Annotated in this window: 56 protein-coding genes and 2 tRNA genes (2 of these 58 running past the window's edge); 33 read left to right on the top strand and 25 right to left on the bottom strand. The window is 36.1% G+C overall.

All coding sequences use genetic code 11. The features are described 5' to 3' along the window. Positions 1–1,095, bottom strand: partial view of a UDP-N-acetylglucosamine 1-carboxyvinyltransferase gene (gene murA / locus AC6EI2_RS05330; RefSeq protein WP_498463354.1) — the 5' portion only. 282 nt of this gene lie to the left of the window's left edge; 1,095 of the gene's 1,377 nt are visible here — the first part of the coding sequence; it begins with the start codon at positions 1,093–1,095; its stop codon lies beyond the left edge, outside the window. Positions 1,096–1,336: 241 nt separating this feature from the next. Here murA and AC6EI2_RS05325 point away from each other — a divergent pair, with 241 nt between their 5' ends. Genes AC6EI2_RS05325 through trpC form a run of 3 tightly spaced genes read left to right on the top strand, consistent with a single transcriptional unit; the run spans position 1,337 to position 4,544 of the window. Further along, a complete protein-coding gene (locus AC6EI2_RS05325) occupies positions 1,337–2,164 on the top strand; it encodes a TrmH family RNA methyltransferase (RefSeq protein WP_498463353.1) in 828 nt (275 codons plus the stop codon). A 5-nt stretch (positions 2,165–2,169) separates the two neighbouring features. Next, positions 2,170–3,612, top strand: a complete 1,443-nt coding sequence (lpdA, locus tag AC6EI2_RS05320; RefSeq protein WP_498463352.1) for a dihydrolipoyl dehydrogenase — start codon at positions 2,170–2,172, stop codon at positions 3,610–3,612. A 44-nt stretch (positions 3,613–3,656) separates the two neighbouring features. Further along, the gene (trpC, locus tag AC6EI2_RS05315; RefSeq protein WP_498463351.1) at positions 3,657–4,544 is read left to right on the top strand and encodes an indole-3-glycerol phosphate synthase TrpC; all 888 of its coding nucleotides are present in this window, start codon (positions 3,657–3,659) and stop codon (positions 4,542–4,544) included. 27 nt (positions 4,545–4,571) lie between these two features. Here the strand turns inward: trpC and sodX are convergent, their stop codons facing one another. From sodX to AC6EI2_RS05300, 3 genes are all read right to left on the bottom strand, one after another. Next, positions 4,572–4,955: a nickel-type superoxide dismutase maturation protease gene (sodX, locus tag AC6EI2_RS05310; RefSeq protein ID WP_498463350.1), complete on the bottom strand. Its 384-nt coding sequence runs from the start codon at positions 4,953–4,955 to the stop codon at positions 4,572–4,574. Continuing rightward, a complete protein-coding gene (gene sodN, locus AC6EI2_RS05305; protein ID WP_498463349.1) occupies positions 4,930–5,400 on the bottom strand; it encodes a superoxide dismutase, Ni in 471 nt (156 codons plus the stop codon). The genes sodX and sodN overlap by 26 nt, the downstream gene beginning before the upstream one ends. 94 nt (positions 5,401–5,494) lie before the next feature. Then, entirely contained in the window at positions 5,495–6,049 is a 555-nt protein-coding gene (locus tag AC6EI2_RS05300; protein ID WP_498463348.1) for an FKBP-type peptidyl-prolyl cis-trans isomerase, read from the bottom strand. A 163-nt stretch (positions 6,050–6,212) separates the two neighbouring features. On the opposite strand from AC6EI2_RS05300, the gene AC6EI2_RS05295 reads away from it, so the two are divergent. Then, positions 6,213–7,685, top strand: coding sequence for an apolipoprotein N-acyltransferase (locus AC6EI2_RS05295; RefSeq protein WP_498463347.1), 1,473 nt, complete (start codon positions 6,213–6,215; stop codon positions 7,683–7,685). Between the two features lie 2 nt (positions 7,686–7,687). Here the strand turns inward: AC6EI2_RS05295 and mnmA are convergent, their stop codons facing one another. Continuing rightward, positions 7,688–8,902 (bottom strand): tRNA 2-thiouridine(34) synthase MnmA, encoded by a 1,215-nt coding sequence (mnmA, locus tag AC6EI2_RS05290; RefSeq protein ID WP_498463346.1) that lies wholly within the window; start codon positions 8,900–8,902, stop codon positions 7,688–7,690. Between the two features lie 45 nt (positions 8,903–8,947). On the opposite strand from mnmA, the gene AC6EI2_RS05285 reads away from it, so the two are divergent. Beyond that, positions 8,948–10,495 carry an NAD(P)H-hydrate dehydratase gene (locus tag AC6EI2_RS05285; RefSeq protein ID WP_498463345.1) on the top strand — a complete coding sequence of 516 codons (1,548 nt, stop codon included), beginning with the start codon at positions 8,948–8,950 and terminating at the stop codon, positions 10,493–10,495. Between the two features lie 157 nt (positions 10,496–10,652). Next, positions 10,653–11,594, top strand: coding sequence for an RpoD/SigA family RNA polymerase sigma factor (locus tag AC6EI2_RS05280; protein WP_498463344.1), 942 nt, complete (start codon positions 10,653–10,655; stop codon positions 11,592–11,594). 18 nt (positions 11,595–11,612) lie between these two features. Here AC6EI2_RS05280 and pdhA read toward each other — a convergent pair whose 3' ends face one another. Then, positions 11,613–12,689 carry a pyruvate dehydrogenase (acetyl-transferring) E1 component subunit alpha gene (gene pdhA / locus AC6EI2_RS05275; protein WP_498463343.1) on the bottom strand — a complete coding sequence of 359 codons (1,077 nt, stop codon included), beginning with the start codon at positions 12,687–12,689 and terminating at the stop codon, positions 11,613–11,615. A 113-nt stretch (positions 12,690–12,802) separates the two neighbouring features. Between pdhA and AC6EI2_RS05270 the strand changes: the two genes are divergently transcribed. From AC6EI2_RS05270 to AC6EI2_RS05250, 5 genes are all read left to right on the top strand, one after another. After that, complete coding sequence (locus tag AC6EI2_RS05270) at positions 12,803–14,860, top strand: IMS domain-containing protein (protein ID WP_498463342.1); 2,058 nt, start codon at positions 12,803–12,805, stop codon at positions 14,858–14,860. A gap of 39 nt (positions 14,861–14,899) precedes the next feature. Next, entirely contained in the window at positions 14,900–16,363 is a 1,464-nt protein-coding gene (gene ffh / locus AC6EI2_RS05265) for a signal recognition particle protein (RefSeq protein ID WP_498463341.1), read from the top strand. Between the two features lie 87 nt (positions 16,364–16,450). Beyond that, the gene (rpsP, locus tag AC6EI2_RS05260) at positions 16,451–16,783 is read left to right on the top strand and encodes a 30S ribosomal protein S16 (RefSeq protein ID WP_498463340.1); all 333 of its coding nucleotides are present in this window, start codon (positions 16,451–16,453) and stop codon (positions 16,781–16,783) included. 37 nt (positions 16,784–16,820) lie between these two features. Continuing rightward, positions 16,821–17,804: a PhoH family protein gene (locus AC6EI2_RS05255; RefSeq protein WP_498463339.1), complete on the top strand. Its 984-nt coding sequence runs from the start codon at positions 16,821–16,823 to the stop codon at positions 17,802–17,804. Between the two features lie 70 nt (positions 17,805–17,874). Further along, on the top strand, positions 17,875–18,612 hold the full coding sequence (locus AC6EI2_RS05250) for a Bax inhibitor-1/YccA family protein (RefSeq protein WP_498463338.1): 738 nt from the start codon (positions 17,875–17,877) through the stop codon (positions 18,610–18,612). Between the two features lie 47 nt (positions 18,613–18,659). Here the strand turns inward: AC6EI2_RS05250 and AC6EI2_RS05245 are convergent, their stop codons facing one another. Further along, the gene (locus tag AC6EI2_RS05245; RefSeq protein ID WP_498463337.1) at positions 18,660–19,172 is read right to left on the bottom strand and encodes a sll1618 family protein; all 513 of its coding nucleotides are present in this window, start codon (positions 19,170–19,172) and stop codon (positions 18,660–18,662) included. Positions 19,173–19,223: 51 nt separating this feature from the next. On the opposite strand from AC6EI2_RS05245, the gene era reads away from it, so the two are divergent. The 4 genes from era to larB are packed head-to-tail and all read left to right on the top strand — an operon-like array spanning position 19,224 to position 22,489. Beyond that, a complete protein-coding gene (gene era / locus AC6EI2_RS05240) occupies positions 19,224–20,165 on the top strand; it encodes a GTPase Era (RefSeq protein ID WP_498463336.1) in 942 nt (313 codons plus the stop codon). A 5-nt stretch (positions 20,166–20,170) separates the two neighbouring features. Then, positions 20,171–21,397 carry a tRNA (guanosine(37)-N1)-methyltransferase TrmD gene (gene trmD / locus AC6EI2_RS05235; RefSeq protein ID WP_498463335.1) on the top strand — a complete coding sequence of 409 codons (1,227 nt, stop codon included), beginning with the start codon at positions 20,171–20,173 and terminating at the stop codon, positions 21,395–21,397. 49 nt (positions 21,398–21,446) lie between these two features. After that, a complete protein-coding gene (locus tag AC6EI2_RS05230) occupies positions 21,447–21,839 on the top strand; it encodes a TIGR03792 family protein (RefSeq protein WP_498463334.1) in 393 nt (130 codons plus the stop codon). 2 nt (positions 21,840–21,841) lie between these two features. Next, a complete protein-coding gene (gene larB, locus AC6EI2_RS05225; RefSeq protein WP_498463333.1) occupies positions 21,842–22,489 on the top strand; it encodes a nickel pincer cofactor biosynthesis protein LarB in 648 nt (215 codons plus the stop codon). A gap of 200 nt (positions 22,490–22,689) precedes the next feature. On the opposite strand, the gene AC6EI2_RS05220 is transcribed toward larB, so the two are convergent. The 5 genes from AC6EI2_RS05220 to AC6EI2_RS05200 form a co-directional block, all read right to left on the bottom strand. Beyond that, positions 22,690–22,857, bottom strand: coding sequence for a DUF8633 family putative protein (locus AC6EI2_RS05220; RefSeq protein ID WP_269606593.1), 168 nt, complete (start codon positions 22,855–22,857; stop codon positions 22,690–22,692). 127 nt (positions 22,858–22,984) lie between these two features. After that, positions 22,985–23,950, bottom strand: coding sequence for a DUF1517 domain-containing protein (locus tag AC6EI2_RS05215; protein ID WP_498463332.1), 966 nt, complete (start codon positions 23,948–23,950; stop codon positions 22,985–22,987). Between the two features lie 19 nt (positions 23,951–23,969). Continuing rightward, positions 23,970–24,188: a sulfur carrier protein ThiS gene (gene thiS, locus AC6EI2_RS05210; protein ID WP_498463331.1), complete on the bottom strand. Its 219-nt coding sequence runs from the start codon at positions 24,186–24,188 to the stop codon at positions 23,970–23,972. Next, positions 24,185–25,231 (bottom strand): thiamine phosphate synthase, encoded by a 1,047-nt coding sequence (locus AC6EI2_RS05205; RefSeq protein ID WP_498463330.1) that lies wholly within the window; start codon positions 25,229–25,231, stop codon positions 24,185–24,187. The genes thiS and AC6EI2_RS05205 overlap by 4 nt, the downstream gene beginning before the upstream one ends. Before the next feature lie 151 nt (positions 25,232–25,382). Beyond that, on the bottom strand, positions 25,383–26,342 hold the full coding sequence (locus AC6EI2_RS05200; RefSeq protein ID WP_498463329.1) for a bifunctional riboflavin kinase/FAD synthetase: 960 nt from the start codon (positions 26,340–26,342) through the stop codon (positions 25,383–25,385). A 27-nt stretch (positions 26,343–26,369) separates the two neighbouring features. Here AC6EI2_RS05200 and AC6EI2_RS05195 point away from each other — a divergent pair, with 27 nt between their 5' ends. Continuing rightward, complete coding sequence (locus AC6EI2_RS05195; RefSeq protein ID WP_498463328.1) at positions 26,370–26,933, top strand: DUF3611 family protein; 564 nt, start codon at positions 26,370–26,372, stop codon at positions 26,931–26,933. A 3-nt stretch (positions 26,934–26,936) separates the two neighbouring features. On the opposite strand, the gene surE is transcribed toward AC6EI2_RS05195, so the two are convergent. Next, positions 26,937–27,725 (bottom strand): 5'/3'-nucleotidase SurE, encoded by a 789-nt coding sequence (surE, locus tag AC6EI2_RS05190; RefSeq protein ID WP_498463327.1) that lies wholly within the window; start codon positions 27,723–27,725, stop codon positions 26,937–26,939. 68 nt (positions 27,726–27,793) lie between these two features. On the opposite strand from surE, the gene pheS reads away from it, so the two are divergent. Both pheS and AC6EI2_RS05180 read left to right on the top strand, forming a co-directional pair. Beyond that, a complete protein-coding gene (gene pheS / locus AC6EI2_RS05185) occupies positions 27,794–28,801 on the top strand; it encodes a phenylalanine--tRNA ligase subunit alpha (protein ID WP_498463326.1) in 1,008 nt (335 codons plus the stop codon). A gap of 97 nt (positions 28,802–28,898) precedes the next feature. Next, positions 28,899–29,807: an NAD(+) kinase gene (locus AC6EI2_RS05180; protein ID WP_498463325.1), complete on the top strand. Its 909-nt coding sequence runs from the start codon at positions 28,899–28,901 to the stop codon at positions 29,805–29,807. A gap of 3 nt (positions 29,808–29,810) precedes the next feature. Here AC6EI2_RS05180 and cbiE read toward each other — a convergent pair whose 3' ends face one another. Beyond that, a complete protein-coding gene (cbiE, locus tag AC6EI2_RS05175) occupies positions 29,811–31,097 on the bottom strand; it encodes a precorrin-6y C5,15-methyltransferase (decarboxylating) subunit CbiE (protein ID WP_498463324.1) in 1,287 nt (428 codons plus the stop codon). A gap of 99 nt (positions 31,098–31,196) precedes the next feature. On the opposite strand from cbiE, the gene AC6EI2_RS05170 reads away from it, so the two are divergent. The 6 genes from AC6EI2_RS05170 (at position 31,197) to lexA (ending at position 36,720) form a co-directional block, all read left to right on the top strand. After that, on the top strand, positions 31,197–31,484 hold the full coding sequence (locus tag AC6EI2_RS05170; RefSeq protein WP_498463323.1) for a DUF8678 family protein: 288 nt from the start codon (positions 31,197–31,199) through the stop codon (positions 31,482–31,484). Continuing rightward, complete coding sequence (locus tag AC6EI2_RS05165; RefSeq protein WP_498463322.1) at positions 31,468–31,959, top strand: DUF3122 domain-containing protein; 492 nt, start codon at positions 31,468–31,470, stop codon at positions 31,957–31,959. The genes AC6EI2_RS05170 and AC6EI2_RS05165 overlap by 17 nt, the downstream gene beginning before the upstream one ends. 2 nt (positions 31,960–31,961) lie before the next feature. Continuing rightward, positions 31,962–33,056, top strand: a complete 1,095-nt coding sequence (ribD, locus tag AC6EI2_RS05160) for a bifunctional diaminohydroxyphosphoribosylaminopyrimidine deaminase/5-amino-6-(5-phosphoribosylamino)uracil reductase RibD (protein WP_498463321.1) — start codon at positions 31,962–31,964, stop codon at positions 33,054–33,056. 105 nt (positions 33,057–33,161) lie between these two features. Beyond that, complete coding sequence (gene ftsH / locus AC6EI2_RS05155; RefSeq protein ID WP_498463320.1) at positions 33,162–35,036, top strand: ATP-dependent zinc metalloprotease FtsH; 1,875 nt, start codon at positions 33,162–33,164, stop codon at positions 35,034–35,036. Positions 35,037–35,089: 53 nt separating this feature from the next. Continuing rightward, positions 35,090–36,046, top strand: a complete 957-nt coding sequence (gene argF, locus AC6EI2_RS05150) for an ornithine carbamoyltransferase (protein WP_498463319.1) — start codon at positions 35,090–35,092, stop codon at positions 36,044–36,046. Positions 36,047–36,111: 65 nt separating this feature from the next. Beyond that, positions 36,112–36,720 (top strand): transcriptional repressor LexA, encoded by a 609-nt coding sequence (gene lexA, locus AC6EI2_RS05145; RefSeq protein WP_498463318.1) that lies wholly within the window; start codon positions 36,112–36,114, stop codon positions 36,718–36,720. A gap of 1,145 nt (positions 36,721–37,865) precedes the next feature. Here the strand turns inward: lexA and AC6EI2_RS05140 are convergent. After that, entirely contained in the window at positions 37,866–38,327 is a 462-nt protein-coding gene (locus AC6EI2_RS05140; RefSeq protein WP_498463317.1) for a DUF2214 family protein, read from the bottom strand. Positions 38,328–38,567: 240 nt separating this feature from the next. On the opposite strand from AC6EI2_RS05140, the gene AC6EI2_RS05135 reads away from it, so the two are divergent. The 3 genes from AC6EI2_RS05135 (at position 38,568) to galE (ending at position 41,366) form a co-directional block, all read left to right on the top strand. After that, a complete protein-coding gene (locus AC6EI2_RS05135; RefSeq protein WP_498463316.1) occupies positions 38,568–38,945 on the top strand; it encodes a hypothetical protein in 378 nt (125 codons plus the stop codon). Between the two features lie 225 nt (positions 38,946–39,170). Continuing rightward, entirely contained in the window at positions 39,171–40,199 is a 1,029-nt protein-coding gene (locus AC6EI2_RS05130) for an NAD-dependent epimerase/dehydratase family protein (protein ID WP_498463315.1), read from the top strand. Positions 40,200–40,313: 114 nt separating this feature from the next. Next, positions 40,314–41,366 carry a UDP-glucose 4-epimerase GalE gene (gene galE / locus AC6EI2_RS05125; RefSeq protein ID WP_498463314.1) on the top strand — a complete coding sequence of 351 codons (1,053 nt, stop codon included), beginning with the start codon at positions 40,314–40,316 and terminating at the stop codon, positions 41,364–41,366. Positions 41,367–41,433: 67 nt separating this feature from the next. Here the strand turns inward: galE and AC6EI2_RS05120 are convergent, their stop codons facing one another. Next, positions 41,434–42,552 (bottom strand): polysaccharide biosynthesis/export family protein, encoded by a 1,119-nt coding sequence (locus AC6EI2_RS05120; protein WP_498463313.1) that lies wholly within the window; start codon positions 42,550–42,552, stop codon positions 41,434–41,436. Between the two features lie 343 nt (positions 42,553–42,895). On the opposite strand from AC6EI2_RS05120, the gene AC6EI2_RS05115 reads away from it, so the two are divergent. Then, a complete protein-coding gene (locus AC6EI2_RS05115) occupies positions 42,896–43,093 on the top strand; it encodes a hypothetical protein (RefSeq protein WP_498463312.1) in 198 nt (65 codons plus the stop codon). 278 nt (positions 43,094–43,371) lie between these two features. Here AC6EI2_RS05115 and AC6EI2_RS05110 read toward each other — a convergent pair whose 3' ends face one another. After that, a complete protein-coding gene (locus AC6EI2_RS05110; RefSeq protein ID WP_498463311.1) occupies positions 43,372–45,129 on the bottom strand; it encodes an FAD-binding protein in 1,758 nt (585 codons plus the stop codon). Positions 45,130–45,273: 144 nt separating this feature from the next. Here AC6EI2_RS05110 and AC6EI2_RS05105 point away from each other — a divergent pair. From AC6EI2_RS05105 to AC6EI2_RS05095, 3 genes are all read left to right on the top strand, one after another. Further along, positions 45,274–45,346, top strand: a tRNA-Ala gene (locus AC6EI2_RS05105). Between the two features lie 217 nt (positions 45,347–45,563). Further along, positions 45,564–46,199, top strand: a complete 636-nt coding sequence (locus tag AC6EI2_RS05100; RefSeq protein ID WP_498463310.1) for a hypothetical protein — start codon at positions 45,564–45,566, stop codon at positions 46,197–46,199. Between the two features lie 393 nt (positions 46,200–46,592). After that, positions 46,593–47,198, top strand: a complete 606-nt coding sequence (locus AC6EI2_RS05095; protein ID WP_498463309.1) for a YdcF family protein — start codon at positions 46,593–46,595, stop codon at positions 47,196–47,198. A 512-nt stretch (positions 47,199–47,710) separates the two neighbouring features. Here the strand turns inward: AC6EI2_RS05095 and AC6EI2_RS05090 are convergent. Then, positions 47,711–47,784: transfer RNA gene (locus AC6EI2_RS05090), tRNA-Arg, on the bottom strand. Between the two features lie 253 nt (positions 47,785–48,037). Here AC6EI2_RS05090 and AC6EI2_RS05085 point away from each other — a divergent pair. Next, the gene (locus tag AC6EI2_RS05085) at positions 48,038–48,838 is read left to right on the top strand and encodes a hypothetical protein (protein ID WP_498463308.1); all 801 of its coding nucleotides are present in this window, start codon (positions 48,038–48,040) and stop codon (positions 48,836–48,838) included. A 12-nt stretch (positions 48,839–48,850) separates the two neighbouring features. Here AC6EI2_RS05085 and AC6EI2_RS05080 read toward each other — a convergent pair whose 3' ends face one another. Further along, entirely contained in the window at positions 48,851–49,087 is a 237-nt protein-coding gene (locus AC6EI2_RS05080; protein ID WP_498463307.1) for a hypothetical protein, read from the bottom strand. Between the two features lie 53 nt (positions 49,088–49,140). After that, the gene (rsmI, locus tag AC6EI2_RS05075; RefSeq protein WP_498463306.1) at positions 49,141–50,028 is read right to left on the bottom strand and encodes a 16S rRNA (cytidine(1402)-2'-O)-methyltransferase; all 888 of its coding nucleotides are present in this window, start codon (positions 50,026–50,028) and stop codon (positions 49,141–49,143) included. A 1-nt stretch (position 50,029) separates the two neighbouring features. Between rsmI and AC6EI2_RS05070 the strand changes: the two genes are divergently transcribed. Then, positions 50,030–50,920 carry a 3'(2'),5'-bisphosphate nucleotidase CysQ family protein gene (locus tag AC6EI2_RS05070; protein ID WP_498463305.1) on the top strand — a complete coding sequence of 297 codons (891 nt, stop codon included), beginning with the start codon at positions 50,030–50,032 and terminating at the stop codon, positions 50,918–50,920. A 29-nt stretch (positions 50,921–50,949) separates the two neighbouring features. Here AC6EI2_RS05070 and AC6EI2_RS05065 read toward each other — a convergent pair whose 3' ends face one another. The 5 genes from AC6EI2_RS05065 to AC6EI2_RS05045 all read right to left on the bottom strand — a co-directional run. Continuing rightward, positions 50,950–53,118: a polyribonucleotide nucleotidyltransferase gene (locus tag AC6EI2_RS05065; RefSeq protein WP_498463304.1), complete on the bottom strand. Its 2,169-nt coding sequence runs from the start codon at positions 53,116–53,118 to the stop codon at positions 50,950–50,952. Between the two features lie 183 nt (positions 53,119–53,301). Then, entirely contained in the window at positions 53,302–53,604 is a 303-nt protein-coding gene (gene rpsN, locus AC6EI2_RS05060; protein WP_269606477.1) for a 30S ribosomal protein S14, read from the bottom strand. Positions 53,605–53,728: 124 nt separating this feature from the next. Continuing rightward, positions 53,729–54,811: an RIP metalloprotease RseP gene (rseP, locus tag AC6EI2_RS05055; protein WP_498463303.1), complete on the bottom strand. Its 1,083-nt coding sequence runs from the start codon at positions 54,809–54,811 to the stop codon at positions 53,729–53,731. A 19-nt stretch (positions 54,812–54,830) separates the two neighbouring features. Continuing rightward, the gene (gene serS, locus AC6EI2_RS05050) at positions 54,831–56,111 is read right to left on the bottom strand and encodes a serine--tRNA ligase (RefSeq protein ID WP_498463302.1); all 1,281 of its coding nucleotides are present in this window, start codon (positions 56,109–56,111) and stop codon (positions 54,831–54,833) included. A gap of 121 nt (positions 56,112–56,232) precedes the next feature. After that, positions 56,233–57,671, bottom strand: the 3' portion of a protein-coding gene (locus tag AC6EI2_RS05045) for a Ycf46 family AAA ATPase (protein WP_498463301.1). It continues 40 nt past the right edge of the window; the window shows 1,439 of its 1,479 coding nt (coding positions 41–1,479); its start codon lies off the right edge, out of view; its stop codon occupies positions 56,233–56,235.

The following is a 57,671-nucleotide window of genomic DNA, read 5'->3' as shown; positions in this document are numbered from 1 at the left end:
ATTGTTCTCTAGATAAATACAGGCGCCCATTTTGTTTAGCTCCAAAACATGTTGCATCCTCTTCTCGAAAACTTTTTCTTTAATTTTGCTTGAACCTTTAGCTGTAGCCATCAATGACATAAATGGAGCTTGCAGATCAGTTGGGAATCCAGGGAATGGACTTGTGGTTATGTCAACTCCTGAGATTTCTCTTGGAATGATTTTTAAATGATGATTCCCGTAATGAGATATCGAACAGCCAGATTCTTGTAGCTTTGAAATAACGGCGCTTAGATGATGGGGGATTAATGGACCAATAATGAGCGGAGAGCGTGTTATTGCTGCAGCAATAAGAAAAGTCCCTGCTTCTATCCTGTCGGGGATAACACGATGAGATGTTCCACTTAAGGCTTCCACTCCAATAATTGTGATTCTTTTCGTGCCAGCCCCATAAACCTTTGCTCCCATTGAATTGAGCATTTTCGCGAGATCCTGGATCTCTGGTTCTCTAGCGGGATTAGATATTGTTGTTTTGCCCAACGCAAGGCAAGAAGCCATCAAGATAGTTTCTGTCGCACCAACGCTGGGATATTTAAGAGCGATGTTTGCTCCGTGTAATCTTTTGTTTTTGGTTGAAACTTGCGCTTTTACAACATCATTGTGAACTTCCACCTCTGCTCCTAAAGCTTTTAAAGCATTTATGTGTTCATCAACAGGTCTTGCTCCAATATTGCATCCACCTGGTAGAGGGATTTTTGCTTCTCCAAGCCTTGTTAGTAAAGGACCAATACAGAAAAAACTGGCCCTCAAACTGTGAACTAGTTGATGAGGTAGATCAGCATTTTGAATGGATCCTGAGTCGATTTCTATAGAATTCTTTGTCTTAGTTAACTTTGATCCCAAATTTCTGAGGATCTCTGACATGACTTCAATGTCCGTAAGTTGTGGGACATTTTTAATGAGGATTTTTTCCTTTGTAAGAAGAGCTGCAGCCATCAAGACTAGTGAAGAATTTTTTGCTCCACTAACTTTCAAAATCCCACTAAGAGGACACCCTCCCTTTACCTCCAGATGTGGCGGAATAACATTCCTTTTAATTGTCGCCACACTACTCATATTGGAGCGAACTGCTTACCTCGCCATAATGCCAAGTGGAATTAAAATAGTCCAGTCAACCTTATTGAAAATTGATGGGTTCAAATTATATATTGATGATGTTGAAAGCTTGAATAAAATTTTAAGGGAGTTTCTATAAATTTTAATAAGAATATTAGTGCTTATTCCAAAGCTGAAAATTATTATGATTATTAAAAACTTAATAATTTGAGGCTGAAAAATTAATAATTCATATTCCCCATTGATTACAAGTAAACGAAACCCCTTGGTTAAAAAATTAAGGTCTCTTTTGAAAAGGACCGGACGTGAAGACCATTCTTCTCTGTTGCTTGAGGGATCTAATTTGCTTGAAGAGGCTTTGAAAACCAATTTTTGGCCATTAGAAGTTATTGCAACTCCAGATTGGTGTGATGAGAATAAGGAGGTCTTAAGAAAAATACCTTCCAGATCTTTATTAACCCTAGTAACTCAAAATGTTTTAGAGGCATCTTTGTCAACAGTGACACCAGATGGCGTTGCAGCGATATTTCCAATGCCAGGATTGCCAAAATTGGAAAAAGCCCCGAAACACATTTTGGCTTTAGACAGAATCCAAGACCCTGGAAATTTAGGGAATTTATTCCGATCAGCTCTTGCTGGTGAATATGATGTCATTTGGTTGGCTTCTGGAGCAGATCCCCTAAATCAAAAGGTTTTAAGATCCTCAGCTGGCTCAATTCTTCACTTGCCCTTTGAGCGGATAGGGGATTCATTTTCTTCAAGTATTGAAATGCTTGTTTCAAAACTAAATATTGCAATTGATAATAATTTCCAAGTAGTTGGAACAATTTCACCTAGTAAAGTCACTGATAAAGCAGTTAAACCGTATTGGGATTTAGACTGGAATGTCCCTACTGTATTGGTTCTTGGTAATGAAGGCTCAGGAGTTCATTCTTCAATTGAAGCCTGTTGCACAGACTTTGTTACGTTGCCTCATAGCCCTTTAGTTGATTCATTAAATGTGGCATCTGCTGCAGTTCCTCTCTTGTTGGAGCGACAAAGGGTAAAAATGGTTAAGGGTATCCAATGAAAACCGTGAGTGAAATTCCTTTTGACTTCGATTTAATTGTTGTCGGAGCTGGATATGGAGGCTTTGACGCTGCAAAACATGCAGCAGAGGCTGGGTTGAAAGTCGCTATTGTTGAATCAAGAGATATGGGAGGAACCTGTGTTAACAGAGGCTGTGTTCCCTCTAAAGCATTGCTAGCAGCTAGTGGGAAGGTTCGTGAGCTTGCTAATGTTCATCATCTTGCAGAATTTGGTATACATTCTGCTCCGGTTAGATTTGAACGTAAAAAAATTGCTGAACATGCAAAATCCTTAGTTGAGACAATTCGAAAAAATCTAACCAAAACGCTTGAAAGATCAGGAGTTGAGATACTTAGAGGAGAAGGACGTCTAGAAGGTAAACAAAAGGTCGGTTTAAGAGAAACAAATGGAGTTGATAGAATTTTGTCCGCTAGAGATATCATCTTGGCTACAGGTTCGGATCCTTTTGTTCCTCCTGGGATCGAAATTGATGGCCGAACAGTTTTTACAAGTGATGAAGCTATTAATCTAGAATGGCTGCCAAGATGGATCGCAATTATTGGTAGTGGCTACATTGGCTTGGAGTTCGCCGATATTTATACAGCTTTAGGTTGTGAGGTAACCATGATTGAAGCTCTTGAGAAAGTAATGCCTACTTTTGATCCTGACATTACGAAAATAGCTTCAAGAAATCTTATTGATAAAAGAGATATTGAAACTCGAGCTGGAGTATTCGCTACTAAAGTTAAGCCAGGATGTCCCGTAGAGGTCGAGCTTACAGATGCAAAGAGTCGAGAAGTGATTGAGGAATTACAAGTTGACGCTGTTCTGGTTGCTACAGGACGAGTGCCGTCGACTAAAAATCTTAATCTACAATCCGTAGGAGTTGAAACAACTAGAGGTTTTATTCCGATTGATGATCAGATGAGAGTATTGGTAAATGAAAAACCAATTTCTAATTTGTGGGCAGTGGGAGATGTTACAGGTAAGTTGATGTTGGCCCACACTGCCGCAGCTCAAGGGAGTATTGCCGTAGAAAATATTTTAGGAAAAGCGATAGAAATTGATTACAGAAGTATTCCTGCAGCGACTTTTACTCACCCTGAAATAAGTTCTGTTGGACTTTCGGAAGAAGAAGCAAAAGATCTTTCAGAAAATGAAGGCTTTGAACTGGGGATTGTTAGAAGTTATTTTAAAGCGAACTCCAAGGCTTTGGCTGAATTAGAAAGTGATGGAATTATGAAGTTGATTTTTAATAAAGAGACGGGGGAGGTCCTTGGTGCTCATATTTATGGATTACATGCGGCTGATCTCATACAAGAAGTTTCTAATGCAATTGCAAGGAGGCAGCGTGTAAATGACTTAGCAAAAGAAGTTCATACTCATCCAACCTTAAGCGAAGTTGTGGAGGTTGCTTATAAACAAGCATCTTTACAAATAAAGAAGTAGTTAAAATCAAATTTTATTTTTAAAGATCATCAATTATTTAAATTATGGAAATCAGAAGAAGACCTCCTAATCCAAGTGTAAAAGTAGCCAATTTAGAATATGCAATCCCTCACCCAGATTCAAAACCTAAAAATATTTTGGAGGAAATTGTTTGGGAAAAACATCTAGAGGTTGAGATTGCAAGAAAAAAAGTTTCACTTGAAGATTTAAAAAAAAAGATCAAGGATTTGCCAAAAACAAAAAATTTTATAGAAGCATTAAAAAATAGTGAATCTAAACCAGCACTAATCTCAGAAATAAAAAAAGCTAGTCCAAGTAGAGGGATAATTAGACAGGAGTTTGACGCGAGAATGATAGCTAAAATGTATCAAGATGGAGGTGCTAACTGCATATCAGTCTTAACAGATAAAAAATTCTTTCAAGGTGGTTTTGATGTCTTAGTTGAAGTTAGAAAAGAAATTACAATCCCAATATTATGTAAGGATTTTATCCTTTACCCATATCAGCTTTACCAAGCAAGAGCTGCAGGTGCTGATGCTGCACTTTTGATAGCCGCAATACTTACTGATTCAGATTTAAAGTACTTATCAAAGGTCGCTGAACATTTGGGACTGACAATATTGGTAGAGGTTCATGACTCAGAAGAACTTGAAAGAGTACTAAGCATTAATTCATTTAATTTAATAGGTATCAATAATAGAAATTTAAAGAGTTTTAAAACTAATCTGGAAGTTACGAAGGAATTGGCTAAGAGTTATGCTCACCAATTAAAGGAAAATTCTATTACTTTGGTAAGCGAGTCGGGTTTATTTACTCGCGAGGATTTGGCTTTAGTAAAGAGTTATGGGGCTGATGCTGTTTTGGTTGGTGAATCTCTTATTTCACAGGAGGATATATTAGGTGGAGTTAAAAAGTTAATTGGTAAATTATAAATTAAGAACAAGATATATATAAATAATTTAAATCTGTTTAGGGAAGATTTTGTCTACTTTACCAATGATTAAATCTAATTTAATTAAACCTAAGTCTCTACTGTCAGTGCTTGCTAAGGAGTTGTCTCCCCTTAAATCAAATTTGTTTTGATAAATCCTACTAATTCTTTTAATTATTAACTTATTTTTTATTATTGGATGACAGGCAACAACGATATCGCCAATCTTTAAGTCAATATTTTTTTTGTTTAACTTTTTATATGTTACTAAATCTCCCGCTTTAAGAGTTCTTTCCATAGATTTACCGACAACACGTAAATGTTGCCGGTAACCGATTATTAAAGTAAATAAAGTAAATAGGTTCGGTTTATGGAAAAGACTTTTATCAGCTTGCGGTAACCCAGCTATCATTTCTTCCTTTTGAAGACCAAAACATAGAGTGGATCTTTTGCACAGCAGCTAATAATTCTTCTGCCTTGGCTTGATCAATATTTACCTTGCATGCACTACAAAGCTTTGCTGCTTTCCAAAAAGTGTCATGTAGATCAGGATATGTGGCTAAGTGTTCAGGCTTGAAGTAATCAGTCCAGAGGATTAGAAGTTCTTTTTTGGCCTTTTGTGATTCTTCCTCTTTAATCGCAACGAAGCGAGAAAAAGTGTTGTTATAAGCTGAAATGGAAGCTTGATCGTTGCCAGCTGGAGCTAGAGCAATAAGTTTTTTTGTCATAGACAAAACCGCCTCTGCGGCAACTCTTGCAGAAGCAGGGTCGTATACACCGCAAGGTCCGTCACAGTGAGCGTGAACAGATTTTGCTGGAAGCTTGCTAAAAATTGATGTAAGTGTTTCGCTCAACATCTGAAAGATACTTTGTGAACTTTTTTTTTACATTAATGGCGTTTGTCAACAAACGCCATAACTTTTCTAGAGCTTTCTGAATAATTTAAGAAATTTACTTAACACTCAATAATTCTACTTCAAAAGTCAAAACTGAATTAGGGGGGATTGGACCTATCCCTCTGCTTCCATAGCCCAATTCTGGTGGAATGACTAATTTTCTTTTGCCTCCAACTTTCATTCCTGCAACCCCCTCATCCCAACCCTTTATCACCATCCCTGCACCCAAAGAAAATTCAAAAGGACCTCTGCCATAACTACTGTCAAATTCTTTCCCATCATCAAGAGTACCCTTGTAATTTACTGAGACAGTTGTTCCTGGGCTAGCTTCTTGACCATCACCTAAAACTAATTCAGTAATTTTTAGCCCACTTGAAGTAACTTGAGATGACCCTATCTCAGCTCTCCCAAGAGGAGGGTTGCTTGCACTGGTTTTATCTGAAGCCATAGTAAAGAGTGATGGATTTGGGTCTTCTGGGTCTAATTCAAATGGATTAGTTGCAGACTCGCTGGTTTTTGTGGATTGCCTAACATCAGCTTGGATTGGTTGGTCAATTTGTAAGGCATTCGTTGGAGTTGGTGAGATGATTTGGCTGATCACTGCAATCATCAAGCAGCTAAGGCAAACAGAAAAGCTAATTAAGATTTCTCTCACAGCAATATTAAGTAGTCGGAAATATTCTTACAGATTAATACCCAAATTACATCTATTTAAAAGATAACTAACCAGAGAGTATGAATTTTCTCAGTGTGTATTTTATTAAATTAGATTAATGAATAATATCTATTCTCTTTTTATCAAAGCGTTTGTTGGTGGGGCTCTAGCAGGAATCTCCCTCAGTGAAGGTAATTATTCATGCATGCTTTTAGGAGTATCTTTACTTTGGCCTGCTAGCAAGAATCCATGGGGGGGCTTTTGCTGGGGTGCAATGGCTGTTTTATGGAGTCATAAGTGGTTGCTATCTTTGCATCCAATTGATTGGGTAGGGATAAACTCAAATTTAAGCTTGCCCATTACCATTTGTATATGGCTTTTGTGTGGAGCCTTTGGAGGGGCTCTGGTTTTTAGTTGGTCAGCTTTAAGTGTTTTTTTTGCTCCTGGAAGACTGCAGTTTTCTAAATTAGAAAATAAATTTATTTATGCCATCTTATTATCAACAATATGGGGTCTAACTGAAGAGATCCTATCTAGAGGCCCTTTGTTTTGGATGGGTTTAGGGCCAAGTTTATTACCACAAGATAGATATCTAGCTGGATTAGCAAGATGGATAGGTTCGGGGGGGTTGGCTTCTTTCCATCTTTTCGCCGGATGGTGGATTTGGCAACTTTCGATTGCTTTTCAAGCCAGAAAAAAACTCAAGAAACTGATTTTTATTGGATTTGTTTATTTTTCTTTGGCTCATATAATTGGATTTATTTTGTTGTTGGACTCTCCAAATGATTCGGCAGAACAGGTTGCGATATGGCAAACAAATATTCCAATAAGACAAAAATTTAGTCAAGAAGAAATAAATGCTTTGCCTTCAAAAATAGATAGAGCATTAAATGATGCTTTTGAAATGAATGCATCCTTTTTAATTGCTCCAGAGGGAACGTTGCCTGTGGATAGATCAAAGATTCGGGATTTTCCTGTTAAATTTCTCTCTGGAGGTTTCAGGAAAACAAATGGTTCTCTACGAAGTTCAATATTGGTTTTCAATCCAGGTGAAGAGTCTTTTTCACATGTATTGGACAAATCTAGATTAGTCCCTCTGGGTGAATGGATTCCTGCATTGCCTAACTTTATGAAAAATGGTTTATCTGCAGTAGGTGGAATTGAAAGTGGGAATTCATCAAGACTTCTTGATTGGGAGGGACCCTCTTTCGCAGGAGTTATATGTTACGAATTAAGTAATGGGAAAGCTATAGCTAAAGCAGTTAATCAAGGTGCTAAATGGATTTTGGTGATTGCAAATTTAGATCCCTATCCTATTTCCTTGCAAAGACAATTTTTATCTATTGCTCAATTAAGGAGTATAGAAACATCAAAAAATCTAATATCTGTCTCAAACACCGGCCCAACATCTTTGATTAAAAGTAATGGAATAATTGATACCCTCCTTAAACCCAATAAAGAACATGTTCAACTCGTTGATCTTAAATTAAATGAAAAGAAAACATTATATACATATATTTCTGACTTGCCTTTAGTTTTAGTTGGGTTTATAAGTTTAATAGGAGTTTTGAGATCACGTAAGTATAATTAGTGTTAACATTCTTTCGAAATAAGTCCTCCACCTAATACATAATCTCCCTTATAAAATACTGCTGCTTGTCCAGGAGTAATTGAAAATTGATCTTCTTCAAAATGAATATGACATTTATTACAATAATTTTCTTTATTATTGTCAATAATTGGTATTAACTTTGCTTTTACTGCTTTGCTTCTGTATCTGATTTGGACCTCAACTTCTATAGGTTCCTGAGGCGGTTCAATTGATACCCAATTTATATCTTTGACAATACACTCTGACTTTCCAGATTCTTCTCTTGGGGCAACAATTACTCTGTTGAAAGAGGCATCAATTTCAACAACATGTAGAGGAACTTCCCATGCAATACCTAATCCCTTTCGTTGTCCTATCGTGAAATGTTGAATTCCATTATGAAAACCTATAATTTCACCATTTTTAAGGACAATCTCTCCTTCCTTTTGTGGGAGATACTTATCAATAAAAGCATTCATTGATCCGTAATGTTCAGCAAGACAAAGGTCTTGACTTTCCGGCTTTTCGGCAGTCTTTAATGAATGTTTAAAAGCTTCGATTCGTGTTATTTCTTTTGTTAATTCTCCAAGAGGAAAAATTGTTTTTTCTAAGATTTCTTGTGGGAGATCATATAAAAAATAGCTTTGATCTTTATTAAGATCTTTACCTCTTAAAAGCTTATGTCTTTTAATTGAATCATTAGGAAGATCATTCCTGTCAAAAGATTCATTTGAATATCTAATCCTTGCGTAATGTCCTGTGGCGATCTTTTCGACATTTTTATTTTTTTTAACCCATTTCAGCATTTCTGAGAATTTGACTGATTTATTACAGCGAGAGCAGGGTAAAGGAGTGATTCCTTCTTCATATCCTTTTACGACATTATTAATTATTTCTTTTTGGAAAATTTCTTTTGAATCGACTATGTGATGCTTAATTCCAAGTTGATCGCATATGCCTGCTGCATCAATTAATCCATCTGAACAGCAAGACCCTTTCCCTTTCATTAGCCATAAAGTTAATCCCACTACATCCCAACCAGCTTGACAGAGGAGAGCGGCGGTTAAGGAGCTATCCACGCCTCCGGAGAGTCCCACTACAACCGAATGGTTCCCAGAAAATGCTTGCAGTCTTTTTAATGTTTGCGCGACTGTTTCTTCTGAAGTCAAATGATTTAAAACTTTTTTTGTTTCTCTTGTTTCCACATTCATGGGCATTGATAGTAGCTTCTATTCATAGTTGGGTTTGGTTGCTTTTTGATTTTGAATTGGCCTCAATCTGATTCGGAGCATTTGATGGTTTCTTCAGAGCAGATGCAAACCATTGAAAAAGAAATGTTTTCTATGGGTATGTCTGTTGAAGCTCTCATGGAAAAAGTAGGGATTGGTATCTCTACATGGATATTAGACAGACAAGGATTGATTGAAAATGGTGCAATCGTTTTAGTAGGTCCAGGGCATAACGGAGGTGATGGTCTTGTTGTTGCAAGAGAACTTTATCTGGCAGGCGTTGAAACCTCTATTTGGTGTCCATTCCCATTGAAAAAAGAATTAACACAAAAACATTTCGACTATGCAATTCGAATAGGTATTGAAAACTTGGAGCATACACCTGATTCAAAGTCTGATTCATTATGGATTGAGGCATTATTTGGATTAGGTCAATCAAGAATTATTTCTGATGAAATAGTTCACTTATTGAATTCGAAGAGGAAATCTAGCCCTGATAAACTGATTAGTATTGATGTTCCCGCTGGATTAGACTCAGATAATGGGATTACATTATCAAATACAACATTTAAAGCCTCTCATACACTATCTTTAGGTCTATATAAGACTGGGTTGATTCAAGATGCAGCAATTGATTTTGTCGGCGATTTAGAGAGAGTAGATATCGGGATCCCAGATAAGATTTTGGCTAATCTTCCTGAAAAACAGCCTTTGAGGATTTCGTTTTCCGATTTATCTACTTTTGTTTGGCCTAAGCAAAGTAAAAGTAAAAGTAAATATCAGAGAGGAAGAGTTCTGGTGGTTGCAGGAAGTGAAAAATACAAAGGAGCAGCATCCCTCGCTTTGAGTGGGGCTTTGGCAAGTGGAACAGGTAGTGTGAGCGCTTTTTTGCCTAATTCAGTTTCATCTGCCCTTTGGAGTGCTCATCCTGAAGTCTTATCGCTTGGAGTTCTTAATGCTTTTCAGGACGGTTCCTCAGATTTTTCCAAAGTTTTAAATGAAGTTGACTTGAATAGGTTTGACTCGATTTTGCTTGGACCTGGATTAGGTATTGCAGAAGACAAAGATTGTTTTGGCTCTGACTTGCAGGATTTTAAAGGCCTACTTGTACTTGATGCTGATGCAATAAACAGGCTGTCGATAACCTCGAAAGGTTGGGAATGGCTAAATGATAGAAAAGGACCTACTTGGCTTACACCACACCTGGAAGAATTTAAAAGGCTATTTCCATTAATTGATTGCTCGAATCCATTGAAGGCTGGAATTGAAGCTGCAAAAATTTGCAGTTCTTCTGTCTTATTGAAATCAGCTCATAGTGTTATTTCTGATCCAGAAGGGAAAACCTGGCAAATAGGACAAGTGAATTCAAGTGTTGCAAGAACTGGCCTTGGCGATGTTTTGGCTGGGTTTGTTTCAGGGATGGGTGCTGCTGGACTCGCAAGTGAAAAAAAATTGGATACAAGTTTGCTAGCTGCATCAGCTTTGATGCATGCATATGCAGGGGCTTTTTGTGTAAAAGGGAGTACAGCAAGCACTATTTGCACTTTTCTTGGCGAATTAATAAAAAAGGAAAGCACTTGAAATGTTTTGAAACAACCATTTACAGGGCATTAAATGGTGGATTTGGTGGCATTTGTTAACTAATCGTCAACAGAATCTGAAGCCTTCATGAAAGCCAGGCATCTTTTACCATTTCTGTAGGAAAGTCTTACCACTTTGAAAAACGGGTCTAGAAACAATGGTTTCATCTGCACCCAAGCCTGCTGAATCCCAAAAACGACGCAGCAGTGATCCAATTAGTTGGTACCTTTCTTCTATTGGAAGAGTTCCTCTCTTAACGCCAGCCGAAGAAATTGAACTGGGTAATCAGGTTCAAACAATGATGAGCCTTACCGAGGATGGACAGATTAAGGAGGAGAGCAAAGAATTTAACTCTCATCAAAGAAGATTGATTCGAATTGGAAGAAGGGCAAAGGAAAGAATGATGAAAGCCAATCTTCGACTGGTTGTAAGCGTTGCCAAGAAATATCAAGGAAAAGGTCTTGAACTTTTGGATCTAGTCCAGGAAGGTTCTCTCGGTTTAGAAAGAGCCGTAGAAAAATTTGATCCAACTCGTGGTTATAAGTTTTCTACTTATGCTTTTTGGTGGATAAGGCAAAGCATGACAAGAGCAATTGCTTGTCAGTCAAGAACAATTCGATTACCTGTTCATTTAAGTGAGAGATTAGCGACCATTAGAAAAGTCAGTTTAGACTTGGCTCATAAGCTTGGTGCAATGCCTAGTCGTATTGAAATAGCTGAGGCGATGGAAATTGAGTTAGAAGAACTTGATTCGATTTTGAGACAAGCTCTTACTACTAGCAGTCTTGATGCACCCGTTAATGGTGATGAAGGTCGCAGTTTTTTAGGTGATCTAATAGCTGACGGCTCTGGAGAAGAACCGCTAGATAAAGTAGAACAAAAAATTCATCAAGAGCAACTTGGAAGATGGCTAAGTCATCTGAGCGAACAAGAACAGCACGTTATTAGACTTAGATTTGGACTAGAGGGCAATGAAAGACATACTCTCGCAGAGATAGGTAGATTGTTACAGGTTTCTCGTGAGAGGGTTAGGCAAGTTGAGTTAAAAGCTTTAAGAAAATTGAGAAATCTCACGAGAAAACTTCCAAGTGGAATTTGAATTTTATTTACTTTAGTTTTAGTTCTCTGCCCAGATATATCTAGTTAAATCACTAGGGTCAGGCTCTGGAGCGCTTAGAGCAAATTCAACAGCTTCGTTAATTTCTAAATCAATTGCTTTTTCAATATTTTTTAACTCTTCATCAGAGACGAAGCCAGAACTAGTTAAATCATTTTTTAGCTTTTTAATTGGATCTCTTTTTGCCCAGAATTCCTTCTCTTTCTCAGACCTAAGTTCGTCTGGATCAGCTAGTGAATGGCCTCTAAATCTATAAGTAAGGCACTCTATTAAAGTAGGCCCTTCTCCAGCTCTTGCCCGCTCTATAGCTCTTTGAGCAGCTCCTCTTACAGCCAGCACATCCATACCATCAACCTCTTCTCCTGACATTCCAAATGCCTCAGCTTTTCTCCATATCTCAGTTTCGCTAGTTGCTCTGTCATGGGCCATTCCAATTGCCCATTTATTATTTTCGACTACAAATATGATCGGCAATTTCCATAATTGGGCCATGTTTAAACATTCGTAAAACTGACCAATATTGCATGTTCCATCCCCAAAAAAAGCTGCAGTTACAGAATCACTATTTTCTTTAAGAGCTTCCCTTCTGTATTTGCTTGTGAAAGCAGCTCCAAGAGCGACTGGAATACCTTCGCCAATAAATGCATAACCACCAAGAAGATGATGTTCTTTTGAAAATAGGTGCATAGAACCCCCTCTCCCCTTGCTGCAGCCTGTCTCCTTGCCAAATAGTTCGCTCATCACCTCTTTTGCAGGAACTCCAGCACTCAAAGCATGAACATGATCTCTGTATGTGCTGCAAAACCAGTCGTGTTTGCGTTTCATTGCACCAATAACACCTGTGCTTATAGCTTCCTGCCCGTTGTAAAGATGAACAAACCCAAACATCTTTCCTCTGTAATACATTTCTGCACATTTATCTTCAAATCGTCTTCCCAAAGTCATATCTTTGAAAAGATTTAAACCAATTTCTCTGTTGATTTCAGCGGGTTCGGTTTTAGCCAAATGGCTTAGCCTATCGGCGTGTTCCCTTTGCTGAAGAGGGTCTTGGCTGCTTTTGTCCTTGTTGTGAGACATGACTTTTTGCATATTCACGTATCAATCCTTTTTAGACTTTAAGCGTCAATGGATGCAAAATGGATAAAACCCCTTACGATGCCTAGAGCTTTTTCCTAATTACCAAGTAGCGATTGGAATTACCTATTGATCATTTTCGCTTATTGGGGGTTAGCCCTTCTGCAAATGCTGAAGAAGTCCTAAGGGCTTTTCAGCTAAGGCTAGATCGCCCTCCCAAGCAAGGCTTTACTTATGAAGTTTTAGCTCAAAGAGCTGAGCTGCTAAGACTTTCTGCCGATCTTTTATCCAATCCTACAGAACGACAATCTTACGAACTTGCTCTTATTGAGGGTTCTTCAGGACTTGACTTGTCTTCAAATCGTGAAGTTGCAGGTTTGCTACTTTTGTGGGAATCAAATTCTTCTTTGCAAGCTTTTAAGCTTGCAAAAAAAGCACTGCAGCCGCCACAAGCCCCTGCCTTGGGTAGTGGAAGAGAGTCTGACTTGACATTAATAGCAGCTTTGTCTTGTAGAGACGCTTCTATTAATGAGCAGTCATGCAGAAGATACGCCTCAGGGGCTGATTTGCTCCAAGAAGGGATTCAGTTGCTTCAAAGGATGGGGAAGCTTGTTGAGGAAAGAAAAACCCTTGAGTCTGATCTAGAGACTTTGCTTCCATACAGAATTCTTGATTTGTTAAGTAGAGAGAGCCAAGGTGAAAGGTCTCATGAGGAAGGCCTGATGTTGTTGGAAGAATTTGTTAATAAAAGGGGCGGACTTGAAGGGAAAAGAAATTCAGAAAAAATAGCAGGATTAAATCAAAATGATTTTGAGCTATTTTTCCTCCAAATCAGAAGATTTTTAACAGCAAAAGAGCAGTCAAAACTTTACTTGAATTGGTACCGAAGGGGGTCGGAAGATGCTGGCTTTCTTGCTGCTTTTGCCTTGATTGCTTCCGGCTTTTCTTATCGAAAACCTGAACTTTTGCAAGAGGCACGTAAATACCTTCGAAATATAAACATTAATGGTTTTGACGCCATGCCATTAATTGGATGTCTTGATCTTTTATTAGGTGATGTAAAGCAAGCAGAGTCTCGTTTTAGAAGTAGCTCAGATGAGAAATTAAAAGATTGGCTAGATAATTATCCAGGTGAAACCTTGGCTGCACTTTGTGACTATTGCAGAAATTGGTTAAACAAAGATGTGTTGGTAGGTTTTAGTGATATTCAAATACAATCAGTAAATCTTGATGATTGGTTCTCTAATCAAGAAGTACAGCTATTTGTAGAACAGTTAGAAACAAAAGGTGCATTAGCAATAGCAAAAGCAGGGTTTTCTTTCCTCTCTTCTTTGACCCCTGAACAAGAAATTGAGTATAAGTCATCATTAAACTTGGATGAAGAAGAAACTGATTTGCCAATGCCAGGTGGGTCTTTGGATGATGATTTAAAAGAAAAGTCTTTTAAATCACGATTGCGAAACAAAGAAGCTTTCTTGGGAACCGATATATTTAAAAATATATTTTCAAAATATTATTCAACTGTTGAATTTATCAAAAGATCAGATTTCAAATCCTTCTTAATAAAACGACCAATTTATACAAGTGCTTTTACATTTATTGGTTTATTTATCATAGGAACAAGCTTTGGGATACTTACGCAGAGAAAACCATCAGGAACTATTGATATTAAAGATATTTCGACCAATGAAGTTGCTAAAATAGGAGAGGTTGAAAACATAGGTAGTGGATCAAATAAAAAAGTTAATGATAAAGAAAAACTTGATATAAGAAATTCAATCCCCCTTACCTCTTCCTCGCCTACAGATCAAGAAATTAAATTTCTTATTGAATCATGGTTAAAGGGAAAAGCAGACATTTTGAGTGGTTTAGAAAGTCAAATTCTTTCTTCTGTTGCATCTCCAAATCTATATAATATAGAAATTCAAAGAAGGAATAAATATAATACTTTAGGCCAAAAAATTATTATTGATGCAAAAATAACTTCAATTGATATCGTTAAAAAAACAAATAAAAGAATTGAAGCAAATGTTGAAATGAAATATGAAGATAAAAAGATTAATTCCTCTGGTGATATTATTGAGTCAAGTATTTATCCTTCTTTAAAAGTAAGGTATATAATAGGTAAAAATAAAAATAACTGGCAATTAGTTGATTATATTAGTGGTAATTAAAAAATAACTCTTAAAAATTAATTCTGAAACTCTAAGAAAATGTTTGAGGAACTATCCAGCCAATTTGAAGATGCCGTAAAGGCATTTAAGGGTGAGGCTAAGATTTCGAAGGAAAATGTTGATGAAGCCCTTAAGCAAGTAAGGCGAGCTCTCCTAGAAGCAGACGTCAGTTTATCTGTTGTAAAGGAATTTATCGAAGAAGTTAGAGACAAGGCAGTTGGTACGGAAGTTGTAAGAGGTATAAATCCTGGCCAGAAATTTATACAAGTTGTTCATGAACAACTTGTAAATGTCATGGGAGGAGAGAATGATCCCTTGGCTAATTCAGATAAAAAACCAACCGTGATCTTAATGGCTGGCCTTCAGGGGGCTGGAAAAACTACAGCCACAGCAAAACTTGGATTGCTCCTTAAAGAAAAAAATCTAAAGCCATTACTTGTAGCTGCTGATACATATAGGCCAGCAGCTATTGATCAATTAGTAACTCTGGGAAATCAAATTGATGTAGAGGTTTTTAATTTAAGTTCCAATCTCAAGCCAGAAGAGATTGCAAGAAAAGGTTTGGAGAAAGCGAGAGAAGAGGGATTTGACACTGTGCTTGTAGATACTGCAGGCCGGCTTCAAATTGATACAGAAATGATGGGTGAGATGGTTCGAATTAAAGAGGCCGTCCAGCCAGATGAAGTTTTGTTGGTAGTTGATTCAATGATTGGCCAAGAGGCCGCGGATATTACTAGAAGCTTCCATGAGAAAGTTGGAATAACAGGAGCTGTTCTTACAAAACTAGATGGAGATTCGAGAGGCGGTGCTGCTCTCTCTATTAGAAAAATCAGTGGAAAACCTATCAAATTTATAGGTACTGGAGAAAAGGTTGAGGCATTGCAACCTTTTTATCCCGAGAGGATGGCTAGCAGAATCTTAGGAATGGGCGATGTTTTAACTCTTGTTGAAAAAGCACAGAAAGAAGTTGAAATTGCTGATGCAGAAATCATGCAAAAGAAGCTTCAAGAAGCAACTTTTGATTTCTCAGATTTCGTAAAACAGATGAGAATGATAAAGCGAATGGGCTCATTAGGTGGCTTGCTGAAAATGATTCCTGGGATGAATAAAATTGATGATGGGATGATTAAAAGTGGAGAAGATCAACTTAAAAAAATCGAGGCAATGATTGGTTCAATGTCAGAAGAGGAAAGAAATAAACCTGAATTGTTAGCAGCACAACCCTCAAGACGTCGAAGAGTTGCCAGTGGTAGTGGTCATAAAACAGCAGACGTTGAAAAGGTCCTCGCTGATTTTCAGAGAATGAGAGGTTTGATGAAGCAGATGTCTACTGGAGGAGGACTACCCGGCATGGAAGGTGGCCTTCCTGGAATGGGAGGACTTCCTGGTATGCCTTCACTAGGAGGTAATCCATATCCATCAAATAAAGGAAGAGGAGGCTCTGGTTCGGCGCCCCGAAGACAAAGACCAGTTAAGAAAAAGAAAGGCTTTGGTGATCTTTAGCGATTACAAAAGGCTAAATTAATCATCCGTGGAGTATTATTAACTTGAAGAACCTTTGAGTTCAATCCACTTACAAATAAATAAAAGATGATCAAGCTCCGCCTTAAGCGGTTCGGTAAAAAGCGTGAATCCAGTTTTCGTCTAGTTGCATGCAATAGCACATCAAGGCGAGATGGTCGCCCACTGCAAGAACTAGGCTTTTACAATCCAAGAACTAAAGAAACCAGATTAGATACTGAGGCTTTAAGAACGCGACTAGGACAAGGTGCACAACCTACTGATGCCGTAAGAACATTATTAGAAAAAGGAGGTCTTCTTGAGAAGAAAGTTCGACCAGCAGAGGTCCTAGGTAAGCAAAAACAAGAAAAAGAGAGATTAGCAAAGAAAAAAGATGCAGCTGCATCGGAAACTTCTGATTAAGAAGTTTGGATGACCAAAAATATCTTCAAGAAAATTTATGTCTGAAGCAACCACTGAAGGTCGCTTTTGTATAGATCTTCCTGATTCCGAGGCTGCCACAGCTTTATCAGGGACTGGTCAATCAACACTTCACAGATTGGAAACCCTAACTGGAGCATCTTTTTCTTTAAGGGGATTAAAACTTGAAATAAAAGGAAATTCTTATCAATTAGAGAGAGCAGCAGCAATTGTTGAATTGGTTAGACCAATATGGCAAGAAGGACAAATTGTCTCCACCGTTGATTTACATGCTGCAGCTGGGGCATTGGATATTGGAAAAAGAAATGATCACGCCAAATCAACAAATAAAGTTTTAGCAAGAAGTCAGAGAGGAAATCTTTTACGGCCACGAACAATTAGACAAAAAATTTATGTAGAAGCGATGGAAAAAAGTGACCTTACCTTTGCTTTAGGCCCTGCAGGAACAGGAAAGACATTCTTAGCAGCTTTACTTGCTGTGCGAATGCTTACAGAGAGAAAAATCGAGAAAATAATTTTGACAAGACCTGCAGTTGAAGCTGGAGAGAGATTGGGTTTTCTGCCAGGTGACCTACAACAAAAAGTAGATCCTTATTTAAGACCTTTATACGATTCTCTACACTCTTTGCTAGGACAAGAAAAAACTAATTTGCTTTTAGAAAAAAACGTTATTGAAGTTGCTCCACTGGCTTATATGCGAGGAAGAACTTTAGAAGAATCTTTTGTAATACTCGATGAAGCTCAGAATACGACTTCAGCACAAATGAGAATGGTGCTTACAAGGCTTGGTGAAAGATCAAGAATGGTTGTAACAGGAGATGTAACTCAAGTGGACTTACCATTCGGACAGATGAGTGGACTAACTGAAGCAGCAGATTTGCTAGAAAATGTTGATGGGATTTCAGTTTGCAGGCTTACATCAGCAGATGTAGTAAGACATCCTTTGGTTCAAAGTGTTGTTGATGCTTATGCAAAGCTAGATAAAAAAAAGACAATAGGGTGATCCGCATTCACATTTATGAAGACTTATTTTTTTTGTGCCAAGATAGGTATGAATAATTATCTGGTGCGTCATGCCAGCAAACAGCAATTTTCAACAAGCTATTCGTGAAGCCCAATCAAGTGCACTTATTGGCCCAAATGTAGTTAATAAAGCCTTACCTTATGTCGGTGGAGGAATGGCATTAACTGGACTAGGTGTTTTAGGTGGACTTTCTTTACAAGCCACTAACAATCCACTATTTGGTCCACTATTTTTAGTCGCATTTATTGCAGAAATAGTTCTATTTTTTATGGCCAGCAGCGCTGCCAACAACGCAAATAATTCTAAAGCACTTCCACTTTTAACTGGATTCAGTTTATTAACTGGTTTTACTTTAAGTGGGATTGTTGGCTTGGCAATTCAAGTTGCAGGGATGGGAGCGATAGGAACAGCTGTATTTGCTACGGGAATTACTTTCGTGATTGCATCCTCAGTTGGCAGAAAAATGAGTGATAACGTCGGTCAAGCTTTGCAAGGCGCAGTTGGTCTTGGATTACTTGGTCTTATTATTGCAATGCTTTTCCAGTTTATTGGTGGTTTATTTGCTCCAGGGATGTTTGGAGGCAGTGGATTTGAATTAATGATTGCTGGCTTTGGAACAGTGCTTTTTGTTGCCATGTCTTTTGTCGATTTCTACACAATGCCAAGAAGATATAACGATGAACAGTATTTAGCTGGAGCATTAGGTATGTACCTAACTTATATAAATTTATTTGTTTTTGTTCTTCGTCTGATTATTGCCCTTCAGGGTGGTGGCAGAAGAGATTAAGCCTAATAAATTAAACATAAAAAAAAAGAGCTAAAAGGCTCTTTTTTTTATGTTGCAACTTGATAAATACTTTCTGATATTGCCTTGATTTGTTCATCATTATAACCCCATTTATCTAGAAACTCCAAGTCAGTACCATTGCCTTTTGTTGCTTCAAGTAAAACATCTAAACGTTTTTTTACTTGGCTCGAATCTAAGAGTTTAAGTAATTCGATACACCGAATTTTTATCCTCTTTGATTGAATTTCCTGTGGATTTTTATTATTTCGATGTGTAATTATCATCGCTGAACTCATAGCAAGATTCTTCACGGTTAAGTCAACAATAATTTCTCCAGAACTTCTTAATTGAAAAATTAATGCATCAGGACATCTATCCATTAAAGGGCAATCCATTGAGAGACTTACAACAAAAAATCCTCTTGCGCCCTCAACCGTTTTAATAAGCTCGCCAATTCGATCAGAAATCACTTCGTCACTTATTTCATCATTTTCCCAGCTTTTGCACCACAGTATTGACGCTTGCATTGCCTCTTTAAAAGTTGGTTTCTTTTTATTCATGGTTTTATTGCTCTTTTAGAGTAAGGCTATAGATAATCCTAGAAAGAAAAAATGTCTTTAGGAGATTTAAATCAACAGGATTTTAAGTCAGGATTTATTGCATTAATAGGTCGACCCAATGTTGGAAAATCAACTTTCATAAACAAATTTATTGGTGAGAAAATAGCAATAACATCACCTATTGCTCAAACCACCAGAAATCGATTAAAAGCAATACTTACTAATGAAAAGTCGCAGATTATTTTTGTAGATACTCCTGGTATTCATAAACCCCATCATTTATTAGGTGAGAGACTTGTTCAGAGTGCCAAGAGGTCTATTGGAGAGGTGGATGCAGTTTTAGTAATTTTTGAAGCCAATCATTCTCCTGGTAAGGGGGATGCATTTATTTTAAATTTGATTAGAAATTTAAAAATCCCAGTGATTGTTGCCTTGAATAAATGGGATCTTGTTCAGTTGAGTCAATTTAAAGAACGAAAGAAAGAATATTTAGACTTTTTTGAGGGTACAAGTTGGCCAGTTTATTGTTGTAGCGCACTTACAGGCAAGGGATGTAATGACTTAATTAGTGAAATAGAAGAAAAACTACCTTTGGGACCTCAGCTATATCCAAGTGATATGACTTGCGATCATCCTGAGAAGTTTTTGATGGCTGAATTTATCAGAGAACAAGTTTTAATCAATACTCGCGAAGAAGTACCACATAGTGTTGCAGTCTCTATTGATAAAATTGTAGATATACGATCGAAAAAAAAATCTGAACAGAAATCAAGAACAGGAATTCTTGCAACTATTTGTGTTGAGAAAAAAAGTCAAAAAGGAATTCTGATTGGAAAGGGGGGGGGCATGTTGAAGAAAATTGGTCGGGAATCAAGAATGCAAATTCAAACTTTAATTAATGGAAATGTTTATTTAGAATTGTTTGTTAAAGTTGTTCCTGACTGGAGAAGTAAATCTTCTCGGCTTAATGAGTTTGGTTATGAAGGGAGCTAATTCATATGAGTAAATTGAGGTTCGATGTAGTAAGCCTTTTCCCAGAAGCATTTAAAAATTTTTTTAATCATGGACTTATTACAAAGGCATTTAAAGAGAAGATCGCATCAATTCATATACACAATCCTCGTGACCATGCAATAGATAATTATCGACAAGTTGATGATGAACCCTACGGCGGAGGCGCTGGAATGGTCTTGAAGCCCGAACCTTATTTTTCGGTATTTGATCAGATTCCAAAGCTTAATAAAAAAAGGATACTTTTGATGACTCCACAAGGTAGAAAAATATCTCAATCTGATTTTTTTAGATGGTCAAAAGAAGATCAACTCATATTGATATGTGGTAGCTATGAGGGGTTTGATGAAAGGATTCGGTCTCTTGCTGATGAAGAAATTTCAATTGGAGACTTTGTTCTTACCGGTGGAGAAATTCCTGCAATAACTGTTATTAATGGAGTAGTACGTCTTTTGCCTGGAACTTTAGGTAGTGCCGAATCATTAGAAGAAGAAAGTCACAATGATTTTCTTTTAGAACATCCTCAATACACACGACCCTCAGAATTCGAAGGTATGAAAGTTCCTGAGGTCCTTCTAAGTGGTAATCATAAATTAATTAAAGAATGGAGGCAGAAGCAAAGAGAAATTAGGACACAGTCCCGTAGACCAGATTTGTTCAAACTTTGGAAGCACGACCAATTATCATTCAATAAGAGAAGTTCATTATTTAGAACTGAAGTGAGCTTACGAATAGGCAACGGTTATGACATGCACCGATTGGTTCCTGATCGACCTTTGATACTTGGCGGTGTCAAGTTAAACCATCCTGAAGGGTTAGGCCTTGATGGGCATAGTGATGCAGATGTGCTTACTCATGCAATTATGGATGCCATACTAGGGGCATTATCTTTGGGTGATATTGGAAAGTATTTCCCTCCAGATGACCCTAAATGGAAAAATGCAGATAGTTTGATTCTTCTTGAACAAGTAATGGACTTAATTGAGAAGAAAGGTTGGCAAATTCAAAATATTGATTCAGTTATTGTCGCTGAAAGGCCAAAACTAAAACCTTATATTGACTTAATGAAGGAGAATATATCTAAGAAAATAGGAGTTGACATTGATGATGTAGGAGTTAAAGCAACTACAAATGAGAAATTAGGTGCTGAGGGAAGAGAGGAGGGGATATGTTGCCATGCAGTTGTTTTGATGCAAAAAAATGAAAAAAAATAGAAAGATAAATTTTATTGAAAAAATATATAGGTTCCTTTTTCTGAGTTTGATGTTTCTATCTACTATTTTTGGAAACGTTAAAGATATTCAAGCTGAGTCTTTCTTGAAAGTGAATTTCCCAAAGGAATCTATTGTCGAGCACCTCAAGCTTGATGTTCCAAAAAAATTTAAATATGCTTGGTTAAAAGCTGAGGAAGGAAGTTGGGAGCCATGGTTGTTGAGACAAGATGGTTTTTTAGGACGCCAACTTTTTTGGGATCCTAAGCTTGAAGAAGCAACTCTATTGATTGGTTGGGAATCAAGAGAAGTTTGGAAAAACATCTCTCAGACAGAGATAAATCTTGTCCAGCAGGATTTCGAAAAGATTGCCAGAAAGGAAACAGGTGTAAGCAGTGGAAATCCTTTCCCATTGATTTTTGAAGGGGAATTAAATCCTGAGTAAAGATGAATGAATCAATTATTGATTTTCAGAGGCAAAGTCGACTGGGTGTAATTGAGGCTATATGGGGAGAGCATAAAACAATTGAACAAATTTCTAAAATATTGAATAAATATCAACTTGAGTCAGAAACCGCTTTGGTCACAAGACTTTCCAAAGAGAAAGCAGAGAAACTTTTAGTTGAATTTCCTTCTGCAGAATTTCATGAAATATCGGGTTGTTTAACTATGGGGGAGTTTAAGAAATCTATTTCTTCTAAGGAAGAAGTAATTATTTTGACCGGAGGAACAAGTGATGTTGGAGTGGCGTCAGAGGCTGAAATAGCTTTGAATGTGCATGGAATAAAAACTAAATTATTGATTGATGTTGGCGTCGCAGGACTTCACAGGCTGCTTAATAGGCTTGAAGAGATAAAATCAGCAAAAGTTGTGATTGCATGTGCCGGCATGGAGGGAGCTTTGCCTACGGTGCTCGCAGGATTAATACCTCAACCAATTATTGGACTCCCTGTTTCGGTTGGATATGGGATTAGTGGTGGTGGTAAAACCGCTATGGAGGGAATGCTTGCAAGTTGTGCTCCAGGATTATTGGTTGTGAATATTGATAATGGTTATGGCGCTGCAATGGGTGCTATTAGAATATTGCAATCCTAATGTTTATGTGTGTCTATTTCTAGGATTTGTTCTAACCACAATTTCATTGAATTTGGAAGTAAACCCTTTTCATATCGGAAGATAGCTTCAGTAATGACAGGGGTATTTATCCATTGAATAGTCTTTCTTCTCATTAAAACTTTTTTCTTTCTCCTAAGTTGTGTTATTAACTTCAGGAGCGCAAGAGAAAATTAATAGTCTTAAGATTCTTCGTCATATTTGCTACCAAGTCTTGTTAACTCATCACTATTGTTGCTCGATTCAACATCGAGAAGGCGAGTTACTAATTCCGATAAATCTCTTTGAGCAAGCTCTCCAGAGCTTTCCCATTTCATTGAACGAGGTTCAGGTTGCGAAGAAGCCGACACTTCTATTTCTATGAATAACTGTCATGGAATGCTAACTGTTATTTGTCTGTTTTTCGTAGCTTGTTTACGTAAATAAGATGAAAAAAATATAAAGAAATCAGGTTTTTGGTTATTTTGCGTACTGGCTTTATAAATGTTTAAGATTTGGGTATTGAGTAATTAGCTCTTCCTCTCTCAAGGTCTCTCCTTCTCCGTCGGGTTGCCAGATAACTTCTAAAGCAATTAGTTCGTTTGATGGTATTGACCCAATTATTTTCAAAGCCTCTGTAATTTGTTCGTTGTTAGTTGAGTTGTTTAGTTTTAAGTTCTTTTTGGTCGCTACAAGGATAGTAATTGCGATGTATTCATTTGTTAGATCAGAATCACCAGGATTGGATTCATTGTTTGTTGATTTACTTATTTGACCTGAGAAGTTTGACGTGAGTTCTGCTTTTAACTTGCTTCTTTCAGTTATTGATATCCGATTAAATGTTGATTCTGCTGAGGCAAATGGAACGGATCCCGTCTCTATATTTGAATAGACCCACAGCTCAGGCTTCCTCAGTAGGGAGAGAGTTGTGTCTTGAAGAATTCTTTGAAGACCAGATGAAGTTGAGGTGTTGGCTTGGGATGCTAACTCTCTTAGCTTTACTTGAATCTCTTTTGCACTTGCTAATAAACCAATCTGAAACTGTATCAAAGAAACTTTGGATGGATTTGGTGATTGAGAAACAATTGAACTATTGCTTGGGTTGGAAAAACTTGAAGTGTTTTTGACTGAATTAGCAATCACACCAATGATTGACATAAGTACTAAAAAACCAAAAATTCCACCACCACCAAAGCCAAATATCGGCAGTAAGAAAGGGAAACCAATACCACCGCCTCTATACCCACTTCCATAGCCTCGAAAGTTGTTCCCTCCATAGCCTCCGTAATTTTGGCTTCGTGGTGCAGAAGGTGCCTGAAAACTTCCACCACCGATTCGTCCTCCACTGGCCGCTGACGCCAAGCTTGGATTCATCAATAAGAAAGAGAAAATTAATGATGAAATAACCAGAAAAGAGCAAAATCTTGTTCTTCTCAACCAATTAAAGCGAGTAAGATCGAACACTTATTTATGTCGGAATTAATTAACTGTAGGAACCGCCGCCAACAATTGTCACAACCTCTAGGCAATCGCCATTTTTTATTTTTGTATTGACCCAATCTTTTGGGTTGATAATCACACCATTTAACTCAACAACAACTAATTGGGGTCTGTATCCTAGGTATTCAAGCAAACCCTCTAATAGCAAGTTTGCTTCGGTGTTTTCAACAGTTTTAGTTTCTCCGTTAATTTTCAAGTTCATTTTAAGAATTTAAGAAGCTCTTCAGTTTTTGAAAAGGGGTCATTTGAATTAATGATTGCCTCTGAAACTGCGATACGTAGATTATTAACCTGGTTTAATTTTTTTATGTTTGAGCTATTGATTCCACCAATAGCAAATGACGGTAGGGTAGTCTGAGTTGATCCCTTTCGAAGGTAGTCAATTCCAATTGGATTAAGTTGTTTCTTTGTCTCAGAGGGAAAAATTGGCCCAATGCCAATATAATCACAGCCTTCATCTTCTGCATTTTTTATGTCTTCAAGGCAGTGCGTGCTTCGACCAATAATCCTTTCATCCCCTAGAAGCTTTCTTGCGATTTTTGTTGGAATGTCTTCTTGGCCTAAATGAACCCCATCAGCATCAACAGCAAGGGCGATATCGATTCGGTCATTAACTATGAAAAGTGAGTTGTATTTTTTGCAAAGAGAAGCTATGCATTTCGCTTGAGAAATTTTTTCAAAATCATGTAAAAACTTTTCTCTGTATTGAACTATCTTTACACCGGCTTTAAGAGCTTCAAGAACTATCTCTTCGAGGTTTTTCCTGTTTGAAGTAATTAAATATACGGAACAATCTTTTAAGGCTAATCTTTTCTCTATACCTTCAGTCGAATTAATCACTTTTATCTCGATCTCATAAGTTTCGTATCTAATTTTGGTGGCAATTTCACAAAGCTTCGGATCTGTTAAGCGAGTAAATTCTTCAATTACTCGCAAGGCTTCTTGAACTCTGGATGAGTTTGCAATAAATACAGCCTTTGGAGTAGATCTGATTTTTTGTAACGGATGTGAAACTCCCATGGCTGGGTCGTTTGAGGTAAGTCTTGCTTTTCTATAGATATTGTGGTGATGGACTCCTAATTGTTGCCTCCAATCTTTTATTTTAATAGAAAAATCACTCCTCTTTAGACCAAATCTGCACCAATCTTCCATAACTCGAAGTCCTTCCCTAGCCCGATCAAGGTTCGCGTCAATCAATTGAGCAATACGATTGTCAGAGGGAGGGGTGACAGACATTGATTTCATGTCATCCTTTATTAGATGATATGCATTTAAATTGTATTGTGGAAAATGATTCTGAGAACAATATGGCTGTGCTTATTTGGGGCGTTTTTTTGCTAGGTGGCATAGGTCTATTTGTTGTGTGGGGATTATCTAATGCTTATCCCGCAATTACTTAAATTAAGAGGCTGCTTGTCAAAATTTCTTTTGCCAATATGGCATCAATATTTATTTGTTTGCTAAGTTCTTCAATATTCTCAAACTTTTTTTGAAGCCTAATTCTTTGTACTGGTTCAATAGTTAATTCTTGTCCTAAAAGGTTGATATCTTTATCTATTAGGTGAACTTCTACTGCTGATAATGAGCTTGGATCGATAGTGGGTTGAGGTCCCATATTCATGACAGCTAAGAAACGTTCTTGTTCGTTTGTTATGGAGGCCCAAGCTGCATAAACCCCCAATGATGGAAGAAATTTTCGCCCATCTATTTTTAAATTTGCAGTTGGCCATCCAATTTTTTTACCTAAACCCTTACCTTTCTCAACCGTTCCGGTGAAGCTATATGGACGGTTTAATAAATATTTGGCATGTTTTAAATCACCTTCTTTCAGTGCTTTGCGTATCCTGCTACTACTTAGTCTTCCATCATGATCTTCAAGAATTGGAATGATGGAAACTTTGATTCCTAGAGATGCTCCAATTCTCTTCAGAGTAGAAACATCACCTTCTCTGTTACGACCAAACCTAAAATTTTCCCCAACTGATATGTGTTTAGCTTGAAGGGTTTTTACGAGAATTTCATTTACAAATGTCTCAGCACTTTTAGAGGCAAGAGTTTTATTAAATGGAACTAAAACTAATTGCTCTATTCCAAGTGGCTCGAGTAAAGATGTTTTCTCATTAGGTAAATCCAATCTCAATCTTGATTCTCCAAAAAGAATTTCGCGAGGGTGAGGCCAGAAGCTAACAACTGTTGGGATCCCAATAGGTTCTTTTAAGATAGCTTTTATTACTTTTTTATGACCTAAATGTAGGCCATCGAAACTACCCAAAGCCAGTGCAGTTGGTAGTTTCGCGTTTTCAGGAGCATAGAGAGGGATCAAGATAAGCGTGCAATTTTTGTGCTTAGATGGCAAATTCGGACTATCGCCTTATTCATCGTGATGGCAGATCAACGTGACTTTCAATTGCTTTCTTTGGGAATGAGAAGAATTGGTTGGATTCGATTTTGGATTCAAACAATTTTGGGTGTCGTAGTAGTGGGCGTTTTGTTGTTCAATAATGTTGGAAGTAGTTTAGCCAGAAATTCAGAGCGAGCACTGGGACTAGGTCCAGGTTTGTCTCTCACGACATTGGCTTTTATTTTATTGCTATTTAGCCTTTGGCAAGGGTGGTTGATCGTAAAGACTGGGAGATCCCTCGATAGTGAGGCAAGACCGGGACGTGGAGAAACTAGCCGATTACTCAAGAGAGGTTTGATTGTCGATTTGGTGGGATTAGTTTTTTCGTCGGTTGGATATCAATCCTTGGCAGGTGCTTTATTTGTTCAAGCCTCAATGCAAGCTCCTGGAATATCAATAGGTGCAGGAATGAGGGCAATGGAAAATTATCCAATTACCTCTTTAGAAATGCTCTCTGTTTTGAGTAATACACAAGTTTTATTTGCTCATTTAATAGGTTTGATTTTTTCTTTGTGGTTGTTGCAGAGGATTTATAGGAAAAAATGAGTTTTATATGAGTTTTGGTAAATTATCTAAATCACCTCTCCAAAAAAGATCAGGTTGAATAGGGGTTAGAGAAGGAGAGTTTAAGGCTATTTGAGATACATCACTTGGCCAGACTTGAGGTCCATCGCCAGCTGATTGGAGATCTTTTACAGCCTCACCAGCCATCCAAAAATAGGTGTTCCCTCTTGGGTCAACCCGACGAATGAATTGCTCCTCGTATTGCCTGATTGAAAGTCGTGTCCAAACCAATTTCCGCATCTCTTTTTCTTCACAAGGGGGAATATTTAAATTTAGGAGTAAATTTTTTGGCCAGTTTTGTTCAAGTGCTTTCTCAGCGATATTTAAGGCTAGTTTTCCAGCAAAATTAAAACTTTTCCATTGAAAACTTGCAATGCTCACTGCAATAGAGGGGATCCCATCCAAAGTCCCCTCAAGTGCAGCTGCAACAGTCCCTGAGCAAAAAATATCTGTACCAAGATTTGGGCCATGATTTATTCCAGAAAGGATTAAATCTGGCTTTTGATCAAGAATTTCATTAAGTGCGAGTTTCACACAATCAGCTGGAGTACCACTACAGCCCCAAGCCTTAATTCCTTCCCCAAATAATTCGTCTGCTCTTTCAGCTCGTATTGGCGAATGTAAAGTTAATCCATGTCCAGTTGCTGATCTTTCTTGATCTGGACAAACAACAGTAACTTTATGACCTCTGTTCGCTGCAGACGAGGCAAGTGTTCTTATCCCTTCTGCAAAAACTCCATCATCATTACTAATTAAAATTCTTAATGGTTTCATTTTTTAGCTATTGGTTTTTTAGAAATTTGACTTGTGACGATTAAACTAATACTCGAGATTGGAATTCATTGAGTTCAACATTATCCCTAAAACAGCTCACTAATGAGCTAGATATTTTAGAAATCGAGGCTGCAAAAGAGATTGATGCAGCTGAAAGTTCTGAATCAATAGAAAAATTGAGGTTGGGTTTTCTAGGAAAGAAAGGGAAACTTTCACTTCTATTGGGAGGGATGAAAAATCTTTCAAACGAAGAAAGACCTTTAATTGGTCAAAGAGCGAACGTGTTAAAAAATCAATTGCAAGATTTAATAAAGGAAAAGCTTGAAATCTTAAAAGCTCAAGCCCTAAATCAGATACTAATAGAAGAAACTATAGATGTTACTGCTCCTCCAAATGGTATTTCTCAAGGACATCGGCACCCCTTGATAACAACTACTGAGCAAATAATTGATCTATTTTTAGGTCTTGGATATCAAGTTTCAGAAGGTCCTGAGATAGAAAATGATTACTACAATTTTGAGGCACTAAATATACCGCCTGATCATCCAGCTAGAGATATGCAAGATACTTTTTATTTGGGAGGTGAAAATCTTTTAAGAACGCATACTTCCCCTGTGCAGATTCGATCTCTTGAAAGTAAGAAGCCCCCTGTAAGAATAGTTTCTCCTGGTCGTGTTTATCGAAGAGATGCTGTTGATGCAACTCATTCTCCTGTTTTTCATCAAATAGAGGTATTAGCAATTGACGAGGATATTAACTTTAGCCATTTGAGAGGAACCGTAATGGCCTTTTTAAAGGCGTTTTTTGGAGATTTACCTATTCGTTTCAGAGCTAGTTATTTTCCATTTACAGAACCATCCGCGGAAGTTGATGTTCAATGGAGAGGAAAATGGTTAGAGGTTATGGGTTGTGGAATGGTTGATCCAGCTGTTTTAGAGGGATTAGGAATTGATCCAGAAAAATATAGTGGGTTTGCTGCTGGACTCGGAGTTGAGAGATTTTGCATGGTCAGACATGGTGTAGACGATATTCGAAAGTTATACACAAGTGATCTTAGATTTTTAGAACAATTCTAAATTTAAATTTTTTTAGAATTAAATTTTTTATTGTATTAAATAAATATAATTCACAATTTAATTGCTAATATCGAAAAATTGTTTGTAAGTATGATCGGTGCCCCGAGTAGGACTGATCGTTAATGACGGGAAAGAGCTTGCTGTCAAGACAGCAAAAACTTTTCAAAAAAGACTGGTGGATTGTGGCTTTGAAGTTATCAGAGTTAGTAGCTCAGGGGGGCTATTAGGTTTTGCTAACCCCGATCAATATATGAGTTCACAAGGATATAACTCTTGTATTCCTGATGGTTTTGATTCTTCAATTTTGCTTGCAGTTGTATTAGGTGGTGATGGCACTGTTTTATCTGCAGCAAGACAAACTGCACCAATGGGAATTCCTATCCTCGCAATTAATACAGGACATTTAGGCTTTTTAGCGGAGGCCTACCTTTCAGATATAGATAAAATTTTCAAACATCTAGCTTCAAGACAATGGAATATTGAGGAAAGAACCAGTCTAGTTGTAAGTGTTATGAGAGGAGATCAATGCCGATGGGAAGCCCTTTGTTTGAATGAAATGGCATTGCATAGAGAACCTATGACAAGCATGTGTCATTTTGAGATTTCTGTTGGCCGACATGCTCCTGTTGATATTTCTGCAGATGGTGTAATCCTCTCTACTCCTACAGGCTCAACTGCTTACTCACTTAGTGCGGGGGGACCAGTAATTACTCCTGATTGTCCGGTTTTGCAACTTACCCCGATATCTCCACATTCGCTTGCATCAAGAGCTCTTGTATTCAGTGATGAAGAGCCAGTAACAGTTTTCCCTGCTACTCCTGAACGATTGATGATGGTTGTTGATGGGAGTGCAGGTTGTTATGTGTGGCCAGAAGATCGAGTTTTGATTAGAAAAAGTGATCATCCAGTTAAATTTATTAGACTTTCTGATCATGAATTCTTTGAAGTTCTCAGAAATAAACTAGGTTGGGGTCTACCACACGTTGCAAAGCCTGATAAGAGATAAGAATTATTGGATTTCACCTTTCAAAATGAAAACAGGGTTTAAAGGAGATAATCTTATATCTTCTCCAATACTTACACCTCTATATGATTGATGTTGACTAATAGATAATTTGTGGACTTTAGGCTTCAAAATCGACTCTAATTTTGATATAGATTTTAAAGATATTAAAGGGATTATTATTATACAATAACTATTTATTAACTTCAATACTTCTTCAACAATTAAATGTGAGCTTGATCCACCACCTCCTATAATAACTCTGTCTGGATGTAGAAGATTAGGCAATATTTTTTTTTCTTTGAACACATTTAATATTTCATCTTCTATGATTAAAGATGGAACTACGCCCGTCCTTTTTGCGTTCTCTTGAATTATATTTTTACTTCCAATCCTTTTATCAATTGATACTAGTTTTAGATTGGGAGATATCCTTAATGCCTCCAAACCAATACTTCCGACCCCACTACCTATGTCCCAAAGTACTCCTTGCTTTGGGAGATTGAGTTCGGCAAGAAGTTGAACTCTAATTTCTCTTTTGGTCATTAACCCAGGACAATCTGGATTTTGAAGAAAAACTGAATCTTCAATTCCAAATAAAGGTAAAGTATTTGAATCTATTTCCGGCTTTTCTTTTTCAAAAAGAATAACAAGATGCAACGGATCTATATCCGTTGGGAAATCCTCAATTGAATTAATTTTTATGATTCTTTCATTTTGGTAGCCAAGCCTTTCAAAAGTCCAAAATTCATATTTCCTCTCTAGCTCTAGCGATTGAAGTAATTGATATACCTCTTTAGCACCGCCTCTATTTGAGTCAGTTAAAACAACAAGTGAAGAAGGAAGTTTTTTAATTGCTTTTTCAAATGGAAGCGGATCTCTTCCATGAAGACTAATCCAACTTGTATTTTGCCAAGGTTTGCCAAGTTTTGAAAAAGCTAGTTGGAAAGATGTCGCTGCAGGCTCAAAATAAAGTTTTGATAAAGGAAAGTTTTGAATTAATAATCTACCAATTCCAAACCAAAGAGGATCACCCCCAGAAAAAACAATTGTTTTTTTCTCTTCCTTTCTTAATACATCTATAAAGTCATTTAGTTTGTCAGTTGCAATGAACTCAAACTTATCTTTTTTTATATTGTTGTCGTTTAACCAAGTTTTGAACGAATCTAAAATTCTTTGTGGTCCAGTTATCCTCTCCGCTTTGAAAATTTGTTTTTTTTTAGCTTCAAAACAACTCTCAGCATTTGAAGTATCAATTCCTATGGCATGTATCTGCTTTGACTCATCAAGCATGGTTTAAATAAATGGACTTAGAAAAATTTCTTTTTTATAGCTTTACTATTTTTTCGATGAAAATCAACTAAAACTTCAATAGTTAGTCTAAAAAGATTTGTGAATCTTAAAAAAAATGAAGCTGAGGAGCAACTAAAGAGAAGATCCCGTCTGCATGAAATTTTGATAGCTCTGATTAAGCAGCAAAAAGATTTAGAATTAATGGACGATGGTGCTCAAGTCTTTGAAAATCCTATTAAGCAATCAGAAAAATATGATCCTTCCAAAATAGTTGAACGTAATCAACGTATCATTAAGAAATATCAGTCATTAGTCCGTTCAGCAATAGCATTAGATGCACTACTTGAATCAGAAGATTACAATATTGGTAATGGAAGGATTTCTTAATTTAGTTCGTTCGATAATTTCTTGTCTTTTAATTTGTTGTATTTTGTTTGCTAACGCAAATAAAAGTTATGCAGATTCAAAAGTTTATTTAAATGATCAGAAAAAAGAGATTAAAAGAAGCTTAGAGAGCCTCAAAGACTTGGATTACCAAAATTGGCAAATTATTGTCTATCCAAATTCAAGTGATTCCAAGAAATTGATTTTAAGAATTGTGGGCTATCCAGGCTCATTAAGGATTGACCATCCAACTAATTTGTTAGTTAATTCAGGTAGGAAAACTTGGTATTTAAAAGACATAACAAAATATAGTAAAAACTTTCAAGTTTTGAATGATTCTGCTGCGGAATTTGACTTAAGCATTTTGATTGCTGAGTTAGATAAAAATAGACCCTTGAGACTCAGATTACCTGGATTGATAAATGATTTACCAGTCCCTCCATACCTAGTAAGTGAATGGAGATCATTGGCTGAATGAAAATGAATAATTTGTCCAAGGATCAAAAAATATGGGTGCCATGGATGAGACGCTCAATTCAACTCGCTTTATTAGCAGAGGGCAGGACAAGCCCAAATCCTCTTGTTGGAGCAATTGTGCTGGATTCGAGTGGAGAACTTGTTGGAGAGGGATTTCATTCAGGAGCGGGGAACCCTCATGCCGAAATAGAAGCACTTGCTCAAGCGGGAAAGAAGTCGGTTGATGGCACAATCGTTGTCACTTTAGAACCTTGTTGTCATCAAGGTTTAACGCCTCCCTGCACAGAAGCAATAACAAAAGCAGGTTTAAAAAAAGTTGTAATTGGGATGGTCGATCCTGATCCAAGAGTTTCAGGGAATGGAATTACAAGATTAAAAGATTCTGGACTTGAAGTTATCGAGGGGGTTTTGAATCATGAATGTGAAGCGATTAATCGAGAATTTAGTTTTCGAGTGCGCCATGGACGTCCTTGGGGAATTCTTAAATGGGCAATGAGTTTGGATGGAAGAATTGGATTGCCAAATGGTTGTAGTAAGTGGATTACGGATTATCCGGCGAGGAATTCGGTTCATCAAATCAGATCTAAGTGTGATGCAGTAATAGTTGGAGGAGGAACAGTTCGTACCGACAATCCTCTTTTGACTTCAAGAGGATTGTCAAATTTTGAACCTTTAAGAGTTGTTTTTTCTAGAACTTTGGATTTGCCACATTCTGCAAAACTTTGGGATACGCAAATAGCGAGAACAATAATTGCTTATGGGCCAAAGGGGGATGAAGCTTTTTTTTCAGATTTACCAGATGGTCCAGAAAAATTGGGACTCAATTCGGATGATCCATCCGAATTGATGTCAGCACTTTCGCATAAAGGTTGTAACAAAATTCTTTGGGAATGTGGCCCAAATCTTGCTACAAGTGCAATTGAGTCTAATTGCGTACAGGAGTTAGTAGTTTTTGTGGCACCAAAACTCATAGGGGGCAAGTCTGCAATGACTCCTCTTAACAGTTTTGGATTTGAATCAATAAATTCCACCTACAAATTGCAACAATCTCATTTAGAACGAAAAGGAGAAGATCTTTGTTGGAGACTACTTATTTAGGGCTTTAATTTTGTATAAATAGATATTCGTTCGGATCTCCCTCCAGTTGAAGATTTCGATTTGGTATGAAAGTTGTTTAACTTGGTACTAATCAAGTTATTGCTAATGCCAATACGACAAGACGAAAATCAACCAAATAGACGTTTTGGAATAATTAATTTAGTTCTTATAGGTTTTGGAGCACTTCTCCTTTTCAGTAGCTTTTTCCCAAGCCCAAACACACAAGTTCCCAGAGTTCCATACTCCCTTTTTATCAACCAAGTTGATGATGGTGAAGTCAAGCGTGCCTACATAACTCAAGATCAAATTAGATATGAACTCTCTACAGCAGAGGAAGGAGCTCCATCAGTTCTTGCTACAACTCCAATCTTTGATATGGATCTCCCACAGAGATTAGAAAGTAAAGGCGTTGAGTTCGCAGCTGCGCCTCCAAAAAAACCAAACATTTTTACCACTATTTTGAGTTGGGTAGTCCCACCACTCATTTTCATTCTTGTCTTGCAATTTTTTGCTCGTAGAAGCATGGGAGGTGGAGGAGCTCAGGGTGCTCTCAGTTTCACCAAAAGTAAGGCTAAGGTCTATGTGCCAGATGATGAATCAAAAGTTACTTTCGAAGACGTAGCTGGTGTAGATGAAGCTAAAGATGAGCTTACTGAAATAGTCGATTTTCTCAAAAAGCCCCAGAGGTATACAGACATTGGTGCAAGAATTCCTAAAGGTGTTTTGTTAGTAGGACCTCCCGGAACAGGCAAAACCCTTCTTTCCAAGGCTGTGGCAGGTGAAGCAGAAGTACCGTTTTTCATTATTTCTGGTTCGGAATTTGTCGAGCTTTTTGTTGGGGCTGGTGCAGCAAGAGTTAGAGATTTATTTGAACAAGCTAAGAAAAAAGCACCTTGCATAATATTCATAGATGAACTTGATGCTATTGGTAAAAGTAGGTCGGGTTCAATGGGTGTTGTTGGAGGAAATGATGAAAGAGAACAAACCCTTAATCAACTCTTAACTGAAATGGACGGTTTCGCTTCAACTGATAAGCCCGTCATTGTTTTAGCTGCCACTAACCAACCTGAAGTCCTAGATGCAGCCCTGCTTCGTCCAGGCAGGTTTGATAGACAAGTACTTGTAGATAGACCAGATTTATCTGGTAGGAAAACAATTTTAGAAATCTATACCAAGAAGGTTAAGCTTTCTAAGGAGATCGACTTAGATAGAATTGCTCAAGCAACTAGTGGTTTTGCTGGTGCTGATTTAGCCAACATGGTTAATGAAGCTGCTTTATTGGCTGCTAGAGGCAAAAGAACATCAGTTGAACAACAAGATCTGAATGAAGCAATCGAGAGAGTTGTTGCTGGATTAGAGAAAAAAAGCCGTGTTTTGCAAGATGATGAGAAAAAGATTGTCGCTTACCATGAAGTTGGTCATGCAATAGTTGGTCATTTGATGCCTGGTGGTAGCAAAGTTGCAAAAATCTCTATTGTTCCTAGGGGTATGAGTGCTCTAGGTTATACCCTTCAATTACCTACTGAGGAAAGATTTTTAAATTCGAAAGAGGAGTTGCAAGGTCAAATAGCAACACTTCTTGGAGGAAGATCTGCAGAGGAAATAATTTTTGGAAAAATCACTACAGGTGCTTCAAATGATTTGCAAAGAGCTACTGATTTGGCAGAGCAAATGGTAGGAACTTATGGTATGAGTGATATCTTGGGACCTCTGGCATATGACAAGCAAGGAGGAGGACAATTCCTTGGTGGTAATAACAATCCCAGAAGAGAGTTAAGTGACGCTACAGCTCAAGCAATAGATAAAGAAGTTAGAAGTTTGGTCGATGATGCGCATGAAAATGCATTAAATATTCTTAAGAATAATCTTTCCCTTTTAGAAGATATTTCTCAACAGATCCTTGAGAAAGAAGTAATAGAGGGGGATGAGCTTAAAGAAATGCTTTCAAACAGTGTCATGCCCGAAAAGGTTTTAAATTAAAAACTTGACTTTTATATCCTTTATCTCCGATAAAGGATATTTGAGGCTTTTTTGTGGCTTCAGCATTTAAAGGCTTAGCTTCTACTTTAGGTTCCTTTAGTAAAAACCATTTTCTCTCCTCAGCTGATTTAAATACTGATCAAATCTTATCTTTATTTGAATTAGCTAAACAGCTCAAAAGAGGAAATAGAAGAATAGACCTAGGAAATAGAGTACTTGGTTTGATATTCAAAAAAGCCTCCACTCGAACAAGAGTTAGTTTCCAAGTTGCTATGGCGAGACTTGGGGGTCAGACTGTTGATTTGAATCCCCAAGTGACACAACTTGGTAGGGGTGAACTCATCAAAGACACCGCTAGGGTTTTGAGCCGCTACTGTGATGTCCTCGCAATTAGAACTTTTTCTCAGCAAGAGTTGGAAGAATATACTAAGTGGTCAACTATTCCTGTAATTAATGCCTTGACTGACCTTGAGCATCCTTGTCAGGCATTAGCTGACTATTTAACTATTCAAGAGAAATTTGGGAAGCTTAAGGGAATAAATCTTTCTTACATTGGAGATGGAAACAACGTAGCCAATTCATTGATGATATGCGGGGCATTGCTGGGAGTCAATGTAAGAATTTGTTCCCCAGATGGATTTGAGGCTGACCCTGAAATGGTAAAGAAAGCCAAATCTCTCTCTAATTTTGGTGCAAAGATATCTATTAGTAATGATCCTTCAATTGCAGTAGAGGAAGCCCAAGTTATTTACACTGATGTTTGGGCATCCATGGGGCAAGAGGAAGAAAAATTAAAAAGGAAAGAAATTTTTGAAAATTATAAAGTCAACCAAAAATTAATAGGTCTTGCCGATGAGGAGGTAATTATTTTGCATTGTTTGCCGGCGCATAGAGGAGAAGAAATTACAGAAGAGGCTATTGAGAGCAAAAATAGTAATGTCTTTGAACAAGCAGAGAATCGCCTTCATGTTCAGCAAGCTTTGCTTGCTGCTCAACTTGGAGGCCTTTAGGGTTGCGATTATGGTACAAATTAGGTACATATGTATTGGAGGACATATGTACTTGATTTATCCAAATGCCAGGTGAAGCTCTAACTACTGCTCAGCAAGAATTATATGACTGGCTTGTCAATTTTATTGATGATCAGCACCATAGTCCTTCCATAAGGCAGATGATGCAAGCTATGGGGCTAAGATCTCCAGCACCAATACAAAGCAGATTAAGACATTTACAAGAAAAAGGTTGGATAAAATGGCAAGAAGGTCAGGCAAGAACCCTTCAATTGATAGAAGAAAGTATCTCTGGGGTGCCTGTTATGGGTTCAATAGCTGCAGGAGGGCTGGTTGAGACTTTTGATGATGTACAGGAAACTCTGGACTTGAATTCAGTCCTTCAATTAAAAGGACTTTTTGCTTTGACGGTAAATGGAGATTCAATGATTGATTCATTTATTGCCGACGGAGATATTGTCTTAATTGAACCGGTTAATGATCCTTCTGGTTTGAGAAACGGAACTGTTGTAAGTGCACTTGTCCCAGGATTAGGGACTACTTTGAAACATTTTTTTCGTGATGGGAGCTCAGTTCGCCTAGAAGCTGCTAATTCAGCTTATGAGCCTATAGAAATTGATGCTGAACGAGTACTCATTCAAGGAAAGTTGGCCGCAGTTTGGCGAAAAACTTAAGTCTATTTTCATAACGAACTAATAATTAATTATTTTTTAGACTTCCAATGCTTGAATATGGATTTTCTATTCTTATCTTCAACATAGACTAAATTATCAGCTGCATTTTATAGATTTTCTGTGGGAAAGTAAGTCTTTCTTCTAAGAATCCCTGATCCTTTTGACTCTATATCAATTCCTCCTTCTATATGAACTAATTGAAAGGTCCAGTCTTTATTTAAATAAAGCGATAAAGGATTATGCATAAGAAAACCATTACTCAGATTAAACTTCTACAGGACTAAAGTAAGCTGAAAAAGGTAAATAATTAATAATCAATAAAATATTTATTAATTCTAAAAATAATATTTTAATATGAAAATTTTTAATTTGAGTTTTTAATTAAGCTTGTTTAGAAAGTTATGTGCATTAAATTTTTTTTTGAAACTTTATTTGTAATGAGATTATCTAAGTTTTCTAATTTAAAACTATTTATCGTCTAGAAAAGAGATTAGATTTATCAAGTGATGTGGACGACAAAAGAAGAATTGAGCTAGAAATACTAGAATGACTATATGCACGCATTTCTTTTCTTTTGAGTTAAGGTTGTTTATTGCTCGGTGAAAAGGTTTGAATTGATTAATTTTTTAAATTAAAAGCTGATAGCGATATGAATAATTGTGGAGTCTTTTAATAGAGTTTTCCACTTTTCCACAAATTCACAAACTTTAAATTTTCTCAATCGCGGTGATGGCAATTCTATAAGTGGATAAATTACAAACAAAGTAGCTTTCGTCGAAAACCCCACTGCTGCAATTGGTCTCACGTTATTAGTATCTCTTGATACATGACTTTGTTCTTGTTAAAAATCCCAGACAAAACATTCTGCAATATTTGTAAAACAAGAAAATGTGGAAAAGTTCATATTGTACTTTTCTTCCTCAAACTTGTTCCATTGTCTTAATTAATTTGGTTTAGCTTGTTTTTTTTATTTTTGAACTCCTTGTTTCTGATGAAAAATTTATATATTCTTTCGATTTCTTGTAAAGCATATTTTCTTAAATATTATCAATTTCGTTACTAGTAGCTTTTCTGGGGGCTGTCTATTTTTCGGATATTAAAGAAAAAATATAAATTAAGTCAATCTAAAATATTTTTAGATTGACTTAATTTGTTCCTATCCCTCTTGCCATTAATGATGCAAAAAAAGGTATCAATGAAAAGCCAAATAACTCGATATTTAATATTAATCTTAATCTTGCAACCAAATTAACAGTAACATCTGGTAGTTTCCCTTTGCTTAATGGGATTGCCCATAAAATATAAGTAATTGTTGGATATAAAGATAAAGAACCGACTAAAGTAAAAACAATTATTTTTGTCCAAAATATAGGGTTATGGGTATAAAAGTCTGAACCTTGACCAAATTTTATTACTCTATATATACCACTTATTAAAAGAGCTACACCAGCAATTCCATAAACTATATCTGCAGCAACCATAGAGATGGCTTCTTCTCTATTTGGGGCTGTTTTTAAACTAATTCTTTCAAAAACCAGAGCCCCGAAACAAAGCATAAAACTTAAGTAATGGATATATGCCACTACTGCGCTGTTGAGGGTATCCATAACGGTTAGCTTCCTTATGCAATGTACATTATATACAATAGCTAAAGACAAAAGGCACTATCGTTGTCAGATTTTTTGCACCTGGAGAGGTCTAATATTGATTAGAAGAAAATTAGATAGAATTTTTATCTAAATATTAATTTTTTTTATATATTAAGAATCCATGATTTTTATAATCATGGATATGGAGCTTGATCAAAATAGTTTTAAAATCATTTGATAAATCTGGTGATTGTGTAAATGATAAGATTCCGAAATCGATTTTTTTTAGCCTTTTCTCTTATTGTATTTGTTTTCTCTGTTGTCTTTTCGTCATTTGTTTCAGAGGTTAAGGCGTCAGCTATTAATCAAAATGATGAATTGATTGAGAGAATTGCTAGAGACTTTTCAAAAAAATTTTGTAATGGAGTTGGTTTTGGTTTATCTCAGGAAAGTGCAGTAAATTTTGCCATGAAGGAGAGTATGGCTATTTTTAATAAGAAGAAAGGATTTGAAAATATTGATAATAAGTCCATAGTTGACAAAGTTTCTATTGCGGTCGTTGATAAATGTGATTATCCATTAAATCTTTCAGAAGATCAGTGGGAAAATACTTTTATGAAAATTCACCTCAATTGATATTATTAATATCAATTGAGGTGAAAACAATTAATTATTATTTGACTTTAATTTGTTCAATAATTATATAAGAATTATTCAATAATTTTTTTATACATTTTTTTTTATTTACCTAAGATTAATATTTGATTTTTCCTCTGAATCTTCTTAAATATGTAAATTCAGAGTTAAGATCTTTGAAATAATCAGTTCATGGAATATTATTAATATCAAAGAATTTCAAACATGAAAAAAAGTATATTAGTTACCGGAGCTGCTGGTTTTATTGGTGCTGCATTGGCAATTCGTTTACTAGAAAATGGAGAAAATGTAATAGGTATTGATGATTTGAATTCGTACTACAACATTAATTTAAAAGATTCACGTCTAAAAGAAATTACAGCGGTCTCTGAAAAGTCTTCTGGTAAATGGAAATTTTATAAGTCATCGCTGGAAAATGAATCTTCTCTTAATGATATTTTCAACACTCATTCTCCTCAGATTGTAGTTAATCTTGCCGCACAAGCAGGAGTTAGATATTCCCTGGAAAATCCATCTGCTTATATTCAGAGCAATTTAGTTGGGTTCTCTAATTTGCTTGAACAATGTCGCTATCATTCTGTTGATAATTTCATTTTTGCTTCAAGTAGTTCAGTATATGGAGGTAACAAGAACTTACCTTTTTGTGAATCTCAATCTGTAAATCATCCGGTAAGTTTGTATGCCTCTACTAAAAAAGCTAATGAATTGATTGCGCATTCTTATAGTCATCTTTATGGAATACCTTGCACTGGACTAAGATTCTTTACTGTTTATGGTCCATGGGGGCGTCCTGATATGGCACCAATGATTTTCGCGAAATCTATTCTAAATAGACAACCAATTAATGTTTTCAATTATGGAAGAATGAAGCGGGATTTCACTTATATCGATGATATCGTTGAAGGAGTTTATAGATGTTGTTATAAACCTGCCTGTATTGACAATACATTTAATTATCTAAATCCAAATCAATCTACTTCCTTTGCTCCTTTTAGAATATTTAATATAGGTAATAGTGATCCAATTGAATTACTTAAATTTATTGAGGTATTAGAAAATGAGCTTGGTGTGAAATCTATAAAGAATTTCTTACCAATGCAGCCGGGTGATGTTGAATCCACTTCTGCGAAAACGAATTTATTAGAGAATTGGGTGAATTTCAAACCCTCAACTTCAATAGAAATTGGTGTTCATAAATTTGCAAAATGGTATCTTAATTATTATAAAAATTGAGATACATTGATATAGATATTTTATAATTAAATTTAAATATACTTTAAAAAATAAAATTTAACATCAGACTACTATAATACAGTAACAATTGATTTATAAAGCTTAGTCTCGTATATGAGGATTTTAGTTACTGGTGGAGCAGGTTTTATAGGAAGCCATACATGTCTTGCTCTGCAAGAAAAAGGTTATGATATAACAGTAATTGATTCCTACATTAATAGTCATAAGAAGTCTCTTCAAAGAGTTCTTGATATTTTAAAAAAAAATAATAGAGTAAAAAATATTGGTATTGATATAGAAATAGCTGATATCAGAGATGAATATTCATTAGATAAATTATTTCTTAGATATCAAGATTTGGGTAACCCTATTCAAGCTGTGATGCACTTAGCAGGACAAAAATCAGTAAAAGATTCTGCGCTTCTTCCTTTAATTTATTGGGATGTAAATGTACATGGTTCGATTAATCTATTGAGAGTAATGGATAAATATAATTGTCGAACAATTGTATTCAGTAGTAGTGCAACTATTTATGGACTCTCAAATGGTTTACCCCTTAAAGAGAATGCAGATATTCAACCAATTAATCCCTATGGAAGAACAAAAGTAGCTATAGAGCAAATTCTAAATGATATATATAATAGCCATACCGATAAATGGAAAATTGCTAATCTTCGATATTTTAATCCTATCGGGGCCCATCCTTCTGGGATGATAGGGGAAGCCCCTATGGGTATCCCTACTAATATTTTCCCTTATATTACTAAAGTAGCTGCTGGCATTTTTGATGAGTTGACTGTTTTTGGTAAAGATTGGCCTACCTTAGATGGAACTTGTATAAGAGATTATATTCATGTTATGGATTTAGCAGAAGGTCATATTGCTGCTTTAGAGTATTTAAATAATTTTGAAGATAAAATAATTAATCTAAATCTGGGTACAGGTTTAGGAACGAGTGTATTAGAACTTATAGATACATTTGAGAAAGTAAACAATATAAAAATATCTAAGAAATTTTCTAGTAGAAGAATTGGTGATTCATGCACAGTAATTGCAGATAATTGTCTGGCTGTTTCATGCTTAAATTGGTCACCAAAAAGAAATTTAGAGGAAATGTGCTTGGATGGTTGGAAATGGCAATCTTTAAATCCGGAAGGTTATAAATAAATGATTCGCAAACGACCAAAAATTAAATATGATCAAATTAAATAAGAACCAATTATATAGAATTGAATCAATTGCCAGTAATGTTTTCGTATAATTCTTTGGTTGAATAAATACCTATAATAGGTCTGGTAATTGCGTTAATTGTTTCCGAAGTCCTTCCTAAAATACTATTTTTAATAGTTATTAAATCTCCTGATAATAAATAGGGATTTTGACTAGTGCCTGGGGAGGCATTTGAGGAGTATTTGATATTCTTCCTTAATAATGTACCATCTTGATTGTATCGTATTAAAAATACTTTGCCTGCAAGAGGTTTCCTTGGACCTGTTAAATTCATTAGATCTGAAAGACTCCCTTCAATGGGGATTTTTACATTCCCAGGGTTTTCTATTTGACCATTAATTTCTACATTTATAAATCTGGGAGATAGTCCAGAGAGTATTGAATTTGGAACGATTGTTTTATCTTTTATTTTAAGTTTAGGTATCAAAATAGAGTCTCCATCAAATAGTCGAATATCATTTCTGGTGTCTGCATATTTTGTATAAGATCGGAAATCAATTATGGCTCTTTTTTTGCCTCCTCCTCTCCCAATAGGTATATCTCTGATTATTTCTATCTTAGAGATATCACTAGAAGATGTTAATCCACCTGCACCTTGAATTGCATTTGAAAGGGTAGTTAAATAATCATTATCTCTTTTAATAGTATTATTGAAAATGTTTGATTTAGTAGAGCTTTCAGTTGGAAATATCTCGGAATCTAAGTTTGATTTTTCTGTATTTGAAGGAGCAAGTATTGTTTTTATATTTGTTGAAATAAAAGACGGAAATATTATTAATCCAGGTGATCTTACTTCTCCTTTTATAGCAACTCTAATAGGTTTATATTGACTAATAATAATATTTATTTCTGGATTTATAAGGAACTCCTTATATCGCTCTTCAAGTAAGTGAGTAAGTTCTTTAATGGTTAAGCCTCTTACATAAGTATATTTTATTCTTTTTAAAAATATTTCTCCTTGTTCGTCAATGCGATATGACCCGGAAAGATTAGGCGCATTAATAAATTTTATATCTAAAGTGTCTCCAGTATCTAAAATATAATCTCTAAGTTGGTTTTTTGATTCTAGATATGATGTATCAATATCAGTTGTTTTTTCTGTGAAAACTTGTTGGGCTTGCACATTTATAAAACTTGACAGACAAAGGAAACCCACAATCTTTATCGAAAGCGATTGGAATTGGTTTATTTCTTTTATGTTCAAAACTGAAAAAAGATTCCTTAAGCATTTTACTTAACTTTGTGGATTTGCGAAATAATTGATCGCAACTTAATTTACGGGAAATCATTTTAATGAGTTAGTACCAAAGTAATAAAGCATAAAATTTAAAAGCGATTAGACATCCTGTCTGAAGGGGATGCGAGTTCATTCGATACATCACCTATATTGAAAAACCCTCTGATGTGAAAAAGGGCAGCAGGGCTAAGCGTCAGCCTCTGATTTGATTAAAACTAATAAAAAAGAGATGGAATTAAGAGCATGTTTTGCTGTTGGTTTGCTTATGCAAGCTCACAGTTGCAACGTAGTAACGACCCGATTGACCAAAAAGTATGAATTAAGTATAAGAAAAGCTCGTAGGAGCAAAGCCAAGGCAATGGATTTGATCGTTCAAGACTTTAAGAGATCTATATTGAGCGGCCGCAAATGGTGGCAAAAATGTTAGTAAATCTTTAACAAGGTCTGTAAAAAGGACTCATTAATAACCAATTAAGAGGTTTCGCTGCCTGTGTAAGATAAATAATTTCATTGGCTGGATTAGCTGCTAACTCTCAATACAACTCAAGAGGGAATATGGATTTTTAATTTTAAATGGTTCGATAGGTACTTTTTCAATAATTCGTGGATAAAGGAAATACATGAGTACCTATCTACTCTTAGGTTTTATTGTTACCGAAATTTCCTCAAATTAGGAACTAAAAAGGAGATAACTTTTTAGACAGGTTATTCAAGTAATTTGTTTTTGAAATTCACCTCTCTAACTGCACCATTTATAAGGTTTTGCAGAGGTTTAGTTAACTTTTTTAATGGTGATTTAGAAACTTTGAGTTCTTGAGAAGTTAGATCCATTTGTATTAGACAATTAAACTCACAAGAAGTCTCGGTCTCCTGGAAATCGCTTCTTTGATGAGCACCTCGGCTTTCTTTCCTTTCAAGTGCTGAAAGGATTGTTGCACTAGCACTTATCAATGAAGATTGCAAATCGAAAATCAGAGCCAGGTCTTCGCAACTATGTTCGTTTATTCTTATATCTATATCTTTTAATTTTGTTTGAATAATTCTAATTTTCTCAAGACCGTTATTAAGTAAATCCTTGCTTTTTATAACTCCACAATTTTCCCACATTATTTGGCGCAACTCATACTGTAAAGGTCTTACCAATTCGTTCCCATCTTTTATAAATTTGTTTATATTTTCGTGTGCTAAATCTATCACTTTGGTTGACCGTTCTTGTTGATTTAATTTTCTTGAATAATCTACACTGGCTAAGCCTGCGCGTTTCCCAAAGATAAGTATTTCAGCCAGTGAGTTTCCGCCTAAGCGATTTGCGCCATGAAGACCTCCTGCAACTTCTCCTGCTGCAAATAACCCTTCCACTGAAGTGGATAAATTATTTGGGTTAACTAAAATACCTCCCATAGAATAGTGAGCAGTTGGAGCTACTTCCATTGGTGATTTTGAAATATCAAGCATTTGTGCTTCAAGAAATTGTCTATATATACTTGGTAATTTTTCTAGGATAAATTCTTTACTTTTGTGACTAATATCCAAGAAGACACCTCCTTTCTTTGTACCTCTTCCTTCTATAATTTCTTTATAGTTAGCTATGGCAACTTTGTCTCTAGTAGAAAGTTCCATTCTCTCTTTATCATAATTAATCATAAATCTTTCTCCCTTATTGTTAAATAGTTTTCCTCCCTCGCCTCTTACAGCTTCTGTAACTAAAGTGCCTTCAATCTCTTCCGGAAATAGCATGCCAGAAGGATGAAATTGTACCATTTCCATATCTACTAACTTACAACCTGCATTGAGTGCTAAATAATATCCATCTCCTGTATTTTCTTTTTTTCTAGAAGAACTTTTCTTCCATATTCTTGTATGTCCTCCAGTACAAAGAATAACTGCATCAGCTAAATGAATTGTTCTTTCAGCTGAAAATGTATTAAATGACATTGCTCCAAAACAAATATCTTTTTTTATCAAAAGTTCAGTAACATACTCCGAGTCATAAATAGGGATCTTTAAATCATCAGCCTTTTTAAGAAGTGTTTTTAGTATTGAGAACCCTGTGAAATCTCCTGAGAAGCATGTTCTGCGAAATTTATGAGCACCAAAATATCTTTGGTCAAAGTTGCCATTTTCTAGTTTCGCGAAGTTAGCACCCCATGTATCTATTTCTCTAACTAGAGAAGGTGCTTCTTTTGCCATTATCTCAATCTTTGAAGGATCTCCAATTCCATATCCTTCCAAATACGTATCAACAAAATGTTGTTCCCATGAGTCTTCAATATCTAAGTTTCCAAAAGCTGCATTAATTCCACCGGCCGCCAAGACAGTGTGGGAATCGGTTCTAGGCCTTTTCCCAAGGATATACACATCAAGACCAGCTTTTTTAACCTCTATGGCTGACCTTAAACCTGCACCACCACAACCTATTACTAGAACATTTGATATTTGAGTTGAATTTTTATTAAAAGTCACTAGAGTTTTTTTTGGTACTTATTATATTAATTTTTTATTAACTTAATTAGTAAACTATAAGCTATTATTAGATGCTATCAAGTAAGCCATCTGATTTTTCTAAATCTTCCCAACTGCTTGATATTGCTGCCGTTTCACACGCTTGGGGCCATAGCTCAGCTGGTAGAGCACCTGCATGGCATGCAGGGGGTCAGCGGTTCGAGTCCGCTTGGCTCCATTCTTTAAAAGCATTTGGATAAAAGGGTTTAGAGGCTCAATCTCAAAGGTCTTAAATCTCGTCTTAAATAAAATTAGTGCAAAAGTTAGTGCATTTTACTCATAAAGACTTAAAGAGCTAAAGCTTCATTTTGGACGAATTGTTCAAAGCCCAAGGTTCACTAACTAGACAATCTATCGTAGCTAGCTAACGTATTAGAGTAGATGGTTAGAAGTTTATGAATGATGACCAATTAGATAAACTAAATCATTCAGGTTTAGCAAGAAAGTACGGATTAGATAAAAGAAAAGAAATAGAATTATCAGTAAAAATAGATGAGACAAATAAGGAGTTAGAAAAAGCAGGGAAATCTATACTTCAAGTAGCCAAATTATTGTCTCAAGCAAAGAATTTAGTTAGGAATAAGAACTGGGTTGAATTGACTGATTCAGGTGCTTTAGTCGTTCCTGGCAGAGTCGCAAGAGATTTAGCTTCGGCTTATGAAAACTGGTTAGCAAATAGTTCTATACCAGAAGCTGCTTTAACTCAAGTTTCAGCAAGAACCTTGGCAAGGATTGGAAAAGTAGAACCCTCTGTAAGAGTTAAAATAGAAAAGCATTTAAATCTAGAAAAGAAATATACAGAAAGTGATTTATCTTTTTTTCTTAGAAAGCCTAGATCAACAAAACAAACTATTGATGAATTAATTGAGAAAGCAAAATTATCTGCCGATAATATGAATGATGAAGAAAAGATTGAAAAGTTTAAAAACCTTTTTATTGAAAATATTAAGCTCAAGAAAAAAATTAGAGTATTAGAAGGACAATTATTCAAATACAAATTTCAATTAAATAAGATCTCAGTTCAAGTTTAAATATATCAGGAATCCCATCAAGGTATCAATCCTCCTATCTCGACCTATCCTTGCTGAATACCTTTATGGCATGCAGGGGGTCAGCGGTTCGAGTCCGCTTGGCTCCATCCTTTTAAATTTATAGGAAAGCTCTGATTGAGCTTCTTTATTAAATTTTTTATATTGTCTTAAATAAAGTTATAAAAGATCCAATTTATTTGAATGAATTGCTAATTATTTTTAAACTACTTATAACTGCTTTTCGTTAAAACGTACCTCCTAAGCAAGCTATTACCGCTATTCATACTCCCTTTGGGATTTAGCATATTTTATCTACTTCTCAATTTCAAGGAACCAGCGAAGAAGCATATTTTTTTTGTAATCTTATTTCTTTGGACATTCAGTATTGGTTTTGTGGCAGATTTACTATGGAAATTAGTTGAATATCCATGGCAAAGAATAGATGAAAATGATGCACCAACTGCTGATGCGATTATCGTTTTAAGCGGTGGAGGAAGACCTAAGGCTCCTGGGAAAACCAATGTTTTTGAATGGGGAGACCCTGATAGATACTTTGCTGGGATAAGCCTATTTCAAAAGAAAAAAGCTCCAAGATTATTTTTTACAGGCGGAACGACTCCCTATGGTGCGGAATCGAAGGATGAAGGAACTTTGTATAAAGAACACGCGATAGCAATGGGAATCCCTATGGATGCAATATCGACAACTGAAAAAATATTAAATACCGCACAAGAAGCTATAGAAATAAGAAGAAATTTAAATCAAATAAATTCTTCATCAAAGATTCTTCTTGTTACTAGTGCTTTTCATATGAAACGAGCAAAAAAGTTATTTGAGCGGCAGGGATTTCTTGTCTTTCCTTTTCCCGTAGATTTCAAAACTTCCAAGATGTCTCGATGGCAAAGCCCTTATCAATGGATACCTAATTCTGGAAGTCTTAACAGAAGTTCGATTGCTTTAAGAGAGTTCTTAGGGAGATTTATTTATAGATCTTGGTAAAGATACAAAACAATTTCTCATAAAATAATCTTCCTTTGGGGGATAAATGGGTTCGCGGGGCTAGCCCAGGTGTTTTCATCCTTGTGTTTTAAAATGATAAAATCTTTCAATAGTTCTTGAAATAGAAAATGTTTTAATTTTAAATGAGATATAGAAAGAAAACCTTTTTGGATTTTTCTATTTTCTCTATTCGATTGCAAGGAGATGGTTTGTAATATTTAAAGATTATATTTTTGGTATTAAATAACCTCTAAGAGATGTATTAAAAGTAATGCTTCAATATATAAATAAAAAAGAATGGAATTAATATGATATTTTTAGAGTTGAAGAGTGAAAACTTTGAATAAATTTAAAATATACGATGTCAAAATAATTGCATATTCAATAAATAAAATAGTCTTTAGGTTTGAATTAAAAATTAAATTTTTTTTGTTTTTGAATGAAATATGAGTTTATAAATATTATTTTTATGAAGTTCTTTGATTGGATTTTGCTATTACGGCTTTTGCAGACGCTCCCTGCAAGATTCGAACTTGCGGCCCACTGCTTAGAAGGCAGTTGCTCTATCCAGCTGAGCTAAGGGAGCAGGAAGATTTTTAGTTATTTGTGCGAAAAACCTGTTCGCTAAAAATAACAGCAAAATCAACTTTCTAAGATTACATACTTAAGTAGACATCTACAACCAGATTTAAGCAGATCAGCAACTGATTAATTATTTTTTGTGGTTATGAGGATTTAATATGTGTTAAAGCTTATTGAATTTTTATGAAGTAATTCCAGTATGAGCTTAGGAAAAGTTCATCATTAGGTTTTATCTTAGATGTATTAAGCTAATCGATATGATTTCAAGAAGGCTAACAAAGATTCAGAAAGAAGAAATTTTAAAAGCTTATCAAGCTGGTGAGAATACTAACATACTTGCAGAAAAATATAATTGCAGCTCAAATACTATAAATAGAACCGTGAAGACGCTACTTTCAGATGTTGAATACAAATTGCTAAAGAAACAAAGATTAAAGAGCAGTAATAAAAACTTAGAGCCGGTTCATGTTGAAAGTTCTAATGGAAATCATGAAGACTTTGATAAAACAAATTCTTTTATTTCTACCCCAGAAAAAGTTGATGAGGAAGAAAAAACCATAAATATTGATCATGATTTTAAGAATTCTGATTTTGAGGAGATAGCCTTTCTACCCGTTGAGGACCTCCCTCTCTCTGAACCTAAAAATTTTGAAAAACCTGATATAAAAAAAACAGATAAGAATTCTGATAATAACTTTGAGGAAATAGTTCCTTTGATCTCTAGCTTTGATTTCGAAAAGAAACAATTAGATTTTGAGATACTCAATCAAGAAAGCCTCCCTGAGATTGTTTATATGCTCGTAGATAAAAAAGTTGAGCTAGAAATTAAAGCCATATCTGATTTGTCCGAGTGGAGTTTTTTGCCGGAGAATGAATTAAAAAGAAATGCAATTTTGTTATTTTTGAACCAACGCGCTGCTAAAAGAAGTTGTTCCAAAAACCAACGAGTAATTAAAATTCCTAATACATCTGTTTTTAAGATCTCAAAACCTTATTTAATTTCCAAGGGAATTACAAGATTAATACTCGAAGACTCGATAATAGCTTTGGATAATTAGTTCCTTTTGAACTTATTTTTTCTCATTAACTTTATTATTAACCATTGATACTGAAGTAATCCCCCCTGTGATTACTCCTATGGTGAATGAAGTTCCTATAAGGAATCCAATTGGGATAGGAACAGTTTTATTCAATAAAAAATTTAAACTATGTTTCTTACCTAGATTTTGTGATCCAAGGCATAGGAATAAAATTAGTAAAATTGATGTACCAATATTTAGAGTTAAAAGTTGAAATCTAAGAAACATATAGACAAGCTTTTGATCAGAATAAATATTTAATTAGCTTTGGTCGAAAAAGTTTATTTGTCAAGTTTCTTATGTAATTTGGAATAAAGCCATTTCTTTGTATAGCCTGTTTCTTCAGCTACTTTTCTCGCGGCTATATTAGATTTTTCACCTTGCCTGATTAATATATTGAGTTTATTCAATGCTTCCGATTCACTGATTTTAGTCTCTTGCTTATTATTGTTACCTCCCAGAACAATTGTGAATTCACCTCTTGGTCTATTTATAATGAAATATTTAAGCACTTCTTCTATAGTTTCTCCAATTGATTCTTCATGTATTTTTGTAAGTTCTCTCGCTATTCGAATAGGGCGTTCTTTTCCGCATGAAATAGATAAATCTTCTAAAAGTTTTATTAACTGATGAGGAGATTCATAGATTATTGTTGTTCTTTTTTCTTTAGCAATATCTTCTAAAAGTTTTTTTCTAATACTTTGTTTTTTCGGAAGAAATCCTTCAAAACAAAATCTTTTTGAAGGTAAGCCACTTATTACTAATGCTGTTGTTGCGGCACAGGGACCAGGGATGCAAATCACTTCGTAACTATTTTCTCGTACTGCCTTAACAAGCTCTTCTCCTGGATCATTTATTCCTGGTAAGCCCGCATCACTAATTAAAGCAATACTTCCTTTGTTTTCTAGGATCTCTAATAATTGAGATAGTCGACTTTTTAAATTGTGTTTGTGATAGCTAATTAGAGGTACTTTAGATTCTATTTTCTTCAAAAGTTGCCCACTCCTCCGAGTATCCTCGCAGGCTATGAGTGACACCTGTTTGAGAATAGACTTTGCCCTTTCAGATAAATCACCTAAGTTACCTATAGGCGTCCCTACTAAGTAAAGAGTCCCTGGGCAAGGTTCTAATCTTTCTTGTTGAGGCTGGTGATCATCAATTAAATTCATTATGTCAAATAAAAGTTATTTACCAGAAGGTGTTGAATTAGCTACTTTGTTGGATGAACTTAGAAAGGTTAGCTGGGCTGCAGCTGATGTTTTGATGGCTTATGCGCGAGGACAAGAACCTCCTTATGGCTTTCCAAAATCTTTAACTGTAGAGGAAGGTGGAGATGGTCCTGTCTCAGCAGCTGATATGGCTGTTAATGAATTATTGATCTCTGGTTTGAAGGATAATCTCTCTTATAAAGATTGGGATATTTTAAGCGAAGAAACCTCTAAGGAAAAAACTTTTCAAGGATCTCATTATAAAAAAAATTGGTGTTGGATTATTGATCCACTGGATGGGACAAAAGATTTTCTTCAAGGATCTGAAAACTATGCTGTTCATATTGCTTTGGTGCACAAAAAAAAGCCAAAAATCGGGATAGTTTTGATCCCTGAAAGAAATGAGCTTTGGATTGGTATTGTTGGAAGTGGTGCTTGGTATGAAAATCGAAATGGTAATAAATATCAAATTTCTTTTAGTGATAGGGAAAAATTATCTGAATTAATTCTCGTATCAAGTAAAAATCATCAGCAAACAAAACTTCTAAATCTAATTTCAAGTTTGTGCTTTGCTAAAACAAAAAAATTAGGGAGTGTAGGTTGCAAAGTCGCATCAATTTTGAGAGGAGATGCAGATGTTTATATCTCCCTATCTGGAAAAACCTCACCAAAAGATTGGGATATGGCCGCTCCACACGCACTTATAGAGGCGGCTGGTGGAGAATTTTCTCATGCAGATGGAACAAATTTGATTTATCAAAATCCAACCTACTCTCAGTCGGGTTGCCTAATAGCAAGCCATGGAAAGTCTCATCAAAAGATTTGTCAGAAGGCTATGGAGTTTTTCTCTTGAAAAATAGCTGAATATATTGTCTAATTTGTTTAAGTAAGAGGAGCTACTGGTGTTGGAGTTGGTTCAGGATAATTATTCATACCGCCATTTTGAGGAACCCCTCTTAAGCTCAGATTAATGCGACCACGATTATCTATTTCTCTAACTCTTACAGTTACTTGATCTCCCACTTTTACAACATCTTCAACTTTTTCTACTCTTGCCTCAGATAATTGAGAAATATGTATCATTCCTTCTTTCCCGGGAAGAATTTCTACGAATGCACCAATGGGAATAATCCGAGTAATTGAACCAGAGAATATTTCCCCTTCATGAACTTTTCTTGTCAAACCTTCAATAATTCTTTGAGCTTCCTCTGCGGCAGCTCCATCATGAGAGGCAATAGTCACTATTCCACCATCTTCAATATCGATTTTTGTGTTAGTTCTTTCTGTAATACCTTTTATTGTTCTTCCACCTGGACCTATTACAGTCCCAATTAGTTCAGGGTCAATTCTAAAACTCAAAAGCCTTGGAGCATGAGGTGAAAGATTTTCCTTTGGTGTCTCAATGGCCTCTAACATTTTTCCTAAAATATGAGTCCTTGCAGGAAGGGCTTGGTTGATCGCTTCTCCAATTGTCTCTATTGGTAAACCAGTTATCTTCATATCCATTTGTAAGGCTGTAATTCCTTTTTCTGTCCCTGCAACTTTGAAATCCATATCTCCAAGAAAGTCTTCTATTCCTTGAATATCAGTTAAGATTCTCACTTCTTTGCCTTCTTTAATTAGACCCATAGCTGCTCCACCCACTGGAGCTTTTAAAGGAACGCCTGCATCCATAAGGGCTAGGGTACTTCCGCATACTGAAGCCATTGAAGTAGAGCCATTTGAACTCAAGACTTCGCTTACTACTCTTAATACATATGGGAAAGTATCTTTTGCAGGAAGAACAGGAATTAAGGCTCTTTCGGCTAGAGCTCCATGACCAATTTCTCTCCTGCCTGGAGTTCTCATTGGTCTAGTTTCTCCAACTGAGTAAGGTGGAAAATTGTAATGGTGTATGTAGGTCTTATCAGTATTAGGGTTTAGATCGTCCATCTCTTGGGCATCGCTTGGTGTACCTAATGTTGCTGTAGAGAGAACTTGTGTTAAACCTCTTTGAAACAGGGCTGATCCATGGACTCTATTGGGTAATACTGCGGCGTCTGCTTCTATTGATCTTACTTCATTTAATTCTCTACCATCGACCCTTTTCCCTTCCTTAATTATCTGTTCTCTCATCAACTTTTTGGTTAAAGCTTTATAACTATTATCTAAGAGTTTGTTATTTGATGAAAGAGATTTTTTTACAGCATTATCATCTTTTAGCCCTTCTATTTTTGATGAAACATTGGTCTTTATTTCTTCAATCTTATTGTCTCTCTCCTCTTTTGTTTGATCAAAGTTTTTTAGAACTTCACTAATTGATTTTGTACAGTTTTTGTCTAGATAGATTGAAATTGTGTCATCAACTTCAGGTGGTTCAGGAATCTCTTGCTGGATGCCTGATTCTTTCAAAACTTCCTTTTGCGCATTGATTAATTCAGTTATGGCTTCATAGCCAAAATCAATTGCTTCAATAACATCTTGTTCTGATAGTTGATTTGCTCCTGCTTCCACCATTACTACACCATCTGGAGTCCCGGCAACTACTAGATCGAGATCACCTCTTTCAATTTCTCTATAACTTGGATTGAGGACAAAGTCATCTCCTAAGAGCCCAACGCGAACAGCAGCCATAGGTCCCTGGAAAGGAATACCTGCAATTAATGTTGCCATTGAAGCTCCAGTTACAGCTAACACATCTGCTGGAACTCTTTCATCTAAGGAAAGACATGTTGCAACTATTTGTATGTCGTCTCTCATCCAACCAGGGAAAAGAGGTCTCATTGGACGATCAATAAGTCTTGAAATTAAAGTTGCTCTTTCAGGAGGACGTCCTTCACGACGCATAAAACTTCCTGGAATCCTCCCTGCTGCGTAAAGCCTTTCTTCGTACTCGCACATTAAAGGTAGGAAATCAACTCCCTCTCGCCCTGTCGATTTTGTTGCTGTTACTAGAACGGAGGTGTCTCCACACTCAATCATTACTGAACCACCAGCCTGTGGAGCAAATCTCCCTGTAGTGAGCTTTATCTCTCTACCATCGAAGGAAACGGATTTTGTCTGACCTTGCACGTGCCTTTATAGCTTTTTGTCTTATGACATTCTTACACTTAATGGGACTAATTGAGTAAAAAACTCGATAGATTTGTTTCCTAGAGGAAACATTTACCACAATTACTGAAACTATAAAACTAAAAAAAAAGCGGGAGATATAATCTTCCCACTTCTAGGTATGAATCAATTTACTGTTAATTTTTACCAGCTTGATTTTACTACTCCTGGTAATTCCCCGTTATGAGCTCTTGATCTAAGTTGATTTCTGCATAGGCCAAAATCTCTATAAACTCCTCTTGGCTTACCCGTCGCCCAACAACGATTTCTAATTCTATTAGGTGCACAATTTCTTGGCAAAGCTTGAATCTTTCTATGGATTTCTAGTCTTTCCATGGGATCTTTTGCTGATTTGAAAGCATCAATTAGAGTTTTACGCTTTGCTGCGTATCTTTCTACAAGTTTTTTGCGCTTTACGTCACGCGCTATCATTGACTTTTTTGCCATTAATGGGCTTATTCAGCTTGTTTAGAAAACATTTTAACTCCTTGCCTGATTGTTTTTAGTAATTGGAGTAAAATTATATTCAAAATACTTTTTCAAATTAAAAATTATCTAAAATTTAATTCTATTACCTGTGCACAAACTGCTGAACTAAAGATAGCTGTGTCGTATCTCGGATTATCAAAACAACACTTAAGCCTACAAGTAAGACAAATCCAGATTGCATAAAAGCCAATTGAATTTTTTCAGGAACTGGTTTTCCGCGAATACTCTCTAGTATTAGAAGAACTAATTGTCCTCCGTCTAGAAGAGGTAAAGGTAATGAGTTAAGAACTGCAAGATTTATTGAAACCAAAGCAGAAAAAAGTACAAGACCTGAGCCACCTTGTTCAGAAAGCTGGGCACCAATTTCAACAATTTTGACTGGTCCACTTAGCTGCTGAGCAGTTGAAGAGAAATTAGTAATCAAACTTTTGTAGCCAATAACAGTTCGACTAAGTAATTCATAGAATTGTGAATTAGAGCTATTAAATATTTCACCAATATTCTTTGCTTTAGATACTTCATTTGGAAGATTTGGTTGCAATTGAGCTCCTATCCTTCCATTCCCTTCGTTTTCAGCTGGGATTATAGAAATTGTCTCGCTTTCTCCATTATTGACTCTCTCAAAAAGTAATTCTTCCCCGGATGATGTCTGAATGATATTGACTAAATCCATAATTCCTTCTTTGCCGCTGCCTAATGCTCGACCGTTTACGCTCATTATTTGGTCTCCAGCTACTAATCCTGAATTGAACGCAGGCTCATCTGGCTGAATTCCCATGATTATTACCCCTGGTTCAGGTTGATTAGGAATCCCTATTAAGCTTGCTTGACCAATTAGTACTATCCAAGCGAGTAATAAATTTGCCACTACACCCGCTGAGATAACTATTGCTCTTTGGTAAATTGGTCTGTTCTTTAATAAATCGGGGTCATTGGATTGAACTAATGAATCTGTTTCTTCATCAGGAAATGATACGAATCCCCCTAAAGGAAGCGATCTTAGTGAATAGGTAATTCCATTTATTTCCTTTTTCAAAAGAGCTGGTCCAAAACCAATTGAAAAACCACTTACTTTGATTTTTTGAAGCACTGCTGCTAAAAAATGACCAGACTCGTGAAAAAAAATCAGAAGGCCCAATACAGCTATAGATAAAAGAACGTTCATTAATTAGATTTTGATTGAGTTATTCTGGCTGTAATTTGTTCGAACCGAAGTAAGGTATTAAGGCTTTTGGTAAATTGATACTTCCATCAGGTTGCTGACCATTCTCCAAAATCGCAGCCATAGTGCGTCCTATGGCTAATCCACTTCCATTCAAAGTATGCAAAAGTACATTTTTTTTATTGTTATCTTTTGTTCGTATTGAGGAACGTCTAGCTTGAAAATCTCCACAGTTGCTGCAACTAGATATTTCTCTAAACGTATTAGCGCCAGGAAGCCAAACCTCCAAATCATAAGTTTTTTTTGCTGAGAAGCCTAAGTCTCCTGTACAAAGTTGAATTACTCGATAAGGCAGTTCGAGTTGCTGCAATATAGATTCTGCATCAGATGTGATTTGTTCTAGAGCTTCTTTAGATTTATCTGGTGAGGAAAACCAATATAGTTCGACTTTATTGAATTGGTGAAGTCTGATTAGACCTCTGGTATCTCTACCGTAGCTTCCAGCTTCTCTTCTAAAACAGGGACTATATGCTACGTATTTTAATGGAAGCATATCTTGAGGGATGATCTCACCACGATGGAGAGACGTTATTGGGACTTCAGCTGTGGGAGTTAGCCATAAATCATCATCAGCACAACGAAAACTTTCTTCTGCAAATTTTGGTAATTGCCCGGATCCAGTAAGACTAGCAGTGTTTACAAGGGCTGGTGGAAGAACTTCTAAATATCCTTTTTTAACATGTAAATCAAGCATGAAATTTATAAGTGATCTTTCAAGTTTTGCAGCTTGGTTGAAAAGGGTGACAAATCTACTTTTTGCTATTACTGAAGATCTCTCGCTATCCCAAAGGTTTAATTTACTAGCAATTTCCCAATGTTCTTTTAAATTATTTCCTGAAATAGGCCCACCCCATCTTCTGATTTCCTTGTTATCTTTTTCGTCTTTCCCTATAAGAGAATCCTTTTCTGGAAGGTTAGGTAAGCAAAGAATTCGTTCATTTAATTGAGTTGAAATCGATTTTTCTTCCTCTTCAATAATTCCAACTTGTTGTTTGATTTTATTGCCCTTAATGCGAAGATTTGAAATCTCTTCAGAATCTTGAGAAAAGCCTTGTTTTATTTTTTGTCCAACCTCTTTCCCAATTAAATTTCCCTCTGCTTGCAGTGAATTTCTTTTTTCTTCAAGTTCTTTAAGATCTTTGCATGATTTTTGAAGTTCCCCTAAATCAATATCCATTCCTCTTGATTTAAGTCCCTCTGCAATTAAATTTGGATTTTCTCTTAGTAGTCTAAGGTCTATCACTATATAAATATTAAAGTTCTTTTAGCCTAATCGTTAATTGTTCATAAAAATAATCACGAGTATTAATTTCTTCTAAATTTAAGAACTTTTTTTGATTAATTAAGTTAATAACAAGAAAAATCTAAAAAAGTTTTGGAGATGATGCTCTCGCTCTTCCGCTAGAGGCCCACTCTCTAAGAGACTCAAGTTGCTCTCTTGCTGTTCTAGAGAGAGGAACTAGTTGACTTGAGGCGAGAATTAAATCACCTTCTACAAGTTCTCTTTTCTCTGCAAATGCAAAATACATTGCCTCAATCACGGCTTGTTCTAATTCTGCACCAGAGAATCCTTCTGTTCTATCGACAGTAGCACTTAAATCAATTTTTAAATTAGGTCTTCTTTTCTGAAGATGAAGTTCAAGAATGCTATGTCTTTCATTTCTAGAGGGTAACTCAAGCATGAAAATTTCATCAAATCTTCCTTTCCTTAAGAGCTCAGCAGGTAGCTTATCTATTCCATTTGCAGTGGCTACGAGAAAAACAGAAGAAGTTTTCTCTGACATCCAAGTGAGAATATTTGCAAGCACTCTTTGACTTGTTCCTCCGTCACTTCTTCCATCACCGCCAAAAGCTTTATCAATTTCGTCAATCCATAAAATGCAAGGTGCCATAGCTTCAGCTCGCTGAATAGTCTCTCTTGTCCTTGCTTCACTGGCTCCCACTAAACCAGCAAATAATCTCCCTACATCAAGTCTTAATAAAGGCATAGACCAGCTATTCGCAATCGCTTTCGCTACGAGAGTTTTGCCTGTCCCTTGAGGACCAACGAGTAAAACCCCTTTAGGTAAAGGCAATCCAAAATCTTTTGCTTCTTCGGAGAAGGCTTGTTTCCTTTGTCTTAACCAATCTTTCAAAATTTGCAAACCACCAACATCACTTGGCGACTTATTCGTTTTGCAATATTCGAGTACTTCGCTACGAGCAATAGATTGGCGTTTCTCTTCTAGTACTTCTAGTAAATCTTCTCTACCAATTTGACCTCTCTGCGCAAGTGCTCTAGCAGCCACTTTACGGATCCTTGATTCACTCAGTCCCCCGCATGCATTTGTTAGTTCTTTAAGGACATTTTCGTCTAATTGAGAATTACTAGCTTCAGCAATATTTGATAAAAGTGTTTTAATTTCATTTTCTTTGGGTAAGGGTAGATCAAGAATAGTTAGGTCTTCTTCTAAATCATTTGAGGGGCTCCATAATCCAGAACTGATAATTATTGAATGGGGCTTTGAGCGAAGATCAATAGTTAAATTTTTTAGCATTCTAAGAATCCCTGGATCCTCACAGAAATGGTGAAAATCTTTTAACAAAAGTATGGTTGGAGAACTTCCATCCAATTTTTTAAGCCATTCAAGTACTGCCATTGGCTGCCTAGAACCAAGATTATTAGAATTAAGAACATTGCCAATTCCATCTATATAATCCCAAGTTGCAAGTCTTCGAGGAGAAAGCCTTTTAGTAGAATTCTTGATAAGAGTTTCAACCCTTTCTTCTTCATTACTCCTTATCCAAATAATGGGAGTTCTCG

Source organism: Prochlorococcus sp. MIT2302 (assembly GCF_059772385.1).
Note: the sequence above shows the minus strand (reverse complement) of the source record. Positions and strands in the feature narration are given on the sequence as shown.

What these genes read in the sequence shown, in the direction of transcription:
- trpC (WP_498463351.1), top strand. Translation starts at nt 3,657, where the DNA reads ATGGAAATCAGAAGAAGACCTCCTAATCCAAGTGTAAAAGTAGCCAAT.
- sodX (WP_498463350.1), bottom strand. Translation starts at nt 4,955, where the DNA reads ATGATAGCTGGGTTACCGCAAGCTGATAAAAGTCTTTTCCATAAACCG.
- sodN (WP_498463349.1), bottom strand. Translation starts at nt 5,400, where the DNA reads ATGTTGAGCGAAACACTTACATCAATTTTTAGCAAGCTTCCAGCAAAA.
- AC6EI2_RS05300 (WP_498463348.1), bottom strand. Translation starts at nt 6,049, where the DNA reads ATGATTGCAGTGATCAGCCAAATCATCTCACCAACTCCAACGAATGCC.
- AC6EI2_RS05295 (WP_498463347.1), top strand. Translation starts at nt 6,213, where the DNA reads ATGAATAATATCTATTCTCTTTTTATCAAAGCGTTTGTTGGTGGGGCT.
- mnmA (WP_498463346.1), bottom strand. Translation starts at nt 8,902, where the DNA reads ATGCCCATGAATGTGGAAACAAGAGAAACAAAAAAAGTTTTAAATCAT.
- AC6EI2_RS05280 (WP_498463344.1), top strand. Translation starts at nt 10,653, where the DNA reads ATGGTTTCATCTGCACCCAAGCCTGCTGAATCCCAAAAACGACGCAGC.
- pdhA (WP_498463343.1), bottom strand. Translation starts at nt 12,689, where the DNA reads ATGTCTCACAACAAGGACAAAAGCAGCCAAGACCCTCTTCAGCAAAGG.
- ffh (WP_498463341.1), top strand. Translation starts at nt 14,900, where the DNA reads ATGTTTGAGGAACTATCCAGCCAATTTGAAGATGCCGTAAAGGCATTT.
- rpsP (WP_498463340.1), top strand. Translation starts at nt 16,451, where the DNA reads ATGATCAAGCTCCGCCTTAAGCGGTTCGGTAAAAAGCGTGAATCCAGT.
- AC6EI2_RS05255 (WP_498463339.1), top strand. Translation starts at nt 16,821, where the DNA reads ATGTCTGAAGCAACCACTGAAGGTCGCTTTTGTATAGATCTTCCTGAT.
- AC6EI2_RS05250 (WP_498463338.1), top strand. Translation starts at nt 17,875, where the DNA reads ATGCCAGCAAACAGCAATTTTCAACAAGCTATTCGTGAAGCCCAATCA.
- AC6EI2_RS05245 (WP_498463337.1), bottom strand. Translation starts at nt 19,172, where the DNA reads ATGAATAAAAAGAAACCAACTTTTAAAGAGGCAATGCAAGCGTCAATA.
- era (WP_498463336.1), top strand. Translation starts at nt 19,224, where the DNA reads ATGTCTTTAGGAGATTTAAATCAACAGGATTTTAAGTCAGGATTTATT.
- trmD (WP_498463335.1), top strand. Translation starts at nt 20,171, where the DNA reads ATGAGTAAATTGAGGTTCGATGTAGTAAGCCTTTTCCCAGAAGCATTT.
- AC6EI2_RS05230 (WP_498463334.1), top strand. Translation starts at nt 21,447, where the DNA reads ATGTTTCTATCTACTATTTTTGGAAACGTTAAAGATATTCAAGCTGAG.
- larB (WP_498463333.1), top strand. Translation starts at nt 21,842, where the DNA reads ATGAATGAATCAATTATTGATTTTCAGAGGCAAAGTCGACTGGGTGTA.
- thiS (WP_498463331.1), bottom strand. Translation starts at nt 24,188, where the DNA reads ATGAACTTGAAAATTAACGGAGAAACTAAAACTGTTGAAAACACCGAA.
- AC6EI2_RS05205 (WP_498463330.1), bottom strand. Translation starts at nt 25,231, where the DNA reads ATGAAATCAATGTCTGTCACCCCTCCCTCTGACAATCGTATTGCTCAA.
- AC6EI2_RS05195 (WP_498463328.1), top strand. Translation starts at nt 26,370, where the DNA reads ATGGCAGATCAACGTGACTTTCAATTGCTTTCTTTGGGAATGAGAAGA.
- surE (WP_498463327.1), bottom strand. Translation starts at nt 27,725, where the DNA reads ATGAAACCATTAAGAATTTTAATTAGTAATGATGATGGAGTTTTTGCA.
- cbiE (WP_498463324.1), bottom strand. Translation starts at nt 31,097, where the DNA reads ATGCTTGATGAGTCAAAGCAGATACATGCCATAGGAATTGATACTTCA.
- AC6EI2_RS05165 (WP_498463322.1), top strand. Translation starts at nt 31,468, where the DNA reads ATGGAAGGATTTCTTAATTTAGTTCGTTCGATAATTTCTTGTCTTTTA.
- ribD (WP_498463321.1), top strand. Translation starts at nt 31,962, where the DNA reads ATGAATAATTTGTCCAAGGATCAAAAAATATGGGTGCCATGGATGAGA.
- ftsH (WP_498463320.1), top strand. Translation starts at nt 33,162, where the DNA reads ATGCCAATACGACAAGACGAAAATCAACCAAATAGACGTTTTGGAATA.
- lexA (WP_498463318.1), top strand. Translation starts at nt 36,112, where the DNA reads ATGCCAGGTGAAGCTCTAACTACTGCTCAGCAAGAATTATATGACTGG.
- AC6EI2_RS05140 (WP_498463317.1), bottom strand. Translation starts at nt 38,327, where the DNA reads ATGGATACCCTCAACAGCGCAGTAGTGGCATATATCCATTACTTAAGT.
- AC6EI2_RS05135 (WP_498463316.1), top strand. Translation starts at nt 38,568, where the DNA reads ATGATAAGATTCCGAAATCGATTTTTTTTAGCCTTTTCTCTTATTGTA.
- AC6EI2_RS05130 (WP_498463315.1), top strand. Translation starts at nt 39,171, where the DNA reads ATGAAAAAAAGTATATTAGTTACCGGAGCTGCTGGTTTTATTGGTGCT.
- galE (WP_498463314.1), top strand. Translation starts at nt 40,314, where the DNA reads ATGAGGATTTTAGTTACTGGTGGAGCAGGTTTTATAGGAAGCCATACA.
- AC6EI2_RS05115 (WP_498463312.1), top strand. Translation starts at nt 42,896, where the DNA reads ATGGAATTAAGAGCATGTTTTGCTGTTGGTTTGCTTATGCAAGCTCAC.
- AC6EI2_RS05100 (WP_498463310.1), top strand. Translation starts at nt 45,564, where the DNA reads ATGAATGATGACCAATTAGATAAACTAAATCATTCAGGTTTAGCAAGA.
- AC6EI2_RS05085 (WP_498463308.1), top strand. Translation starts at nt 48,038, where the DNA reads ATGATTTCAAGAAGGCTAACAAAGATTCAGAAAGAAGAAATTTTAAAA.
- AC6EI2_RS05080 (WP_498463307.1), bottom strand. Translation starts at nt 49,087, where the DNA reads ATGTTTCTTAGATTTCAACTTTTAACTCTAAATATTGGTACATCAATT.
- rsmI (WP_498463306.1), bottom strand. Translation starts at nt 50,028, where the DNA reads ATGAATTTAATTGATGATCACCAGCCTCAACAAGAAAGATTAGAACCT.
- AC6EI2_RS05070 (WP_498463305.1), top strand. Translation starts at nt 50,030, where the DNA reads ATGTCAAATAAAAGTTATTTACCAGAAGGTGTTGAATTAGCTACTTTG.
- rpsN (WP_269606477.1), bottom strand. Translation starts at nt 53,604, where the DNA reads ATGGCAAAAAAGTCAATGATAGCGCGTGACGTAAAGCGCAAAAAACTT.
- rseP (WP_498463303.1), bottom strand. Translation starts at nt 54,811, where the DNA reads ATGAACGTTCTTTTATCTATAGCTGTATTGGGCCTTCTGATTTTTTTT.